Annotated in this window: 50 protein-coding genes and 2 tRNA genes (1 of these 52 running past the window's edge); 27 read left to right on the top strand and 25 right to left on the bottom strand. The window is 36.2% G+C overall.

Annotated features, from left to right (window positions below; translation table 11 throughout):
- The 5 genes from H6W53_RS07480 to H6W53_RS07460 all read left to right on the top strand — a co-directional run.
- Positions 1-615: the end of a hypothetical protein gene (locus tag H6W53_RS07480; protein ID WP_185205690.1), read on the top strand. 1,263 nt of this gene lie to the left of the window's left edge; 615 of the gene's 1,878 nt are visible here — the last part of the coding sequence; its start codon lies off the left edge, out of view; it ends in the stop codon at positions 613-615.
- Between the two features lie 216 nt (positions 616-831).
- On the top strand, positions 832-1,437 hold the full coding sequence (locus H6W53_RS07475) for a DUF2911 domain-containing protein (RefSeq protein ID WP_087706462.1): 606 nt from the start codon (positions 832-834) through the stop codon (positions 1,435-1,437).
- Between the two features lie 2 nt (positions 1,438-1,439).
- Positions 1,440-1,967, top strand: a complete 528-nt coding sequence (locus H6W53_RS07470; protein ID WP_185205688.1) for a GNAT family N-acetyltransferase — start codon at positions 1,440-1,442, stop codon at positions 1,965-1,967.
- 328 nt (positions 1,968-2,295) lie between these two features.
- Positions 2,296-2,655, top strand: a complete 360-nt coding sequence (locus H6W53_RS07465) for a cupin domain-containing protein (RefSeq protein ID WP_076393650.1) — start codon at positions 2,296-2,298, stop codon at positions 2,653-2,655.
- 3 nt (positions 2,656-2,658) lie between these two features.
- Entirely contained in the window at positions 2,659-2,889 is a 231-nt protein-coding gene (locus H6W53_RS07460; RefSeq protein ID WP_185205686.1) for a hypothetical protein, read from the top strand.
- A gap of 47 nt (positions 2,890-2,936) precedes the next feature.
- Here the strand turns inward: H6W53_RS07460 and H6W53_RS07455 are convergent, their stop codons facing one another.
- A complete protein-coding gene (locus H6W53_RS07455) occupies positions 2,937-3,680 on the bottom strand; it encodes a dienelactone hydrolase family protein (RefSeq protein ID WP_185205683.1) in 744 nt (247 codons plus the stop codon).
- A 434-nt stretch (positions 3,681-4,114) separates the two neighbouring features.
- Positions 4,115-4,546, bottom strand: a complete 432-nt coding sequence (locus tag H6W53_RS07450) for a type I restriction enzyme HsdR N-terminal domain-containing protein (RefSeq protein ID WP_116100008.1) — start codon at positions 4,544-4,546, stop codon at positions 4,115-4,117.
- Between the two features lie 7 nt (positions 4,547-4,553).
- Here H6W53_RS07450 and holA point away from each other — a divergent pair, with 7 nt between their 5' ends.
- From holA to H6W53_RS07395, 11 genes are all read left to right on the top strand, one after another.
- On the top strand, positions 4,554-5,591 hold the full coding sequence (holA, locus tag H6W53_RS07445; RefSeq protein WP_185205681.1) for a DNA polymerase III subunit delta: 1,038 nt from the start codon (positions 4,554-4,556) through the stop codon (positions 5,589-5,591).
- 183 nt (positions 5,592-5,774) lie between these two features.
- The gene (gene trxB / locus H6W53_RS07440) at positions 5,775-6,716 is read left to right on the top strand and encodes a thioredoxin-disulfide reductase (RefSeq protein WP_076393660.1); all 942 of its coding nucleotides are present in this window, start codon (positions 5,775-5,777) and stop codon (positions 6,714-6,716) included.
- A 229-nt stretch (positions 6,717-6,945) separates the two neighbouring features.
- Positions 6,946-7,030: transfer RNA gene (locus H6W53_RS07435), tRNA-Ser, on the top strand.
- 317 nt (positions 7,031-7,347) lie between these two features.
- Positions 7,348-9,303 (top strand): hypothetical protein, encoded by a 1,956-nt coding sequence (locus tag H6W53_RS07430; protein WP_185205679.1) that lies wholly within the window; start codon positions 7,348-7,350, stop codon positions 9,301-9,303.
- Between the two features lie 52 nt (positions 9,304-9,355).
- Entirely contained in the window at positions 9,356-9,859 is a 504-nt protein-coding gene (locus H6W53_RS07425; protein ID WP_185205677.1) for a hypothetical protein, read from the top strand.
- Between the two features lie 21 nt (positions 9,860-9,880).
- Positions 9,881-11,377, top strand: coding sequence for a hypothetical protein (locus H6W53_RS07420; protein WP_185205675.1), 1,497 nt, complete (start codon positions 9,881-9,883; stop codon positions 11,375-11,377).
- Positions 11,378-11,453: 76 nt separating this feature from the next.
- Positions 11,454-12,059 (top strand): hypothetical protein, encoded by a 606-nt coding sequence (locus H6W53_RS07415; RefSeq protein ID WP_185205673.1) that lies wholly within the window; start codon positions 11,454-11,456, stop codon positions 12,057-12,059.
- Between the two features lie 155 nt (positions 12,060-12,214).
- Positions 12,215-12,856 (top strand): immunity protein Tsi6 family protein, encoded by a 642-nt coding sequence (locus tag H6W53_RS07410; RefSeq protein ID WP_185205671.1) that lies wholly within the window; start codon positions 12,215-12,217, stop codon positions 12,854-12,856.
- 45 nt (positions 12,857-12,901) lie between these two features.
- A complete protein-coding gene (locus tag H6W53_RS07405; RefSeq protein ID WP_185205669.1) occupies positions 12,902-13,537 on the top strand; it encodes a hypothetical protein in 636 nt (211 codons plus the stop codon).
- 64 nt (positions 13,538-13,601) lie between these two features.
- Entirely contained in the window at positions 13,602-13,832 is a 231-nt protein-coding gene (locus H6W53_RS07400; protein WP_185205667.1) for a hypothetical protein, read from the top strand.
- Between the two features lie 105 nt (positions 13,833-13,937).
- The gene (locus tag H6W53_RS07395) at positions 13,938-14,348 is read left to right on the top strand and encodes a 5-fold beta-flower protein (RefSeq protein ID WP_087709721.1); all 411 of its coding nucleotides are present in this window, start codon (positions 13,938-13,940) and stop codon (positions 14,346-14,348) included.
- Positions 14,349-14,484: 136 nt separating this feature from the next.
- Here the strand turns inward: H6W53_RS07395 and H6W53_RS07390 are convergent, their stop codons facing one another.
- The 16 genes from H6W53_RS07390 to H6W53_RS07315 form a co-directional block, all read right to left on the bottom strand.
- A complete protein-coding gene (locus H6W53_RS07390; RefSeq protein WP_185205665.1) occupies positions 14,485-15,552 on the bottom strand; it encodes a glycosyltransferase family 4 protein in 1,068 nt (355 codons plus the stop codon).
- 19 nt (positions 15,553-15,571) lie between these two features.
- Entirely contained in the window at positions 15,572-16,783 is a 1,212-nt protein-coding gene (locus H6W53_RS07385; RefSeq protein WP_185205663.1) for a DUF1972 domain-containing protein, read from the bottom strand.
- A gap of 127 nt (positions 16,784-16,910) precedes the next feature.
- Positions 16,911-17,987 carry a glycosyltransferase family 4 protein gene (locus H6W53_RS07380; RefSeq protein WP_185205661.1) on the bottom strand — a complete coding sequence of 359 codons (1,077 nt, stop codon included), beginning with the start codon at positions 17,985-17,987 and terminating at the stop codon, positions 16,911-16,913.
- Positions 17,988-17,989: 2 nt separating this feature from the next.
- The gene (locus H6W53_RS07375; protein WP_185205652.1) at positions 17,990-19,222 is read right to left on the bottom strand and encodes a glycosyltransferase family 4 protein; all 1,233 of its coding nucleotides are present in this window, start codon (positions 19,220-19,222) and stop codon (positions 17,990-17,992) included.
- Entirely contained in the window at positions 19,170-19,910 is a 741-nt protein-coding gene (locus tag H6W53_RS07370) for an acyltransferase (protein ID WP_056013883.1), read from the bottom strand. Before H6W53_RS07370 ends, H6W53_RS07375 begins: the two co-directional genes overlap by 53 nt.
- The gene (locus H6W53_RS07365; protein ID WP_185205651.1) at positions 19,907-22,216 is read right to left on the bottom strand and encodes a hypothetical protein; all 2,310 of its coding nucleotides are present in this window, start codon (positions 22,214-22,216) and stop codon (positions 19,907-19,909) included. The genes H6W53_RS07370 and H6W53_RS07365 overlap by 4 nt, the downstream gene beginning before the upstream one ends.
- Positions 22,217-22,348: 132 nt before the next feature.
- Positions 22,349-23,641, bottom strand: a complete 1,293-nt coding sequence (locus tag H6W53_RS07360) for an O-antigen ligase family protein (RefSeq protein WP_185205650.1) — start codon at positions 23,639-23,641, stop codon at positions 22,349-22,351.
- Between the two features lies 1 nt (position 23,642).
- On the bottom strand, positions 23,643-24,758 hold the full coding sequence (locus H6W53_RS07355; protein WP_185205649.1) for a glycosyltransferase family 4 protein: 1,116 nt from the start codon (positions 24,756-24,758) through the stop codon (positions 23,643-23,645).
- The gene (locus tag H6W53_RS07350) at positions 24,749-25,975 is read right to left on the bottom strand and encodes a lipopolysaccharide biosynthesis protein (RefSeq protein ID WP_185205648.1); all 1,227 of its coding nucleotides are present in this window, start codon (positions 25,973-25,975) and stop codon (positions 24,749-24,751) included. Before H6W53_RS07350 ends, H6W53_RS07355 begins: the two co-directional genes overlap by 10 nt.
- The gene (locus H6W53_RS07345; RefSeq protein WP_185205647.1) at positions 25,972-28,116 is read right to left on the bottom strand and encodes a GumC family protein; all 2,145 of its coding nucleotides are present in this window, start codon (positions 28,114-28,116) and stop codon (positions 25,972-25,974) included. Before H6W53_RS07345 ends, H6W53_RS07350 begins: the two co-directional genes overlap by 4 nt.
- A 12-nt stretch (positions 28,117-28,128) precedes the next feature.
- A complete protein-coding gene (locus tag H6W53_RS07340; RefSeq protein ID WP_185205646.1) occupies positions 28,129-28,860 on the bottom strand; it encodes a polysaccharide biosynthesis/export family protein in 732 nt (243 codons plus the stop codon).
- A gap of 5 nt (positions 28,861-28,865) precedes the next feature.
- A complete protein-coding gene (locus tag H6W53_RS07335; RefSeq protein WP_087709744.1) occupies positions 28,866-29,306 on the bottom strand; it encodes a response regulator in 441 nt (146 codons plus the stop codon).
- 119 nt (positions 29,307-29,425) lie between these two features.
- Complete coding sequence (locus H6W53_RS07330) at positions 29,426-31,684, bottom strand: PAS domain-containing hybrid sensor histidine kinase/response regulator (protein WP_185205645.1); 2,259 nt, start codon at positions 31,682-31,684, stop codon at positions 29,426-29,428.
- Between the two features lie 2 nt (positions 31,685-31,686).
- Positions 31,687-32,826: an FIST signal transduction protein gene (locus H6W53_RS07325; RefSeq protein ID WP_185205644.1), complete on the bottom strand. Its 1,140-nt coding sequence runs from the start codon at positions 32,824-32,826 to the stop codon at positions 31,687-31,689.
- 3 nt (positions 32,827-32,829) lie between these two features.
- Complete coding sequence (locus H6W53_RS07320; protein WP_185205643.1) at positions 32,830-34,182, bottom strand: sigma-54-dependent transcriptional regulator; 1,353 nt, start codon at positions 34,180-34,182, stop codon at positions 32,830-32,832.
- A 317-nt stretch (positions 34,183-34,499) separates the two neighbouring features.
- Entirely contained in the window at positions 34,500-35,921 is a 1,422-nt protein-coding gene (locus H6W53_RS07315; RefSeq protein WP_185205642.1) for a sugar MFS transporter, read from the bottom strand.
- Positions 35,922-36,177: 256 nt separating this feature from the next.
- On the opposite strand from H6W53_RS07315, the gene H6W53_RS07310 reads away from it, so the two are divergent.
- Both H6W53_RS07310 and H6W53_RS07305 read left to right on the top strand, forming a co-directional pair.
- On the top strand, positions 36,178-36,393 hold the full coding sequence (locus H6W53_RS07310; protein ID WP_076390494.1) for a hypothetical protein: 216 nt from the start codon (positions 36,178-36,180) through the stop codon (positions 36,391-36,393).
- A 385-nt stretch (positions 36,394-36,778) separates the two neighbouring features.
- Positions 36,779-37,777 (top strand): SDR family oxidoreductase, encoded by a 999-nt coding sequence (locus tag H6W53_RS07305; protein WP_185205641.1) that lies wholly within the window; start codon positions 36,779-36,781, stop codon positions 37,775-37,777.
- A gap of 37 nt (positions 37,778-37,814) precedes the next feature.
- Here H6W53_RS07305 and H6W53_RS07300 read toward each other — a convergent pair.
- Both H6W53_RS07300 and H6W53_RS07295 read right to left on the bottom strand, forming a co-directional pair.
- Positions 37,815-37,899 (bottom strand) — tRNA-Ser (locus tag H6W53_RS07300).
- Positions 37,900-38,139: 240 nt separating this feature from the next.
- A complete protein-coding gene (locus H6W53_RS07295) occupies positions 38,140-38,736 on the bottom strand; it encodes a hypothetical protein (protein ID WP_185205640.1) in 597 nt (198 codons plus the stop codon).
- 160 nt (positions 38,737-38,896) lie between these two features.
- On the opposite strand from H6W53_RS07295, the gene H6W53_RS07290 reads away from it, so the two are divergent.
- On the top strand, positions 38,897-39,769 hold the full coding sequence (locus H6W53_RS07290) for an AraC family transcriptional regulator (protein WP_185205639.1): 873 nt from the start codon (positions 38,897-38,899) through the stop codon (positions 39,767-39,769).
- A gap of 109 nt (positions 39,770-39,878) precedes the next feature.
- Here the strand turns inward: H6W53_RS07290 and H6W53_RS07285 are convergent, their stop codons facing one another.
- Positions 39,879-40,310 carry a hypothetical protein gene (locus tag H6W53_RS07285; RefSeq protein ID WP_185205638.1) on the bottom strand — a complete coding sequence of 144 codons (432 nt, stop codon included), beginning with the start codon at positions 40,308-40,310 and terminating at the stop codon, positions 39,879-39,881.
- 573 nt (positions 40,311-40,883) lie between these two features.
- Here H6W53_RS07285 and H6W53_RS07280 point away from each other — a divergent pair.
- The 6 genes from H6W53_RS07280 to H6W53_RS07255 are packed head-to-tail and all read left to right on the top strand — an operon-like array spanning position 40,884 to position 48,162.
- Entirely contained in the window at positions 40,884-42,356 is a 1,473-nt protein-coding gene (locus H6W53_RS07280) for an ATP-binding protein (RefSeq protein ID WP_087709763.1), read from the top strand.
- 6 nt (positions 42,357-42,362) lie between these two features.
- Positions 42,363-45,974, top strand: a complete 3,612-nt coding sequence (locus H6W53_RS07275) for a response regulator (protein ID WP_185205637.1) — start codon at positions 42,363-42,365, stop codon at positions 45,972-45,974.
- 15 nt (positions 45,975-45,989) lie between these two features.
- Positions 45,990-46,355 (top strand): response regulator, encoded by a 366-nt coding sequence (locus tag H6W53_RS07270; protein ID WP_185205636.1) that lies wholly within the window; start codon positions 45,990-45,992, stop codon positions 46,353-46,355.
- Positions 46,356-47,186: a CheR family methyltransferase gene (locus H6W53_RS07265; RefSeq protein WP_116099704.1), complete on the top strand. Its 831-nt coding sequence runs from the start codon at positions 46,356-46,358 to the stop codon at positions 47,184-47,186.
- A 12-nt stretch (positions 47,187-47,198) separates the two neighbouring features.
- Entirely contained in the window at positions 47,199-47,768 is a 570-nt protein-coding gene (locus tag H6W53_RS07260) for a chemotaxis protein CheB (protein ID WP_185205635.1), read from the top strand.
- 31 nt (positions 47,769-47,799) lie between these two features.
- Positions 47,800-48,162, top strand: a complete 363-nt coding sequence (locus H6W53_RS07255; RefSeq protein WP_185205633.1) for a response regulator — start codon at positions 47,800-47,802, stop codon at positions 48,160-48,162.
- A 71-nt stretch (positions 48,163-48,233) separates the two neighbouring features.
- On the opposite strand, the gene H6W53_RS07250 is transcribed toward H6W53_RS07255, so the two are convergent.
- Positions 48,234-48,536, bottom strand: coding sequence for a hypothetical protein (locus H6W53_RS07250; protein ID WP_123956619.1), 303 nt, complete (start codon positions 48,534-48,536; stop codon positions 48,234-48,236).
- 212 nt (positions 48,537-48,748) lie between these two features.
- On the opposite strand from H6W53_RS07250, the gene H6W53_RS07245 reads away from it, so the two are divergent.
- Complete coding sequence (locus tag H6W53_RS07245) at positions 48,749-49,978, top strand: PQQ-dependent sugar dehydrogenase (protein WP_185205631.1); 1,230 nt, start codon at positions 48,749-48,751, stop codon at positions 49,976-49,978.
- Between the two features lie 1,443 nt (positions 49,979-51,421).
- Positions 51,422-51,580, top strand: coding sequence for a hypothetical protein (locus H6W53_RS07240; protein WP_185205629.1), 159 nt, complete (start codon positions 51,422-51,424; stop codon positions 51,578-51,580).
- 260 nt (positions 51,581-51,840) lie between these two features.
- Here H6W53_RS07240 and H6W53_RS07235 read toward each other — a convergent pair whose 3' ends face one another.
- The 3 genes from H6W53_RS07235 to H6W53_RS07225 form a co-directional block, all read right to left on the bottom strand.
- Positions 51,841-54,024 (bottom strand): outer membrane beta-barrel family protein, encoded by a 2,184-nt coding sequence (locus H6W53_RS07235; RefSeq protein WP_185205627.1) that lies wholly within the window; start codon positions 54,022-54,024, stop codon positions 51,841-51,843.
- Positions 54,025-54,184: 160 nt separating this feature from the next.
- Positions 54,185-54,991, bottom strand: coding sequence for a DUF4249 domain-containing protein (locus H6W53_RS07230; RefSeq protein WP_185205625.1), 807 nt, complete (start codon positions 54,989-54,991; stop codon positions 54,185-54,187).
- A 3-nt stretch (positions 54,992-54,994) separates the two neighbouring features.
- A complete protein-coding gene (locus H6W53_RS07225) occupies positions 54,995-57,337 on the bottom strand; it encodes a TonB-dependent receptor (RefSeq protein ID WP_185205622.1) in 2,343 nt (780 codons plus the stop codon).
- Positions 57,338-57,671: the final 334 nt, after the last annotated feature.

The raw sequence follows: 57,671 nt of genomic DNA, 5'->3' as shown, positions 1-57,671 counted from the left end.
TCTCCGGCAGAATATTTTAAGAATAACACGACAGATTACTACTATTATTCAGACAATCTTCAGAATCTTCTGAATAATGTAGTTATTATAAAATCTACGGATTTCTTTTCAGAGAATATTCATATTTATATCTGGATCGCATTTTTCCTTGCTACCATTATTTTCAGCTTCAGAATAACAGGGCTCAAATCTCTTCTTTTCAGCGTGATCAGTGCAGGCGTTTTATTCTTGGCAGTTGTTCTGGTAACAGTGTTATTTTCTGCTTCGAGCGGAAGAAATGGAATTGAATTTTTTGTTTCCTATTTTGTCTTTCTTATAGGATTAGTAATTTTACTGCTTCCAATTGTAATGATGAAAAGCCTTAAAAAACTTATCGCTTCAATCCTTATCAATATCTCTTTGAATGGTTTTGTACTTTTTGTATTGCTGATCTTTTTTATCATTAATATCCATCAGGAAGAAAGCTGTGAACAGATCAATATTATGTCTTATGACTGTCCGACAATTATCAAAACATTAGGATTCAATCTCAGCTATATTATTTTAGCCTGCGGATTCATCTTTATGTATCTGTATACTTCCGTTCTGCATAAATGGAAAGCAATGCCGAATTAATTTTTATTAACGATTGAAACTTATCTAAACTTTTGATTATTCTGAAAATAGCTCTATAAAATATCTTTAGTTTCTTTTATGGTTAAATTTAAAACCGGTTGAAACAATAAAAAACTTATTTAAGCAAAGAGTGGAAAAAGCTTTTTTAACAAATTTTATCATGTCAGAAAATGGTTTTTATATTCAATTTTGTAATTTTAGGCAAAATTTAAAAAAGTGAAAAAGTTATTATTTGCGATTTGTATATCGGCTTCAGTTTTCAGTTTTGCGCAGGATTATTCGGTTCCTGCGGCAAGTCCGCGCCAGAAAGTAGAGCAGCAGTTTTCAATGTCTAAAATCACGATCGATTACGGAAGACCGGGTGTGAAAGGACGTAAAATTTTCGGAGAACTGGTTCCTTACGGACAGGTTTGGAGAGCGGGAGCGAATTCATCCACCAAAATTACTTTCGGACAGTCTGTAAATTTCGGCGGAAAAATTGTTCCTGCCGGAACATACGGATTATTCATCGTTCCTACAGAAAAAGAATGGAAAGTGATCTTGAACAAAGATTTCCAGCAATGGGGAGCCTATACATATGATGCAAAACAGGACGTTGTAGATGTTACCGTTCCGGTTAATAAATTAGCAGATAAGCAGGAATGGTTCGAAATTACTCTGAATCCTACCGGCGAAAACTCTGCAAATCTTGTGCTGAAGTGGGATATGTCTCAGGCGGAAGTTGCTTTAAAACCTTCAAGTCCGGAAGCCGTAAGTAAAATTGCAGACAAGTTGAAGGAAATCAAAAAAATTGAGTCTGACGCGGCAAAAACAAAAGGCTAAACATGAACTTTTCTATTCAGACTGTTTTAGAAAACGAAAAATATCAGTTAATCCCCTTGCAACAAGGGGATTTTGAGGCTTTATACGAAGTGGCTTCTGATCCGAAAGTCTGGGAGCAACATCCGAATAAAGATCGTTACAAAAGGGAAGTTTTCGAAAATTTTTTCAGAGGAGCAATAGAAAGCAAAGGCGCCTTTAAAATTATTGAGAAAGAAACAGGAGCAGTTTTAGGAAGCAGCCGTTTTTATGATTATGATGAAGCAAAGAACAGTATTTTTATCGGCTACACGTTTTACGGAACAAAATCGTGGGGAAAAGGAATCAATCCGCAGATTAAAAAATTAATGCTCGATTACATTTTTCAGTTTGTAGATACCGTTCATTTTCATATCGGGAAAGAAAATTACCGTTCCCAGATTGCTTTGGAAAGACTGGGCGGAAAGAAAACCGCAGAGCAGGAAGTCGCGTATTTCGGAGAACCGACGAGAACTAACTTTGTATACGAAATTAAAAAGGAGAATCATTTTTAAAACTTGTTTAAGCTAATTTCAGAATAAACCGCAAAAGTGACAAAAGATAATGTTAAAGTGAATTTCCATAATAATCAAAGCGCTCAAAAGAATAAAAAGCAAAGATTTTTAAAACTATTGTTACCTTTTTGATTTATAATGATCAACTTTAAATAAAAGTTAGTTCATCTTTTGTGCCTTTTGCGGTTAAATAAAAGTTTAGGCAGACTTTTAGCTAAATTAAAACCTCTGTTAACTTTTACAAGTGAACCGGCTTTGTGAAACTAAAAAGCGATCACTAGTAAAAAACTTTGTTTACTTAGTGTTCAAAAAATAAAAAATAAATAATATGAAGAAATATAAAATTCAGCAATCCCCATTCGTTGTTCCAACCACAGACGGAAAACTCATTGAAGAACATTGGGGAAACTCCACAGGAAATTCCAATATTTCCATCGCACACATGGTTGCGCCGCCCAACTGGAGCGAGCCGCATCAGACTCCCGAATTTGATGAATTCACCTTAATTATTTCAGGAAAAAAGCAATTTGAAATTGACGGCGAAATTGTTGTCTTAGAAAAAGGACAAAGTATTTTAATTGAAAAAGGTGCAAGAGTTCGGTACAGCAACCCATTTTCCGAAGAATGTGAATACGTTGCCATCTGTCTTCCGGCTTTTTCTATGGATCTTGTAAACAGGGAAGAATAAAGTATGGCGCTGCAAATTTGTCCTAAATGTAAAGAAAATTCCTTTACGTGGTTTATCAACGGAAAGTCTCATGTAACGGTTTGGAGCTGTTTCAATTGTGATTATGAAGCAAAGGAAAACGAAAGTGAGAAATACATCTGCGAAAACTGCGGAAACAAAACAAAAACAAAGCTTAAAGATAAAGAAACCGAATATTTCTGGTGTTCTGGCTGCAATACTACAAGCGAACTATAAAGAAAACGACCTCTAAAATTGGAGGTCGTTTTTTATAAGGATTATAACTATTTCAGAAGTTCTTTTAAAAACATCAGCGTGTGATTCCACGCTCTTTTTGCCATCACTTCGTTGTAATCCGGCGATTTCGGATCGGTAAAAGTATGCTTGGAGTGTGCATACGTAATAATCTGCCAGTCCGCATTTCCTTCATTCATTTCCTTTACCAGATTGTTGTAATCTTCCGGACTTACCCCTCTGTCATCGGCAGGATTTTCCACCAGAATTTTTGTCGAGATCGGTCCGTTTTTTCTTGCCTGATCTTTTCCGATGCTTCCGTGGATAGAAACAACGCCCACCACAGGAAGATTTCCCCTCGCTGATTCCAAAGCTCCCGTTCCTCCGAAACAATAGCCGATAACCGCAATTTTTTCAGGAATTGCCCCGTTTTTTTTCAATTGTTCCAACGCAAGCGAAATCCTTTTCTGGTACGCTTCGTAGTTTTTCTTGTAATATCCCGAATTTTTCGCAGCCGTATCCATATTGGTCGGAATATTTCCCTCCCCATAAATATCTGCAATAAAAGCAACGTAGCCTTGTTTTTCAAGTTCGGCAGCCGCCGTTTTCGCTTCATCATCAATTCCTTTCCACGCAGGAAGAATCAGAACTCCGGGAAGTTTTTTCCCCGCATTGGAAGTTACCAATCCATTAAGTTTCTGCGCGCCGTCCTGATAAGCCACAGGTTTCAGATTCTGACCAAAAAAAGTCACCGAAGTCATTAAAAACGAAGACAATAAAAGTGAACGTATCATATTTTGTAATTTAATTTTTTTTAGGAGCTGTTTCCCGCTTTCGCTACTCGCTTTTTCTTAGTTTCGGGGGGGGGGGAGGCCCCCCCGAAACTAAAAAAAGAGCTCCGACACGCCCCTCCAACGGGGCGAAAAAACGGTCTGTTTTATCAATACTGCAACAATACCATCAATACTTCTGCCAAATTCAACCAATCATTATTAAGATTTAATCAATAAAATTTTTGAACTTCAGTTATTTATCCCAAAAGTTAAGATCTTCCTGTCCGAATCCTTTCATATTGACCTACCATCGTATTTTTAATTATTTAAAATAAATCCAGAGTTTAAATTACTAAAAATAACTCAGAACCAATAAAAATATAATATCATTTAATTTTTCACAACCAATTTAACCTCAATCAATCTAAGCCTCAGTCTCAATCTCAATCTCACTTTCACTCCGGCTTATAAAACTGATACTGTTCATTCTCATAATACGCATGAATATGCTGCAAACCATTCGTCAGAACAATCTCTTTCGCTCCGATCACAGAATTGTATCTTGCAGTCTGCTCAAAAGTTTTTTCCGTTAATTTAATTTGCGGAGCTTTGCATTCAATTAAAATTTTAGGCTGTGCTTTTTCAGTAATTAAAAGATCAACCCTCTTCGTTAAACCATTTAAAACAATCTTTTTTTCCGTAATTAATGCAGAAGCAGAGTAGGATTTTACCGTAAGATAATAATGGATCCAGTGTTGGCGTACCCACTCTTCAGGAGTCAGCAAAAGGTAAGTTTTACGAACCAAATCATAAATAAAAAACTTATCTTTGTCTTTCTTGAATTTAAAATCAAAAGTTTCCTGAAAATTCAGTTTTGGAAGTTCCATTTATAAGATGAAAGAATTAGATTTAATCCTCAAAAATATTAAAAATAAAGAAGTTTTACCGATTTATTTTTTTCACGGAGAAGAACCCTATTTTATAGATCTTGCTGTAAAAGCACTTGAACACGACTTTCTGACGGAAGATGAAAAAGCATTCAACCAAACCGTAATCTATGGCAAAGATACCACTTATCAGGAAGTTCTTTCTTTGGCGAGACAGTTTCCCATGATGGGCGACAAGCAGGTAATCATTGTAAAAGAAGCGCAGGATTTAAGACTCGCTGAAAGCGAAAGCAATGCTTTGGAAATGTATGTTCAGAATCCTGTTCCGTCCACCGTTCTGGTTTTTGCGCACAAACACAAAAAATTAGACAGCCGAAAGAAAGTCACCAAATCTTTAGAAAAAGCGAAAGCATTATTTTTAAGCGAATCAATCCGCGAAAACAACCTTCCCAAATGGATTGCGGACGAATGTACCGCATTAAAAATAAAAACAGCTCCCAATATCTCACATCTTTTAGCAGAATATTTAGGAAACGACCTTTCAAGAATTGCCAATGAGCTGAATAAACTTAAGATCATCCTGAAAGACGGTGAGGTTTTAGACGGAACCATCATCGAAAACCACATCGGAATCAGCAAAGAATACAATGTTTTTGAGTTACAGAAAGCTTTAGGAACAAAAAATGCCAACGCAGCATTTAAAATTGCACATTTTATGGGCAAAAACCCTAAAAACAATCCCTTTGTTATGATGTTGGCAAGTTTATACAATTACTTTTCCAATGTCATTATTTACAACACCATGATTGGTCAGCCGCCTCAGACAATTGCTGCACAAATGGGCGTAAATCCTTATTTTATAAAAGATTATGCAGAGTCGGCAAGATTATATCCTTTAAAACATGCAACCAGAGTCATTTCAATTTTAAGAGAATTCGACATGAAAGGAAAAGGATTGGGCGCAGTCAATATGAGCGAAGCCGAACTGATTAAAGAATTGGTTTACAAAATTATAAATGTCGATAAAATTAAGATGAAAGTATGATTTTGATAATTGTTATTTGTTGATTGACTTAATTTTACCGTCAACTGACATCCAACATCTAACAACTACTATCGAAATTCAACATATTAGATATTGACAACTATCATTAAAATAACTTTAAATAAACAGTAAAAATTCCGAAATTAGCACTCGGAAATTTTAAATTTTTTTGAAAAGCAGAATATGGAGCAAAACATTTTAGATTGTGTGATCGTTGGATCTGGACCTTCTGGTTTCACAGCGGCAATTTATGCAGCAAGAGCAGACTTAAAACCTGAACTGTACACAGGTCTGGAGCCGGGCGGACAATTGACTACAACTACTGAAGTCGACAACTTTCCGGGATATCCGAACGGAATTACAGGTCCTGAAATGATGATGGATTTGCAGAAGCAGGCTGAAAGATTCGAAACAAAAGTACATTATGAAATGATTACTAAAGTTGAATTTTCAAAAGAAGTAGGAGGAGTTCATAAACTGTACGCAGGAAATAAAGAAATTTTTGCCAGAACTGTGATTATTTCTACCGGAGCTACTGCAAAATATTTAGGTCTTGATGACGAAAAAAAATACAACGGAGGAGGAGTTTCCGCTTGTGCAACGTGTGACGGATTTTTCTACAGAGGAAAAGATGTTGTGGTAGTAGGAGCAGGAGATACCGCAGCGGAAGAAGCGACTTATCTTGCAAAGCTGGTGAACAAAGTAACAATGCTGGTAAGAAAAGATGAATTCAGAGCTTCCAAAGCAATGGTTCACAGAGTGAATAATACGCCCAATATTGAAGTGAAATTCCACCACGAGTTAATTGGAATTGAAGGAGAAAATAACCTTGTAGAAAGAGCAGTGGTCATCAATAATCAGACTCAGGAAAAATCTACAATTGATGTTCATGGAATCTTTATTGCCATAGGTCACAAACCGAATACAGATATTTTCGTGGGACAGATTGATCTGGATGAAAACGGATATATTGTAACAGAAAAGGGTTCTTCAAGAACAAATCTTCCCGGAGTTTTTGCAGCGGGAGATGTTCAGGATCATATCTACAGACAGGCAATTACAGCTGCGGGAAGCGGTTGTATGGCTGCAATGGATGCAGAGAAGTATCTTGCAGAATTGCATTAATCTTAAGAAATTAAATATAAAAACGCATCTTTCGGGATGCGTTTTTTGTTTACAATTCGCACAAAAATTATTTTTAAAAGGGTATAATTAAAGTTTTTAGCCGAAATAATTCATCTGATTTATAGTTCATTATTAATTTTTGTTAAAATTTATTTTAAAAATATTTTGTCAGAATTGAAAAACATTCTATATTTGCACCACTGAAAACAACGATATAATCGGAGTTTCTGGAGAGTTGGCAGAGTGGTCGATTGCGGCAGTCTTGAAAACTGTTGACTGTAACAGGTCCGGGGGTTCGAATCCCTCACTCTCCGCAAAAAAAACCTTCAAATTCAATTTGAAGGTTTTTTTTATGCCTGAAGTTTAAAATTCTTGGATCATTCGGATCATTGCAGAATCATAGTTGTTAAATTTTCTTTTTCCGTTTTGTTGGTACTCTCTTTTGTGCTTTATTTGCAGAATTCTATTGAGCTGAAAAAGTTCTAAAGATTAAATCGACCTGAGATCTTTTTATTGAAATTTGAGATTAATTTAATTGCTGAAGCAGATGTGTGAGACCATTATTAAAAACTTCTTAACCGCTGAATAGAAAATTTTTCATTTAAATAATAACCATAAAAACATGTAAACGATGAGTACTGAAAATGTAGAAAATCAAATAAATAGATCAACGGTTCTTGATGAAGAGACGCAGAAAATTGAGGGAATCTTAGGAATAAAACCGGAAGATTACTTAAAATATAACTTACTTCAATATTTACATCTCAAAGACATCGATATTGAGGATTTTTCAAAGTTTTTACCATACCTTGTTAAAGTAACAAAAGTAAAACTTACCAATTGTACTATTGCCAATTTTTCCGAATTGTTAAAAATAGAGAGTTGTTCCAGTTTCACTCTGGATAATGTGACTTTCAGAAACAATGAATGTAATGTATCTACAGGATTTCCCTACGAAATCCGATTTTCAAATATGAGCTTTGACGCAGGTTGTTTTAATAGCTTTCATATATCGTCATCCGGTAAAGGACATAAGCATCTTTTCATTACTAACTGTCATATTGATAATATTCAGGAAATCAATAATATAAAAGGGCTTTATTCATTACATCTCGACAGTATAACTTTTACTTGTAACCCTACCAAAGTAAAAGAAAAATCAATCTACATGATCCATATTTTCAACTCCAAGTTTGAAGATATTTCTTTTATACCATTTAAAAAATCAGTAACAGACATTGAGTTTAAAAACTGTAGAATCGGAAGTTTTAACGGAATTTCAGAGTTTGAAAAACTTGAAGAAATTGAAATGACTACCGATACGGTTGTTGAGGACAAAGAAGAATTAGAAAACCCTTTCAATAAAGAAATTACCTGTCAATTCATTAAGGCGGAAAAACCATTTCGTTTAAAAAATGCAGTCTCACTCAGAAATTATATTAATGAATTAAGCTTTACCGATTTTAAAGCGAAAAAAATAAAGGATCTTGAAAATTTTGAAATGGTTAAAACTCTTTTATTTGATAAATCTGAATTTTATGTCGATGCTTTTCTGCCTATTGCCAATCAGATTCAAAAAGTGAAGATGAGAGATTCTGAGATTAAAAAGCATAACTATTTCAGGTCATTCGTTAATTTAAAAAGTTTTGAATTACGCTGTATCCTAAAAGAGGTGAATGCTGTAAAAAATTTTACCAAACTACTTCCGCTGAGAAAGCAACTTCAGGAACTGAGTTTATATAAATCTGGAGATAGGCGAGCAGGCTATTCTATCGAAAAGTTTACAGCATTGGAATCTTTAAAGATCAGTAATGAAATTTCGGTAAAGACCGCAGAATCTATTCTTACCTTAAAAAAACTGAGAAAATTAGAAGTAATGATAGAGAAAACCAAAAAGACAATTCATATAGGAAGATTAAAAAAGTTGAAATTTTTGAATCTCTGGAGTGCTTCGAATATACATTACAAAGGATTTGAGCATCTGAAGAAGTTAAGATCTCTTAGTATATGCAGCCCCAAAAAAGTTGATATTAATACGTTTCCGGAAATAAAATCTTTGAAGAGACTTAGTTTTTCCTGTGATGAAAGTTTTGCTGTGAAAGGATTGGATCAATTTCCCAATTTGAAATTTCTGCAGCTAAAAGGAATAAAAAAAGTGCAGTTAAAAACCATGAAAAAATTAAAAGTTTTGGATCTGGATAACAGTCAGATTAAAAATTTTTCTTCCTTTAAAACCTTGCCATCCCTTGAAAAATTAGATTTATCTTCTCTTCAGAATAAAATTGATCTGAAAGAAATCTGGAAGTTTCCTAATCTGAAATGGCTGACTTTATTAGAAAATTACGATTTGGATGATATTTCCGGTTTGGAGCCTTTAAAAAAGCTGGAGCGTCTGGATTTATTCCAAACCAACGTTACAGATGTGAAAGTTCTGAATACTTTACCCAATTTAAAAGAAGTGAATTTAGCAGTAAAAAATTACAAACTGGATCTCAAAGCACAACTGGATCGTCCCGAAATAGCGGCTTATTATGCATTGCCGAGTGTTATGTTTTTTATCTGGAAAGAAGATGAATTTGGGATTTAAAAAGAATTACACTTATTTCTAATCTTTGACTAAAATATTTTAAAAACTAAAAATGCAAAAAAAATTCGAAAAAGATACCAGTGGTGTTTTGCTTGTCTGTTCTAAAAAAGGTCTTAAAAAGTACTTTGCAGACAATATATTCAGTTATAATTTTCCCGACGGAATTCTTCCGCTCATCAACAATGGCTCCGTTATCGCTTTAACCACAGAAAGCAGCGAAGATGTAAAGGGTGAGGTGATGGATATTTCTATGAACGATTTTAAAGGCTACAGACTTTACGGAGAGCAAAACTTTTTTATTGAAGAAGAAGATGAAGTATACGTTCTTTCTCATTCTGAATTTACCCAGATTTGCAGTAATCATTCAGGAGATATTGATGCCTTCAGTTTTTGGAACGAAAAAATAATGATCAATAATCTCAGGGCAGGATGGGCAATTGCCTTTACACACTGCAAAATGCGCAGCAACAGTATATATTTAAGAGCCATTATTCAGCTTATTTATACAAAAGACCGTTTCCCTTATCCGGAAACATTATCTATACCAACGTTTTAAAAAAACTAATATTTAAAAAACATGAAAAACAACTATTTAAGTTCAGAAGAAGCTCAAAAATTGATTGCCAGACTTTCTGAAGAAATGAACGAATTGCTTATTGAAGGACGTACCTATCATTATGAAGCATACAGAAATCAATACGGAAGTTCGTCCAACACGGGGATTTATTTTTATGAAAATGGAGTTTTTTACGATGATTTCCATGTAGGAGAATACGATAAGGAAGAGATGAATGAACATCTGGATAAATTTCGAGATTATGATTATTCTGATCTTATTTACTTTTTTCCGGTATATTCTAAGGTGAAATTCACTTTTAAAAAAGGAGAACCCGTTAAAGCTGAAAGATACAGCATCCCGATGTTTCTTGAAGATATTAAAAAGGAAACGGAGGAGAGAGCCGGAAAATACAGCGAAAATGATAATGTTTTTCTGAAAGCGGAAGCTTTGATCCATTTTAAAAAAGAAGCGGACGAAATCGGGATGTTTATAGATTCCACATATCATTACAACGATAAAATGAGGTCTTTCGGGCATTTTGGCGGAAGTAAAGAAATCCTTTCTATTTATCATCAGCTGGAAAATAAAATAGATAGTCTTTTTTTTAGCTATGAAAACGGTAATCTCAACGTACAGTCAGATCCTGCGGTTCAAGAATATGGATTTGAACCTTTAAGAGTTTCTCAAATAGAGTTTAGTCCGGAATACGAAAAGCAGAAAAAAGCTACAACAGATAGCCAAAAACTGAGGCATGAATTTTTCAGATCTTTAGGGAAACTGGATGAGCGAATTATTTATCTGCGAGTGGGCGGATTCAGAGATCATTCATGGCCTGGAGGAAGCTCTTACCACAATTCATGCAAAATGAGGGTTATTTATGCACTGGAATCTACGATATTGATTACAGACGGGCTTTCAGATCCTTACGAAAACTTTTATTATGGTCAAAATTCTCAGTATAACGGAATCGGAGCCGAATTTTACATGGAATTTCACGGCAATATACCGTACGAAATCATTCATAAGCATTTTGCTGTTGCCCTCGTAAACAGTACTTCTCAAATTGCAATCGGGCATGGTGATTTTAAAGCATTAATGGAGAAATTCGGTGAAACATCTTTGGAATTTACCGAAGACAATATAGAACTCTGGGTAAACAGAGAAAATGAAGCCAATCATAATGCATTAAGCTTTATTACATCAAAAGATTTTATGAAAAAAGAAAGCTTTGGTGTTTTGCTGGGTATGCAGTCAAATACCGTTCCTCAGAAATTAAAGCTGAATTTAGAAGAAATTTTGTTGATTTCCGTAAAACCTTTTGAAAACAAATGGCTGAAAACAACAAAAATAAGAAGTAAAAATAATGAGGTTGCAAAGGCAGCAAGAGAAGAAATCATGCAGACGTGGAAAGAAAGCGGAGAAATGAATCTTGTGCCGCTAACGTATCAGAAAGAATACATCAAAACGTCGCCGGATTCGGAAGGAATGAAGCTGGTTCCTTTATTTCCTTTTTAAAAAACAATAAACCATTGTAAGCTCGCTCTGATTTTTTGGACCGGGCTTCCTTGTAATTTCAGATACATAATAAAATATGGCGAATCAAATTAACGAAGAACTTAATAAAAAGATTGATGAGGTTTTAGCTTCGGTAGAAGAACAGGATGAAAGAAAACTGTATGATGTTTTTAAATACTTATGTGATAGTAAGTTTGAAACAAAACTTTCTCCAAAGACCATCGGTCAGATTATTAATACGGTTCAATATGGTTTGAATCGTAATTACGGAATGTTCAGACCTTATAGATCCATCTATATCCTGATTGGTGAACTGGCTCCTTTTCATTTCGAGGAAATTGCTTCCATTCAGAATGATATTACAAATTACCTGAATGATGATATTTTTGATTACGATGAATTTACTTCTGTACTGTATTTTTTCCGTGAAGCCTGGAAATATTTGGAATCGGTATGGAGTATAGAAAATAAAGCTGCTATAATCGAAAATCTTATTGATATTGTCGAAGATGAATATGAATCGGATGGTTATTTTGATGCTTTTATTGCCGATAATGTTTTACGTGCTCTAATAGTTATCGGAAAAGATGATCCAAAAGCGCAGAAAACGATAAAATGGGTTGAAAAAGTTTTGGAAGAAGATGATCGATTTGAGGATGAAGACGACGAAGAAAATGAATGAGAAACTTTCCATTTTGGTTCAAAATAATAAACGAAATAAAAGTCAATTGTATTTTATGAAAAATATACCCTTGATCCCAAAAACCTGAATGCTTTTAGCTAAAGACACATAATTTTAAAAACATCACTCACATCTGAATTAAAAAAACAAATAAAATGTACATCCGCCTGAACAGTGAAAAAATGAGAAAAGTGTACAGAGATACCCTTAATTTAGCAATACAGAAAACGGAGGAACTAATGAAGTTATTTCCTGAAATTTCCATGTATCATTCCATCTATAATCAATTACTTGATATCGATGAAAAAATAGTAAAGAATGACATTGTTTTTTCTGAAAACGAATTATACAAAAGGTATTCTTTAGGACATTTGGCGGTGAAAAACTTCGATTACGAAAATGATGAATATGCAAAATTGTTAATTGATATCTTCGGAGGAGCATTTGATTATCATGTATCATCCGAAAGTTTCAGGCAACTCCTGTTTGATGGAGATGAAAGAGAATGTGTAAACAAAGTATTTGAGGTTAATCATCAGAAAATCAGGCTTATTGATTTTTATGACCATCCGTTAAAAGAACTGAAAAAAGAAATAGATCATGAAAGTTTTGATCTGATGGTGGAAGAAAACAGCTTTAAACAGATCAATAATATTATTGAAAAATATATTTCTGAAAAAGGATTGGAAATATATTATCTGAAGAAAAATGATCTGATTTATTTATTTTCCTACGGCGAATATCAACCCGGAAGATATATGCTTTTTTTAGAAGACATCAGGATTTGGAACTCTTAAAATTACGGACATTTTAATTGAAGTAAATTATTTAATTAAAAAGAATTGGAAAACGAAATATATGATACGCTGTACTATTACAGCGAAGATGGCGAAGAAGGTTATGATCTTACAGAAGTACAGCTCATCGGCAAAACCGACGAAAACCGTGTTGAAAAACTGAAACTGCTGCTTCAACATAAAAATCCCTACATTTCTTATCAGGCAATGCTTGTTTTACTTGCATGGGCAATTCCTGAAGGATTTCAACAGCTTGACCGTTTCATTTCTGAAAAATGGGATGAAAAACACAGCTTTGAACCTCACAGAATTTATAATGAAGATAATGTGTATGATGTTATCGTGGATGCATTATACATTTCAACATTTAATGGGAAAGAAGAACAGGAGTTATATCCTTATGTAAAACATTTCTTAAGCATTTACGGGGATAGGTTTTTCGAATCCTGTCTGAAAGATTTTCTGTTGAAAAAAGACTGCGAACCGCTACTGAAAGAAATTGAAGAGGCGATGAAAAGTGCTTTGAGGAATAAAAAATATTATCAGGCAAGTCAGCTTTTTCCGGTTATCGTTCATTACGATAAACACAGGTTTGAAGAATATTTTGAGATTTTCAGTTCCTTATTAAATGATGATAAAAGGATTAGATACAATATTGAAGAGGCTGAGAAAATCAGATAATAGATGGTTAGATCTGAATGAAGGAAATTATATTTTAATGTTTTAAGACCAATAAAAAATAATCATGAAAAACCTTTTAGAAAAAAAAGACTGGTATTATTATATTTATGAAAACGGCGACACCATTGAATTGTCTGTTCCGATTTCTGCTCCGGCACCGGGTTTTGATGCAATCCATACGCTGACTGATTCTGAAAAAAAGGAATATCTTACAAAAGGAATTACAGCTCTCGAAGACCGAATAAAAGACATGGAAATAAATTTTACTAAGTATGTTCTCAATCCTTGGAGGTAATTTTTAGGATTATATAATTTCAGTTTTTCTTCTGAAATTCCTGTGGTATTTCATTTTCAATAAAAAACTTCCTATATTTCGAAGAATTTAAAAATTTTAAAAACCATGAAAAAAACACTATTCGTTTGTGCTGTTTTGTTTAACTTATCTCTTTTAAGCGCACAAACCATAGAATCGGGAAGCCGCAGTACAGCAGGATACATCAAAAGCAACGGAACCATTGAAAACAGCAGCCATTCCACAGTAGGTTATATTACAAGCAACGGAACCATTGAAAACAGCAGCCATTCTACAATCGGTTATATTAAAAGTGACGGTACCATACAGAACAAAAGCGGTTCTACAGTAGGCTACGTAAAAAAGGACGGAACCGTGGAAAACAGCAGCCATTCAACCATTGGTTATATTAAAGATAACGGAACGGTAGAAAACGGTAGTCATTCTACTATCGGTTATGCAAGCGGAATTAAAAAAGAATGGGCGGCAGTTGCATTTTTCTTTTTCAAGCTGAATTAATAAGCACAGTTCAGTTAAACTTTACATCAGTTTAAGCAGATAAAAACAAATACTCCGGACAATTACTGTTCGGAGTATTCTTTTTATTAAGGGTAAATAAGGGCGAAATAATAATTTTTTACATCAAAATTTGGTTTTATGAATTTTCCATGTCTTTGATATTTTTTTTCCATGTGAGGAAAAGATTCAGCACTTTAATAATTTTAAAGATGAAAATAAAGACAAAGAATGAAATAAGCGTTGTATAAATAGAGTAGTTCGGGAAAAAAACGTACTGAACAATAAAGGTTACAATATTCAGTGCCACAAAAGTTAAGGTAATTCTTTTGTGAGACAGTCCCAACTGTAAAAGATGATGATGAATGTGCGATTTGTCTGCCTTGAATGGCGACTTTCCCCTCGAAATTCTGTCTGCATACACTCTCACAGAATCAATTACAGGAATCGTGAATACAAAAAGAATAAAGAAAATACCGTAAGGAAACTCTTCCGAACCTCTGTCGAATTTCGTAATGTAAATTCCCAGACAGATCAACAAATATCCCAAAAACAAAGAACCCGAATTTCCCAGAAAAATTTTGTTCTTCAAAGAAAAATTATACCGTAAAAAAGCAGCAATACTTCCCACGAAAAGCAGTCCAATTCTTGCCAGTCCGAAATGTCCTTCAATTAAAGCAATAACGAAAAACAAAGCAAAACCTACTCCTGCAACACTTCCTGCCAAACCGTCAATTCCGTCAATCAGATTAAAAGCATTTACTGCCGTTGTAATAATAAGTACCGTAAGAATATACTGAAAATAAACATTCATTTCATGGATTCCGAAAAGTCCGTAAAGAGTGGTAATCCGGATGCCTGAAGTCGCAATAATCACGCTCACACAAATCTGGATTCCCAACTTGTAGATCGCTCTGATGTCTGTTTTATCATCCAGCGTTCCCACAAAAAGCATAATGTAGGAAGTAATGATGATTGGAAGAATATCTTTCCAGCTTTTGTCATCAGAAATCCATAAAAGCAAAAAAACAACAAGCCCGATCACAAGACCTCCGATCAGCGGAATAGCAGTCTGGTGCACTTTTCTTGCATTGGGAACATCCACCAGCTTAATTTTCTGGGCAATCATTCTCATGAGCGGAATGACGCACATCGAAAGGATGAATGCAAGAATTCCGTATATAGAAAGTTCTACAAAGTTTTTCATAGCCTCGTTTTTTAGCAGTTTATTTAGAGTTATTGAATAGTTTGATGTGCTTAAGATGCTCTACATTGTACTTTTTCAGAATTGCCTCATCAATTTCAGAGATTCTGGGCATAACATTGGTTTTCTTGCTGATAGTAAAGGTTTCTTCGATAAGCTGACTGTATTTTTTTGCGATTCTTTTCCAGGTATATCTTCTTTCCGCTATTTTCTTCATTGTTCCGGCGCAGAGTTCCAGATCTTCTTTGCTGAGTTTTTCCAGAATACTTTTAAGTTCATTTTCATCCGAAAAATAAAAAGCCTGATTCTCGGTTGTCGTTCTGTTGTAAGAAACGCCGTTGCTGATGATTGGCAGACCTAAAAACATGGCTTCCACAAGCGAAGGATTGGTTCCTCCCGCAGAATGTCCGTGAATATAAAGAGAAGCATTTCCGCGGATCAGATCAATGGTTTCCTGTTCGTAAATAGGATCGAGCAGGAGAATATTTTTAAATCCTGAATACTCTTCTTTCAGATTTGCTCCGTACTCGCTGTTGTTCCAGTTTCCTACCAAAACCAACTTGCGCTCCGGAAGCGTGCTGAATACTTTTAAAATTGTATGGACATGATTTTCAGGTTCAATTCTGCATACTTTTACCGCATATTCTTCATTCAGGAAAGGATATTTTTCAAGATTTTCAGCAGACGGGACACGGTTTATTTTCGTATGATCCGCTCCGTATTCAATAACGCGGCTTATTGTTTTATAGCGTACAGAAGTATAATCCTGAATAGATTCGTTATCCGAAATATCAATATGAGAAAACTTTACCGCCAGTTTTTCCGCCCACCAAAGATATAATTTTGCAGGAACAGACCATTTGTCTCTTTTCCATTCAATTCCGTCGATGGAAATAATAATTCTTTTATTGGTGAATAATTTTACTAATGGTAAAAGCCACGCTCCGGCAACGCCTAAAATCAGAAGAACATCACTTCGGAATAAAGCATGAAAAATAGACCATGTATCGTAAGGAATACTCTGGATTCCGTTGGCGTCTAAAGGAAGATACTTCAGTTTTGCCCCTCTCCAGCTTTCGATTCTCTCTTCCTTGCTGTATTTTTTTGAAGAGCAATATACCGTAAAATCGTAGGTATCGGAAAGCTCTTCCACAAGATGAGCCGTTAAGGTTTCAAAGCCTCCGTATTTCGCAGGCAGACCTACCGTTCCTATAATTGCTACTTTTGTCTTCATAATTATTTTATTTTAACATATTATGACTATTTGTGTTCCAAATTGTGTAAAATAATGTAACGTAATGAAAATGTGTTAATTATAATTTATTGAAAGTGTGCCCGATTTCCATAATCTGGAAAATGGATTATAAATTGGAAATTATCTCCAGAGATTTTCTCTCAAAATACGCCTCGGAAAACAGAAGACTTTTCTCGTAAGAAGCCTCACTGAAGGATTTATAGACCGATGGATCGTTCAAAATGTAGTTTAAATTTTCAGAAAGTTCATTTGTGTGTTTAGAATCGATTAAAAAACCGTTTTTATTATCTTCAACAAGCTCTGTAACGCCTCCTAAAGGCGCAACGATCGCAGGTAAGCCGTAACGCATTCCTTCCAGAATCGTAAGTCCGAATGTTTCCACCCAAAGATCAGGATGGGAGAGATTAAGAATGATACTGGCTTCCTGATAAAAAGGATGGGTGTCCGTTTGCGTAGGATAAATTATAAGCTGTTTCGGAATTTCCTTCCCTTTAAAATACTCCTGAATTTCCTTTTCCGTCGCATTCACAACAAGTTTGAAAATGTAAGAAGGATTTTTTTTGGCTAATTCCAGAAATTCGTCTACTCCTTTGTAAACTTTTAAAGAACAGATCATTAAAACCACAGGAATTTCTTTTTCCACATTTCGGAAACGGTCTGCCTTTTCGGCAAAATCGCTTTCCAGAACATTGTACAGCAATTCCTGATTGTTAATTAAAGATTCCTGTTTCAGAAGATATTCCGAAACAAAAACAATTTTATCGGCAGTTATTTTTGCTGTTCCGAAAAGAAAATTTTTAAATAGTTTCGGCTTTACCGAAGTTTCGTGGATATGATAAATAATTTTACACCCTCTTAGTTTTCCTGCGATTGCCGCCCCGAAAGGCAAAACCGTGTTGATGTAAACAAGATCACTTTTTTTAAGGAAAAAGAGTAATTTAATCATCAGAAAAAACTGACTCAGAAAGAAATTGAGAATTCTTATCAGCGCATTGGACGAAAAGCGATACCAGAACAGATGATTTTTCACCTTGGGAATATCAGACAAAAAACCCTTTCTTCCGCCTGAAGTAAAAAGATGCGCATCCATCCCGTTTTTTGTCCAGGATTTCAGAAGCTGCATCAGAACTTTCGGGCTTCCGCTGTAATCATTCAGAAGATGAACAGAGACAATTCTTTTCATGGCTAAATTTGGTTATAGATTGTATTGAGATGATCGCCTCTTTTTTCCCATGAAAATCGGTCAAGGTAATGCTTTCTGGCTTCGATGCTCATTTTTTGCTTAAGATCTTTATTTGAAAATAATTTCATTAAAGCATCGCTCAATTCCGTTACCGTTTGATCATATTCCTGCTGTGGAATAGTAAAACCGCATTTTTCGGTAATAAATTCTCCGGGACCTTCATTTTGAAGACAGACAACCGGAAGTCCGAAAGAAAGTGCTTCCGGAACCACCATTCCTGCTCCTTCATGAGACGGAAAAAGAAAAACCGAAGCTTGTTCATACATTTTCATCAGTTCTCTGCGGTCGATCCATTCAATGATTTCAATATAATTTTCAGCATTATTTTGCTGAATTAAATCTTTGTAAAACTGCTTTTGTTCGCCGGTTCCCACCAAAATTAACTTGCATTTCGCTTTTTCTTCTTCAGAAAGCGCACTGATAAACTGAATGAATGAACGAATCGTGAGATCAAAACCTTTTAACGGAACAAATCTTCCTACGCTGATTACGGCAAAATCTGATTTTACCGTCACTTCATCTTTTTGATAAAAATCTTCCGAAGCAACAGAAGGATAAAGCGAATACTGATCTTTTTTAACTTTAAGCTTCTCCGGAACACCGCTGTTCATGCACCAGATGTGATTAGAATGCTGAACTGTTTTTTTCAGGGAAGGCGAAAGTTTCCAGAAAAAGTTTTTCACCATCCATGTTAAACGGTCTTTAAGGAAATATTTTTGGGAATAATCTTTCAGATATTGTTTAGGAATAAGAGGATGATGTCCTACAGGTCCCCAAACCAAAGGCTTTTTTAATTTCCATAAAAAACTTGGCGTCCAGTCGTTATGAAAATTCACATTGTGGGCAATGTCAAAATCCACCTTCTGTTTTTTTACAAATGAAACAATTCCCCGTTGCCATAAATAATAGTACAGAAGCGCACCGCGACCTCCCTTTTTCCAGAAACGCATCCAGTAGGGAAGATCAAAATAAAGGAAATTCATGTTCTCGTATAAAGAATCGGGATTTTCCTTCATGTATTTTTCGATATGTGTTTTATTGTTTTCTCTCGTTACTACAAAAACTTTACGAAATCTGGCGATCTGATACACAAAATTCCATCCCATCGCATCTTCCGATCCTTTATACGGATTGATGGCGTAGCACGTTGCGAGTATCGTCTGATTGGTTTTCATGGGTTCTTGTTTTTAAAAGTTTAGCGGGAACTCCGCCGATGATGCTGTTGTCCGGAAAAGATTTCGTAATCACACTTCCTGCCGCCAGAATACATCCGTCTCCGATTTCCACACCGTCCAGAATCGTTACTTTACTTCCGATCCAGCAGTTTTTTCCGATTTTTATTCCTTTTCTGTTAACGCCCTGAAGCCGGATTGATGTTTCAGGATCTTCATAATTATGATTTTCGGGGTGACAGCTCAAATATTGTCCTACAATGCATTCGTCTCCGATTTCCAGTCCTCCGGAACCGCCGAGATAAGCAAATTCTCCGATCCCGACATTGTTTCCTATTTTTATTTTTTCTCCGATATTGTTAAAAGAGGTGGAAACAATCACTCTGCTGAAAGCGCCTATCGATACATTGTCTCCAAATTCAATTCCGTGTTTTGCAAGGGCAGAAACATACACATCATTTCCCAGACGCAGAAACTTTCCCCATTTTATTTTAGAAACATTAAAGAAACTTACTCTTTTGCCTAAAAGCATTCCTTTGGGATTTCTGAAAGAGAGAAGCATCCTGAAACCTCTGATGATGCTCCAGAGCTGGATCCAGATAAACTGTAGAACCGCTCCGGAGTTCAGATCATCATCTATAGTAAAGTAGGGACTTCTTAGTTTTATAATTTTTACGACAAGCTTTTTCATCTCTGTGCAATTATTGTGTTCATGATCGTTCCTAATGTCACATCAAGATCATTGTTTTCGATTGCTAAGTACTTCACTCTCTGGTTTTTTCTTTCCAGTTTAGAGAAAAGGGAACTGTACTCTGAAGTAAGGTCGCAAATCGAGTGATACGAAAGTTCTTTTTTTCTGCTAAGTATTTTTTCAGGCGCGGCATACAGGAAGAAGTTGAACTCCGGCTTCATCAGGAAATGATATCCTGTCTCCGTTACGGATTTCGGAAGCTGAATGTTGCTTCTTCTTGCATCGGCAATAAAATCGAAATAATACCTGTCGTATAAAACTATTTTTCCCCTCAAAACATATTTTGTGTAAATAACAAACTGTCCTAAAATATAATCTGTATAATAATATCCGAATCTCAATAAGGAAGAAAGGGAGTTTTTGTTGTTTCCCTGTCTGGGTAAAGAATTCACCGCGTCCTCATGTGCTTTTTCCTTTCCTTTTGTCCATACACTCAGGATGGGAAGCAGGGAAGGTCTGTGTCTCAGAACTTTTACAGGTCTTCTGTAACGTTTTTCAATAAGTTCGGAAACTTCCGAGATCACGGTAGATTTTCCGGCTCCGTCTACACCGCTGAATGTGATGATGAATCCTTTTTCTGCAAACGAATCTTTTAAATAATGAACAATATTTTTAAAATAACTGAATCCTCTGTTTTCGTTTTTCATTTTCAGGGTTTTAATGGTAAGTTCTCTGTCGGTTATTTTGTTTGATTTTAGATGTTCCGAAACAAATTTCTCATACGTTTCAGGAATTTCTGCATCGTTCAGGCTGTAAAACAGATCAATAAATTGGGCAGTATCTTTTTCTGAAACTTTATAAACGCCATATCTGTTTTTTCTTCTGTTTTCAAGGATTTTTGAAACCTCCATGATCTGTATATGCTTCCATTTCACCTGATGAATAAGATCCAGATTAAGAATTTCGTTTTGAAGCGTAACGATTCTTACCGTCTGCATAAAAGATTTTTTCACCGTTGAAACTTTCTGTACGAGACTGTGCCCGGATAAATAACTGACTAATTTTTGCGCGTTTTCAGAAGAAATAATCAGATCAATATCAGAATTCAGTTTCAGCTTTTCCGGTTCTTCGTTGTGAAATTTCAAAGCCGCATAATCGGTATGGTAAAGCGCATCGAAAGTATCTAAAATGACCAGTTCTCTTTCGGTAGAGTAGTCTTTAAGAATGATATTTAAAGCTTCATTCCATGTTTGTAACAGCCAGTGAATCTGAAGATGCCATTCTTCCTGTGCTGCATAAATGGTAAGGTAAGACAACGTGTTCGTCAGAAGATAGTATTTCAGATACTTCTGAAGGTCTTCTTCGCTGAACCGGAATGTCATTTTATTTTTCTCTTCAATTTCTGTATAAATTTCTTTCCAGCTTTTTCTCTGGATTAAAATTCCGTTCTGAATGATAAAATGAAAGAAATCGAACGCTTTTGGTTTTTCTGTGGAAGAAAGTTCCCAATCGTAAACTGCAAGCTTTTCATTTTTTACATAACAGTTCCACGAGGTAAAATCTCCGTGCGAAAAGGCAACATCTATGTTTTCATCTTCGTTGGTGTGTCTCAGGATCGCTTTTATCTTTCGGAGGATGTTTTTCGGAATTCTCTCATCTTCAATGTTTAAAAACTGTTCTTTTACACTTTGAAAATACTTCCATTCCGAGATTTTCACGCTTCTTTCATGATGTACGGAAATCATTTTCAAAGCTTCCGCATGAATTTTCGTAAAAGAATTTTCACGCGTTCCGCCTTTTGAAATATCAGATAATTTAAGAATGTTTTCGTTAATCATGGAAGCTTCCGGAACCTGCAATACATTACCTGAAATAATTTTTCTAAGGTTTTTACTTTCTGTGGCAATCAGTTTTTTGGCAGAATCTGTTTCTGCGATCTTGTAAAAACATCCTCCGCTGAACAGAAGTGCCTTATTGTTGGGACCAACAGTTCCTGTAAAAATAGCCCAGTCATTTTCGATATTAAAAACCGGCTCACTGTTTTTTACATAATAAAGAACCTCTTTCTTAAAAACAATTTTCTGTAAACGCAGCGCAAAAACCGTTTTTACCAACACCTCGAAAAGTTTTGCTTTCGGTGTGGCAGCATTGTAAAATTTTAGAAATAAAGGCTTTGAGGAATCTGAGTTCCAAAACCACCTTACTGTTCCGTCAGGATTTTTGATGTACGAAAAAGAGATTTTCTTGCTGTTCTCTTCCTGTTTTGTAAACAATTTGTACCCTGTATTTCTAAATAATGTTTTCATGATGATTAATGATATACCAAAACAGTATAAAAATATCTGCCAAAAAATTAAAATACTGATAATTAATTAGTTGTGAATTTTTTAATTGAATTTAAATTCCAAAATATGGAAAAAATACTGTTGTGTGGAAATTTATTCCTGCATCAGCTCCGGTCTTTTTTTCTTAAGAATGATTTTCTGCAACCTTGTAAGATGATTGTTGTTGCGGAAAGCAATGGAAAATATAATGATCTGATAGAACATGATCCCATAATTACTCTCCCCGAAAATTCCAAATTCTGTAAAAGAATTGATCACAATCGGAATAAGAATCCCGATGAGCATCAGTTTGAGTTCCTTCTGTTCAGACAGTATGGATTTTACGGTAAAAAATACCTGAAAAAGCACAATGGTAAACCCGATAAATCCAAGATTCATGAGAACCTGCATAAAAGTATTGTGCGTCATTTTTCCCGGATACGTATGTGCGCTCTGGAAAAACTCTTTGTAATCGATCCTCATAAAGCCAAAGCCTAAAAGCGGTTCTCTGGGTAAGCCTTCCGTAATTAAAGCCTGCCAAAACGGAAGCCTTCCTGTAAGACTCATGATCTCTTCCAGCCTTTCCTGATCACCGCCTTTCAGAATAACGCTGTACACTGCGAAAGGTGCAACCATGGCAACAAGCGCAATAATGGCAAATTTCAGGGTTTTCTTTTTGGTCTGGTTAACATGGAAGAACACGATCAGCAAAAATCCAATAAGAGAAGATCTCGATCCGGTCATGAATAAAGCATACAAAATGACAAGGATTTTTATGATCGTCCAGACTTTCTTTTTAAAGCGGTACAGATCAAAAATAAGACATGCAGAACCCACTCCGGCAAGCATTCCGAGTTCATTCGGGTTCATCATTGTTCCGCCCAGTCTGGCTTCTTCACCACCGTCTGTAAGCCGGAAAAATATATCCGGAGCGACCCACATCCCGATCACGAAAACCAGTTGCAGAACGAAAACGGTATTTCCCAGAAGATGGTAGAGTCTGATGTTGTGACCTTCGAAATAAACGTCTAAGATTTTCAGACTTTTTACGAAAAAATAAGCAAAAACAAAGCTCTGGAAGGTCATGAACCACTGCAAAGCACTGAATCCCGGATTGGTACTCCAGGAAAATGAGATAAAGCCTAAAATTAAATAACAGATGTATAAAATCGGCGAAAATATATTTTTGTATTCTAAAGAATTGATGCTTCCGTATCTTATGATTTTAAAATAAATGAGAATAGAAGAGATCATAACGCCCATTCTTCCGACTACTTTGATCGCTCGTGTAATGTTTACATTTTCACTCCACGTAAAAAAACACGCCACCATAAGCAGCAGAATGATAAACAGCTGATTGTTGAGCTTTTTAAGAAATTGCTGATGATGAAGAGGTAACGTTTCCATTTCAGCAGTTGTAAAGTTTGGAGTTCATTTCATCAAGAATGTTGTTCCAGTCAAACGCTTCTTCTACCATTTTTACCGCATTTCCACAGATCTTTTCATAATTCTGCCGGTCTTTCCAGATTTTGGAAATATCGAAAAATGCTTTGGTAAGGAGTGTTGTATGAGGCGACGGAATATTGATTCCCGCATTGTATTGTTCAACAAGATAGCCAATGTTGGTGTTTTTGGTAACAATACAAGGTTTGCCAAAATTTGCGGCTTCGATTACGGAAACCGGCAATCCTTCGTTTCTTGAGGGATGCACAAAAACGTCCATCTTTTTCAGGAGATCATTTTTTTCTTCGCCAAATTTGCTTCCGAAAAGGATTGTTTTATTCTCAATTCCCAATGCTTTTATCTTTTGTTGCAGCTTCGCTTTCTCGTCGCTGTCGCCCACAATCCACAATTCAGAATAAGGATCCGCTTTAGAAAATTCAGCAAAACTTTCCACAAGCAGATCCAGACCTTTTGTGTAAATATCCAGCCGTCCAACAAATCCGAAAATAAGACTTTCCTTTTGGGAACTGAAAGAAAAGTCTTCTTTTACTCTTTCAAAACCGTATGGAATTAAAGTGCCTTTTTGGGTTGGAAAAATCGACTGTAAACCCTCCATTTCGCTTTCGCCAATGCAGTGAATTTTTGCAGCATTTTTGATGACCGCTTTTTCAAAAAACTCGAAGTAAAGCTTTTTGGTAATCATGCTTTTCTGCATTGCGACCGCGTTGTACGCTCCGTGTGGCGTAATAATATAATTGAATTTGTGTTTCCGCAAAAATCTGCTTAAAGACGAAAATACAGGAATCCATCCGCCGTGAAGATGAAAAACCGTAGATCCGCTGCTGTTTATAATTTCTTTCTGAAGATCTTCAGGAATGGAAAAAGGATTTTTTTTCCGTTTAAAAATCTTCGTTTTAAAGTTTCTTTCGGGGTAATTGATCTCTGTATTTTCGGAAATTCCCCAAACTTCTACATCCTGCCTGTTTTCGGCCTGTTTGGTCGCGATGTTGTACACGACTTTATTCACGCCGTTCATCTTTTCAGGATTTGCTTTTCCCAATATCAAATGTACTATGCCCATACCGAAATCTGTCTTCTGTTAAGTAAAATTTTCCAGTACACGATCATTAGAATCTGGTTGATCACAAGACCAGCAACTGCGCCGTAAAGTGCTCCGTATTTCAGTAAAAAATGAAAACTGAGTAATGAAAACACAAACGAAATGCAGTATCCTGTAAAAAAAGCTTTATTCTGTTCTAAAACTCTGATGGAAAGTCGGGTAGGATAGCTGTACAAAATCACGATGTATAAAACTGAAACCAGTTTAATTACAAAACCATACTGTTGATATTGTTCTCCGCCCAATAAGGTAATTAAAGGTTCCGAAAAAATAAAGAAACCGATGATCAGAATTCCTAAAGCCATCATTCCTTTCGACATACTGAAAAGCAGGGATTTTTTTTCTTCTTTTTTATCCTGATAATGAAGCTGGGCTGTTTTCGGAAGATAATAATTTTCAACGGTCTGAAGAATGACATTAATAACCCCGAAAAATGACTGAACCAGCCTCAAGGCTCCCAAAGCATTAACTCCTAAATAGATTCCCGCAACGAGCGTGAAAAAATTACTGGAAAACCACTGAACCACCGAAGCGCTCAAAAGCCACTTTCCTTCTGTAAAATGATAATGAAAAAGGGAAGCATTTTTCAAACTGAATTCTGCATTTTTCAAACAATACCAAATTCCGGGAAGGGAAGCAATGGCGTTGACGATAGCAATGATCAAAAGACTTTTTCCTAAATCAAGACTGTTTTCAAACCAGATTAAAGGAAAAACAAGAAGGAAGATGCTGTCGATAAAAAGCACCAATTGTATGCGGTCTATCGTAAGCAGAACCTTTCTCAGGAAATCCTGAAAAACATAGGCTGCCGCAAAAGCGATGATCGCCAATAGATTATCTTTAAAAAACGCCAGTGCAGAAACGGGCAGGAATTTAGCCATCAACAGTAAGGCAGAGAAAATCATTATTAAAACTACTGAAGCCTGAAAAACAAAGCCCAGCGATCTTTTAGTGAATTCTTTGGCTGCCAGAATCTGGAAAGGCTGTACCACAATAGCATTGCAGATGCCTACCAAAAGATACGTCACCAAAAGCACAGACGAGAACAGACCAAAATCTGAAATGTTCAGTTTTCGGGCAAGTAAAAACGTCAGAAGAAAATTTGTTCCGCTGAAAATCAACTGGTCTGCGAAAACCAGAGATGTGGGTCTGCGAAATATTTCTGTAAGCTTTTTCACGATCTTTTTCTGTTTACAAAACTTTTAATAGAGGTCATTAAACTCGGGTTATAGCCTTCTTTATTCAGCACAAACCAAAGATTCGTCAGTTTGTATTCATCCTTCAGAAGTTCTACGTTCATAATGGTTTTTTCGGCTGTTTTCCGGCTGTCTAGAACAAACAGATTTTCATCTGCCATTTTCAGGAATAATAGAGGAAGTTTGCCTTGTTTTATCGACTGATTGTTGATGATGCAGAGATCATTTCCAGTCATTTTTTCACGGATCAGATTTTCAATATCCGTTGAAGTTAATCTTAAGTTTTTTTCTTCTGAAAAATCGATATAATCGATGTTTTCAATGTTTTTTAAGTTTCCTGCCACATCAATAACCAATACTTTTCTGGATTGAGCCTGTAAGGCTTTTATGATGTTTTTCGAATGAAACATATGCTGTTTCGATTTATCATAAGACGTTATGCAGATGAGGTTTTTATCTTTAATGATTTCCTTAAGCTCCATTTCCAGCACGTTCTCGAGAAAGTGATGCATTATGTTTTCCCTGTTTTTAATATAAGACGTTGTAAATGCAACGGGAATTGTGCTGTTTTTTTCGATGGTATATACATCATTCACTTTGGCTTTAGCAAAATGTACGGCGTAGATGAGTGCAATAGAACCGATCATGCTCATAATGGCTGCAACAATAATGATGATGGATCGCATCGGCGAAACCGGCTGTTTCGGCAGTTCTCCTCTTGTAATAATTTTATGAAAAGAAATTTTTGCCGCTTTGGCAATTTCTGCGTCTATTCTTTTTTCGTTCAGGAAGTTATAATTCTTTTCGTAAAGATTGAACTCACGATTCATAATGTTCAGCAGTTTTTCTTTTTCGGGTAGCCCGATAAAAGCCTGTTCTGCAATCTGAATATCGCGGTCGATGTCGTTATATTTGATCTGTAAATTTTTCTGGGTGTTTTTAATGCTTTCGGTTTGGTAATCGGTAAGATCTTTAATTTTAGCATCAATAATTTTTACTTTCTCATGTTCCGGAGTGTAGGTTAGGAGCAATTCTTTTTTTTCTGCCTGAAGCAGTTTCATATTCTTCACCATTTCGGTTGAAAGAAGGTCGTTGAATGCTTCAAAATTGGGCGCAAGTTCAAGATAATTGTCTTTTCCTTCAGAAATATAATCATTGAGATTTTTTATCGCATCGAGATTCATTTTCAGATTGCTTTTCTGAATTTTAAGCTGGGAAATTTTTCTCAGATCAGTTTCTGTTTCCTGCGGAATATTGATGATATTTTCTTTGTTTCGATAATTTTCTATACGGTTTTCTGCACCGGAAAGCTTATTGTTTGCCTGTCCGATTTCATTTTTCAGAAAGTCAACCGTCGTATTGGCAGCGCGGTATTTATTTTCAATATAATCCTGAATATAAGTCTCTGCAAGAGTATTTACGAGAAGACTTGCTTTTTCAGGAACGTTGCTTTTGTAATTGATTCTGATAACGGGAACATCTTTGTCCACGGAAACAATATCCAAATTTTTATTTACTTTATCCAGAAGTTTTTCTCTGCTCAGGAATTCAACTTCATACTGATCGACAATTTTTGCACCGGGTTTGGACTTAAGATAGCTGTCGTTTCTGGTTATGAGAATTTTTCCTCCTTTTATAACGGTAGGAACTCCGAAAGTCCCTTTTATTTCTTTGGCAGAATCTGAATTTATTGTAAAATTCTGATTTGAATTTACATTAATAATAAATTTTTTATCGTAATTTTTTTCATCGGAGAGAATGCTTTCTACTTTTATCGGAGAATCGTTGAACAATTCTACAGAGCGTACTTTTCCTTTTCTGTAAATTTCGGTGGAAAAGGGGAGTTTTTCCAGTGTTTTTTCAATTAATGATGTCGATTTCAGAACTTCTATTTCTGTGCTTATTTTGTTGGGCGTGGCAAAAACATCGAAATCTTTGAAGAGATTCGCGCTCGGAACGCCTTCCTGTGTATCCGCAAGCTTCAGTTTTGCGGTGCTTTCGTACATCGGCGTTACATAGTTGAGGTATTTTTTTGCTGCCAAAACCGCAATAATCATGGCAAGAACGACGATGGGAAATCCTCGTAACAGCGGTTTCAGAAATCTTACATTCTCGTTGTTCATGGTCATTAAATTTTATAATAATCCTATCAGAATCGCGGCTGCGGAAGTGACGGTTGCAAAAGGAATAATGGTGGAAATTCTCTTATCAAAATCTTTGCTTTTCTTGGAAGGAACAATGATGTAATCTCCCGGATGAAGAAGGATATTCTGGTTCGGAACATCTTTCATTTTGGTAAGATCGATATTGGTAACGCGAACGTTTTCGCCTTCCTGTCTCAGAATTTTAATGGATTTTAAATTGGCATACATTTCAAATCCTCCGGCTTTGGAAACCAGCTCCAGTAAAGTGTTCTGGTCTTTATCCACCTGAATTACCGCCGGATTTCTCACTTCGCCCATCACCGCAATTTCTTTATTCAGCACTTTTACATCCACGATAGGATTTACCAACCATTTTTTAAGCTTTGTTTTTATTTCTTCCTTTAATTCGGGAAGAGTTTTTCCCACAACAGGAGTAGTTCCCAATTTTGGAATTTCTATATTTCCGTTGATGTCTACCAGAAGCCATTTTCCGTATACTTCATTGGAGTTGTAAATTCCGTATACAGAACCCACACTCAGATCATCCTGTCCCCAAACGGAAAGCGTAATTTTGTCGTCTTTACGGATTCTGTATTCGTATTTGGGATCATAGCTGAAATCCTGCATATTTCGGCTTGCCTGTTCCTCTTCAAGTACGTTGTAGGTTTTACAGGATACCAGAAGCATCAGGAAAAAGAATGAGAGTATGAGTTTTTTTAACATAAGATTTAAAATAAAACGGAAAAGAATTTTCTAAAACCTTTTCGTTGGTTCTGAGACATCTCTTCTTTAATTTTTACTATTTTTTCTATGGTATCCGTCATTCTTTCGCAAACATTGGCATCTTTTACAATATAGTCGAAAGCTCCGTATTTCAGGGCATTTACCGCGGTATCTATATTTTCCTGTGCAGATACCATGATAACGTAAATGTTCGGATCGTATCTTTTTATCTTTTTTAAAACCTCGAAACCGTTAAGATCTTCCATATTGTGATCGAGGAAAATGATATCGGGTTTCTGGTGTAGTTCATCCAGACATTCTTCTCCGCTGCTGAATGAGATAATATTTTCATAATGATTGTTTTTCAGATACTGTTCATACACGGTGGCGCAAAATCTGTCGTCATCTACAATAAAAAACTTTAAATTTTTGTTATTTGTTTCCATCTTTTTTATTTGAAAACAATAAGGCGATTACTGTGCCTTTAATTAAGTATTTGAAAATCAAGATATTAATTATTTTTTAAATTCCAAAATATGGAAAATCTCTTTATTTTGGAATGTTTTTATTTAATTTCCCTTTCCAGTTGGTTTATAGCGGTGAAGAGTATTTCTTTTACTTCCAGAAACATAGTATACAGTTCGGGAAAACCGGTCTGCTGCTCTTTGGATTTTACTTCCAGATCCTTTACGGTTTCTTTGATGGAGTAGATTCCCACACCTTCAATACTTGGTTTTATTCTGTGAATGAGGCGTGCTATTTCGGCATAATTTTTCTCTTCAAAAGCTTTTTCCACCATCGGAATGGTTTCCTGGGTCTGCGTGATAAATATGGAAAGCATTTTTTGAATAAAATCATCATTTCCACGGCTTAATGCCTGAATATTTCGGAGGTCATAAAGAATTTTTTCTTCTTCTGAGTTGTTGATTTCCAGATTACTTTGCATTTTAATGTTTTTATAAATAATTTTCAGCAGTTCGTCCTCGTCAAAAGGTTTGGTGATGTAGCTGTTCATTCCTGCAGCAATGCAGTTGTCTATTTCTGTTTTGAATGCATTGGCGGTAAGCGCAATGATAGGAGTGCCGAGTCTGAATTCCTGTCTTAAAATTTTAGTTGCTTCTATTCCGTCCAGTTCAGGCATCTGAATATCCATTAAAATAATATCAAACGGCTGTTTTGAAAGAATGTCTACTGCCATTTTTCCGTTGTCTGCCTTTGTGACTTCGCACCCGAAATGGGTAAGAGAATTTTCAGCAACCAACTGATTGAGCTCATTATCTTCGACAAGTAAAACACGCGTTCCTTCGATGGAAATGTGCTCTTTTACTTCAATATTTTTGGATTCTGATTTTTCTATGCTTTTGTTCATATCCAGAAAGATACTGATCTCTGTTCCTACATTTTTTTTGCTTTTAATCTTTATTTCACCTTTCATGAGGTGGATCAGTTCGCGTGTAATTGCCATACCAAGACCTGTTCCGCCATATTTCCTTGAAATGGAGCTGTCTTCCTGATTGAATTTTTTGAAGATATGCTTTACATATTCTTCGCTCATCCCGATTCCGGTATCGGTAATGCAGATTTCAAGTTTCTGATGATTGGAAAAATCTTTTATGACTTTACATTCTAAACATATTTCGCCAACGTTCGTAAATTTAAGAGAGTTTCCGATGATGTTGTACAAGATCTGTTTTATCTTGAGCGCATCGGCCTTAAATGCAGAGAAAAGATCATCTGAAAATCTGGCTTTCAACAGTATTTTTTTCTGCCTTGCTTTTGGCTGAAGAATACTGATGATGTCGCTGATGCATTCTTTAAGGGAGAAAACAGTGTTATCCAAAGACATTTCGCCGGATTCTATTTTGGAAATATCCAGAATATTATTGATAATTGATAAAAGATGCTGAGCCGCGTTAAAACTATTCTCCACAAACTGATTTTGTGTTGTTGTAAGATCCAGTCTTTTAAGTTCTCTGAGAAAACCTATGATCGCATTCAGTGGTGTTCGTATCTCATGGCTCATATTGGCTAAAAAGACTTCTTTTGCTTTAGAGGCTTCAATAGCTTTGGATTTTTCCTGTTTAAGGTCTTCTTCCAGTCTTTTTTGGTCTGTAATGTCGAGATGAATTCCTATGGAACCTAAAAGATTTCCGTGATCGTCATAGTTGGGCGCACCGCTGATTGCCCACCATCTCAGTTCGCCTCTTTTATTTTTTATCGGGAGCTGATAAACGCTGGAAATTCCTTTTTCTCTCAGTTCGATCTGTTCCTGGATAAATTCCTGATTGGCTTCTCCCTGTACGAAAAGCTGTGAAGGATTTTTACCAATGATTTCGTCCAGTTCAAAACCTGAAACGTTGCAGAAACTCTGATTGGCGTACCGTACAATCTCGTCATTATCTACCTCAATAAGTCCGAGATTCATATTCGCGATAATGTTACGGTATTTTTCTTCCTGCCGTTTTATATTGTCCTGCGCTCTTTTTCTTTCTTTAAGCTGTTCGGCGAGGTATAAGGAAAGTTCTTTAAGGTCTTTATTTTTTTTGGTATCAAAAGCAGAATCTAATAAACTTAATGATTCATAAAGGCTCGAAATAGATTCCTGTTTGAGTTCATTTTCTTTTTTCAGATCGTTAAACAACTCTTTGTATTCTTTTTCGCTCTGTCTGAATGCATGATCGGTTAACTCCTTGTCCCGTTCAAAAGATTTATAGGAATCGTTAACTGCGTTAATGAAACTATTAAACTGCGGATGTTTTTTACAATCTTCCGTAAGATATTTTTTGATCTGTCTGTTAAGGATGTTATGCAGTTCGGTTTCCATAGTTATTCGGTTTCATTTACAGTGGTAATGGTAATGGTTTGGTTATGCAGTACGCAATCTCCAAAAGATTTGGCGGGCGAAATTTCTCCGTAGGAATAAAAACCGTTGATAAGTGCTTTTTTGCCAAAAATATCTCTTACGATTTCTACTTCTTCGGCAACTCTTTCTCCTAGAACCATTTTTCTTCCTACACAGCTCACAATAATTCCCAGTTTAGGATCGGGGCTCATTTCAAGGCAGGCATTTGCTGCATCATTTGCCGCATCTATAAGGCGGTCCAGGTTAGCTTTCATAAATCTTACATGGCTTCCTTCCGGCAGATCTCCCGCAAAGATCATCATGTTGTTTTTTTCATTAATTGAGAGAATGGTTCTTACTACGGGAGCAGAATCTTCATCAATTTTTAAGGATAGCGGAAAGAGCAGGGCAGAACTGGGAAGTTCTTCTGCGTATTTTCCCAGATAACTTTTGTAAAGATCTAAAGCATTTTTATTGTCTATTTCTACGAGAATATTATTCTGGGATTTGGTAACGGTTCTTTCCAGTCCGAAACTTTCCCATCCTCCGAATGAGGCATGAGCGAGTTCCAGTTTTTCACCATAAAAACCGATGGCAACGATTTTATTGCAGACAGGCGTTTCGTTAAGCCCTACAACGGTTTTCTCAAAACGATCTCCGTCACCCGCCAATCCGCCGGAAATTAAAACTCCTTCGGGACGTCCTTCATTGAGTCCTTTTACGAGTTGGCTTCCATTTACTTTACTTCCGTCCGACAGTACGAATACCCACTTTAGATTTTCGTGACAGAGTTTATCAATAAGAGTTTTTCCGGCTTCATAACTGTTCTGAAAATCATTAATGTCAATCTGCTGCGTTTTTATATAGGAAGAAGAAAATTCAATTGCATTAACGGTAACGGTTCCGTCAAAAACTTCATTGCAGAAAATTTCTCCTGATGATGAAGACAGGGCAATTTCCGCGTTGGGAAATTTTGTTTTAATTACCTCAAAAAAATCAGAGTTTTCAAGGATATTCCGGCTCCCATATCCTAAAACAAGCTGAGCTTTATTATAGTCCAGATTTTCATTGTTTCTTTCAGATTTCCATATCCCGTCAGCAAAAAGTAGTTTAGCGACTTTCATGTATTATTTAGTTTTTTTAAGGTCTGTACTGTTGATAAGATTATAAACGGTAGATTTTCCGATGTCTAATATTTTAGCTGTTTTAATGACGTCATTATTGTTCTCTTTCAGGAAGTGAAGGATAATATCTGTCGTGTATTGTTTAAGCGTTTTTTGCTCAGAAAGAAAATTTTCAGATTCTTTTTCAAGGCTGTAAAAGCTAATGTCATCCGCAGTTATTTCGTTACTTTCTGCCATTACGCAGGCAAGATCGATAACGGATTTCAGCTCTCGTATATTTCCCGGAAAGCTGTATTTCATGAGTTTTTTTCGCGCATCGGAAGCCAAAACCAGAGGTTTGATTTTGTTTTCTTTGGCAAAAAGATCTATAAAATGTTTGGCAAGAATTAAAGTGTCCTGATCTCTTTCTCTTAACGGAGGTAGTTCTATCGGAAGACCGATAACCCTGTAATACAGATCTTCTCTGAAGTTTCCTTTTTTTACTTCATTTGCCAGATTTTTATGAGTCGCAATAATGAGTCTTACGTCCAGTTTTATTTTCTGGGTTCCGCCGACTCTTGTAATTTCTCTTTCCTGCAGCGCGCGGAGAAGCTTGCTTTGAAGGTTGAGATCCAGTTCTGCGATCTCATCCAGAAAAATAGTTCCTCCGTTTGCCTGTTCAAATTTCCCGACCGATTTATCTGTTGCTCCTGTAAATGCTCCTTTTTCATGACCAAAAAATTCACTTTCCACCAGATCTTTAGGGATTGCTGCCATGTTTACGGCAATAAAAGGCTTATTTTTTCTGGAAGAATGATAATGTATTGCTCTTGCAACTACTTCTTTCCCAGTTCCTGTTTCGCCGGTTACAGAGACGTTGATGTTGGATTTCAGAGCTTTATTGATTTTTGAGAATATGCTTTTGATGGAATCGCTTTGCCCGATGATTGTTTTCTCAAAACTGTATTTTTTTTCGAGTTCATCTTTCAGTTCTTCCACTTCCTGTTTTAGCGAGATGTTTTCTCTCAGACGGATAATGGAGTTCCACAGAAGTTCTTTGGTGTGTTCGTTTTTTACGATGTAATCTTTTGCGCCCTGCTTCAGAAAATCAATGGCAACGGAAATGTTTTCCTGACCGCTGATTACAATGATCGGCAGATCCGGATAGAGTGTTTTGATCTGTTTAAAAAGATCGTCTCCCTGAATGTCGGGCAAGCCGAAATCGATACAAATGATATCAGGATTCCGGTAAAGTTCAGAAAGGCATTGCTTGCCAGAACTGTAAAGAAAAACTTCATAATCAGGATTAAGCTGAAGATGATATTTAAGCATTTCTCCGATGAAGGGATCATCATCCACAAGGAAAATTCTGACCATTATAATATCTGTTAAAAATTCTGATTAAAAGTAAAATTTTTTCTTTACATAATGAAATATTTTAATTGATATATAATTTATAATGCTTTATTGATGGGTTTTTTTTGATTGTTTTGTGCTGGTTTGTTTGGGGTTATGTATTTTATGGGATAGTATTTAATAGATTATGAATGCTTGATAAATTTTAAATTTCTGATTAATAACAAGGATTGAATATTATTTATGCATTGTCTTTGTGGCTTGTTTATTGTGAAAAGTGATCATTTATAAAAAAAACCTGCTGTAAAAGCAGGTTTCTTTATTTTAAAACTGAAAATTTAATGTCCGGCTTTTGTGTCTTCCTCCTGCTTTACGTGACTCAAATACTTCGTACAATAAGCTCCGAAGATCAGGATGACAATATAACAGAATACAGGAATGATGAAAGAATGCTGAACCCCGAAAATATCGGCTAAATATCCCTGAAAAACAGGAACAATAGCGCCTCCCAGAATTGCCATAACCACCAGAGAAGAACCCTGACTTGTGTATTTTCCCAATCCTGAAATAGCGAGAGTGTAGATATTTGAGAACATGATTGAGTTAAAGATTCCTATTCCCAGAATGCTGTACATTGCAAGTTCGCCATGATTAAACATTGCAGAAATCAATAACAGGACATTAACTCCCGCAAATATAGATAAGGTTCTTGCCGGAGCCGATTTTCCGATAAAAAACGCGATAAAATTTAAGGCAATAAAAACTAAAAAGAAGCTGATCTGAGAAAAACTAAGATCTACAATGCTGAAAATAACCAAAAATACAGCGATAGCCGCTCCCAACATATATAAAGCTTTTTTTGCCTGACTGATTGACTTATTCAGGGAAATTGCGCCTAAAAATCTTCCGATCATCGCGCCTCCCCAATACAGGGAAAGATAATTTTTGCTTACCACTTCAGAAAGATTCATCACCTGTGGCTGCTCCAGAAAACTAATGATGAAACTTCCCACTGCAACTTCGCCTCCTACGTAACAGAACATGGTAAGAACTCCAAATTTCAGATGGTTGTGCTGCAAAGCTCCGAATCCTTTTACAATTTCTTCTCCTTTTACCTGAAAGTCAGGAAGTTTAACTCTTGAAATAAGCAAAGCGACCAAAAGCAGAATTGCTGCAAAAATGAGATAAGGAATTTTCGTAGCCGCTGCACTGAAAGATCCGTCCGGAGCGGAAAACAATTCAAAAATTAAATGTCCGCCTAAAACCGGAGCGATTGTGGTTCCGAAGGCATTGAACGCCTGCGTCATGTTCAGACGGCTGGATGCGGATTCTTCCGGACCCAAAAGCGAAACGTAAGCATTTGCCGTAATCTGTAAAATGGTAAATCCTAACCCTAAAATAAATAAGGCTCCCAAAAATAATCCGTAAGAAGAAAAACTTGCAGCAGGGTAGAAAAGTACACATCCTAAAGCGGCAAGAAAGATCCCGAAAATAATTCCTTTTTTGTAACCTACTTTGTCAATGGGATCTCCTTTTGTGGTGGAGATAAGAAAATAGATCAGAGAGCCGATAAAGTAAGCTCCGAAAAAACAGAACTGTACAAGCATCGATTCAAAGAAAGTAAGCTTAAAAAGCTGTTTCAGATAAGGGATCAGAATGTCGTTCATACAGGTGATGAATCCCCACATAAAAAACAATAGTGTAATGGTAATCAACGGAACAGTATAGTTTCTGCTGCCCGTTTTAGCATCATTTATCATAAATTCATATATATTAAAGTTTAAAGATAGCAGGTTTATTTAATAAATTATCATTTCGAGACAATAAATTTAACCGTTTAATCAAAGAAATTTAATATGATAATTATTAATAACCATTAAAGGCTGGATGATATTTATTGTGAATATAATCACTGTATTGGTGTATTCTTATCTAAATTTTAAAAATTTAACTTTATTAAAGAAAATTGGCAAAGAAATTGTGTATCTCTATTTGAAACTATTAAAAAACAAAGCTATGATTTCTTACTACGATTTTAAAAATTTGCCAAATCAGGCACAGTGCAGTTTCGTGATGAATGAAGGACGTATCATGAGCGAAAGAACTATGGATACAGTAAAATATGTACTTTATGAAGTATCTTATTTTACCGTGGAGGTTATTTACAATACCATTAACAACAAAACGGAAGTCATTAATGTTTTTCAGAACAAAGGAGCTTATGCTATGTAAACATATTTAAAGAGACATATTATTTATTAAAGAACAGATCTTGTGAAGGTCTGTTTTTTTATTGCTTTTATCCGGAAAATAGGGGATTTAAATCAAAAAAATCCTCAGAGAGAATCTGAGGATAAAAACTAATAACCATGAAAACTCAAATTAAACATGAGTAATTATTAGTATTAAAAAACTGTGCCAAGAAAATAATAAAAAACCTGTATTTAAGATTAATTAAGAATATTAACGAAAATTTATAGTATAGAAATTTTAAATCATCCTGCATCTAATTTTTTATCTCGGAATTAGATAAATACAGAAGAATTTAAATGATATTTATACTCGCTATGGCATAATAATAGGTTGATTACAGGTAATTAACCAAAACCATCACAAAATGAATTCTAATAATGAACAAAAAAGTCTCAGAGGGAAAACCGTAGTTATTACCGGAGGAAGCAGTGGAGTAGGAAGAGCTGCCGCAGAAGCATTTGCATTGGAAGGGTGTAATATTGTAGTTGCAGCGAGAGGCAAAGAAGCTTTGGACGAAACCGTGGCTTTATGCAGAGATTTGGGTGTTTCCGCTATGGCTGTTCCCACGGATGTTTCTATTGCAGGTGATGTTCAAAATTTAGCCAATAAAGCATTGCAGTTTAACGGCAGAATAGATATTTGGGTAAATAACGCAGGAGTAATGTCCAGTGGGAAATTTGAAGAAATTCCGATGGATGTAAATGAACAAGTGATTAAAACCAATCTTTTCGGGTATATGCATGGAGCTTACAGTGTTTTGCCGGTCTTTAAAAAACAGAACGAAGGAATTTTAATCAATAACGTCTCTATAGGCGGATTTATGCCTGCTCCTTACAGTGCGGTTTATTCTTCCACAAAATTCGGAATCAGGGGAATGATGGAATGTCTTCATGGAGAAATTTCAGATTTTCCGCAGATCCATATCTGTAATCTTTATCCGCAGATTCAGCGTTCTACAGGAAATATGCACTCTGCAAAATATTCAGGGCTAGATTTTAAAATTCCTCCTTTCGCGGCAGATCCGAGAGATACAGCAGCAAAAATGGTAGAACTGGCAAAACATCCTAAAAAAGACCTCTTTCCCGATTTTACTTCGGCATTCCTGAAAAATATTTATGGTTTATTTCCAAAGCCGATTATTAATACAGCTTCAGCAGCTATGAGAGTAATGATGAAAGTTAAAAATGCACCATCAGATTCCGGGAACGTTTTACAACCTTCATCAGATCCTCACCGTATTTATGGGGAAACAATGCTTCCGGTTCCTTCAAAAAAAACAAAAATTGCAGTTTTAGCAGGTTTGGGATTAGGTTTAGCTTATATGTTTTTAAAAGTGAGATCCAATTCTTCGGAAAAGAGCTAAAATAAAAAACCTTCAAATTCAATTTGAAGGTTTTTTGCGGAGAGTGAGGGATTCGAACCCCCGGACCTGTTACAGTCAACAGTTTTCAAGACTGCCGCAATCGACCACTCTGCCAACTCTCCAGAAACTCCGATTATATCGTTGTTTTCAGTGGTGCAAATATAGAACTATTTTTATTTTCTGCAAAATAATTTTCAAGGTTTTTGGTGTAAAATTCAAAAACTGCTTTGTATCAGGAAGATAATTTTAAAAAAAATTAAGGCAGCCATTTCTCCGTGATTTAAAAAAGAAAAGCTGCCTTAATAAACTAATTGTACGTAAAATTTTAATTCCGATATAAATACGGGAATGTATAGAATCTCTTATCTCAAAGCGATTGTTCTGTTGAAGGTATTGCCGTTTTCCTCAATACTGATGATATAGTGATCGGCGGTATTAGGATCAAGATCAAAAGTCATATCCAATTCACCATTTTCTGCTTCTTTTGTAGAAGAATAATAAGTAGTCCCGGCATAATCTGCCACGGAAACTCTTACCTTGTTCTTCAGATTTCCAATATGAAGTTTAACAATATGATCTGATACGCTGAATTCCGGTTTGCTGATGACGGCAAAAGGAATTTTTTCAATTTCAGCCTTGTTATCATCGCTAATCTTTATCTTATATTTTTCAATCTTTTGCTCAGATTCTGCAATAAGGTAATAAGTTCCCTCTGCCAAATCCTCCAGATTATAAGTCTTTATCACTGAATCTTCATTTTCAAGCCTTTCGGAATAAAGTTCGCCATAAGAATCATTGTAAATAACCAACGAAATATTTTTTGCGTTGTTCACTTCAAAACGTATCGTTTTAGAAGTAGACGATGCGAAAGAAAGAGAAAAATCTTTGTCTTTAGCCATTACATTTGCAGAAACAAATAAAAAAGCTGCTGTAAAAACGGATTGAAATACTTTTTTCATATTGATAAGATTTTTATTATCAGTTATTTATATTGCAAATTTAGCTGCTCTTTCAAGATTGTACAACCACATGATTTTCATATTTATGTATTATTTTAACTTTAAATATGTTTATTGATTTAATATTTGTTAATTTTGTGTATGAATTTTATTATTGCATATGAAACATTCGCATCCTGCCTTTGAAGCTGTAAAACCTAATATAGGAAGCAGTTTTACAAGCCTTAAATTTCTTCGTAACGAGAATATAAAATCTCATGTATGGCACTATCATCCTGAAATTGAACTCATTTTTGTTTGCGGAGGTTCCGGAAAAAGACAGATCGGAAGTAATATTTCTTACTTTTCCGACGGAGATCTTGTGCTTATGGGAAGTAATCTGCCGCACTGCGGAATGACGAATGAAAACACCAATAACGATTATGAAATGGTAATCCAGTTCAAGCCGGATTTTTTGGGAGAAAACTTCTTTGAACTTCCTGAAATGCAGAAAATTTCTGCCTTGCTGGAAAAGTCAAAAGCGGGAATTGTTTTTTCGGAAAATATCAAAAAACAGATAGGACAGAAAATTGTAGCAATGCACGAATCTTCATCCTTAGAAAAACTGGTGAAATTTCTGGAGATTCTGGATGCTTTGGCTTCAACCCCGGATTACAGAATTCTGAATGCCGGAAAATATTATCTTCAGACTCAGGTGGAGGATAATGAAAGAATCAATCTTATTTTTAATTATGTGAAAGATCATTTTAAAGAACAGATCACTTTAGAGCAGGTTGTGGATCTTGCCAATATGAGAGTGCCTTCTTTTTGCCGGTACTTTAAAAAAATTACCAATAAAACATTTACACAGTTTGTCAACGAATACAGAATTACCCATTCGTTAAAGCTTCTTGCAGAACAGCCTTTGAGCATTACAGAAGTCTGTTTTGAATCCGGCTTCAACAATTTCAGTTATTTCAACAAAACTTTTAAGGAATACATTCAGAAAAGTCCGTCACAATACAGAAAAGAATTTAATTTTTTAATTGAATGATGCTGAATCTCTATAAAAACAAAAGAAGTACTTAAGAACATAAGCCTTTAACTTACCGTCTTAAATACTTCTTTAAATATGAAGAGATTTTTGTTTTTGCAAAATTGTTTTAGCGGAATTTTCTGCCGGAATTTCCATACTGTTGAGAAGAACTTACACCGTGAAAATTATTGTAAGTATAATACAGGTCCTTAAAATAAATCTCGTTATCCATTTCGCTTTTTTCTGCTGCAAAAGGATTTTTTGGCATACTGAAAACTTCTTTTTGAGCAGATAATGCTTTTTGAACAGGCTTTTTCACGCATTTACAATGTTGATGATCGTTTTTTTCATGATCATGAAGCTCAACAATCTCTATCACTGTGTTTTCTAAATTTCTGAACTTTTCAAAAGTTTTCAGATCCAGCGTAAATGCAGGTTCTCCGTGATAAAAATAATGATCAATAATATCAGGATGATTACTATATTTCTGTTCAGTGGGCGCAGCGGAAGTATAGCCTTTGCATTGTGTGCATCGGGCAATTTGTATTTGTATCGACATATCTATGATTTTAAGTGTGTGCGTAGTCTATATCACAAGTTGTGCCATCATCTTTATTTTTTTAAACAAAATAATCACTTTTAAGAATAATATTCAGAAAATAAGCGATTTAAAAAAGTGAAATATCTTGAATAAAATACATAAAAAAATCCCCGACTTTCGGCGGGGATAAAAACTAATAACCATGAAAACTCAAATTAAACATGAGAAATTCGTTGCAAATATAAGAACAATAAAACAAACCCACGCAATAAAACGTGGGTTAATTTTGAAAAATATATTTAAGTGAAAAAGTGTTACTATCCTGTATTCAAACACTGTGCCGTGAATAATTTTTATAAATTAAAATTTTAACTAAAAATGTGGTATGTGGTTAAAATTTTACTCTTAAATCGCTGAATTGAAGAAAGAAAAATTTTCAAAAATTTTTTGTGAAAAATTATAGATCATAAAATTTTTTTCTGCTATTGTGGTATGTGTTTTGATAATAGGTAAAAAATTCCTGTTTTTCGAAATATTGTGAGTATTTTTGAAGCTGAAGTAAATATAATTAATTATTGATTTTAAGTTTATATGATCTTAATTGTTGATGACAACCAAAGTAATCTCTATTCACTCAAAAAACTACTCGAATCCAAAAGTTTTCAGGTAGACACTGCAGAGTCTGGTGAAGAAGCGCTGATGAAGGCGTTAAAAAATGATTACGCACTGATTATTTTGGATGTTCAAATGCCGGATATGGATGGCTTTGAAGTGGCGGAAACTTTAGCAGGATACAGCAAAACAAAGGAAGTACCTATTATTTTCCTTTCGGCTGTAAATACCGAGAAAAGATTTATCACACGCGGCTACGCTTCGGGAGGTAAAGATTATGTAACAAAACCGGTTGATCCGGAAATTCTGATGCTGAAAGTGAAAACTTTCTACAACCTGCAGGAACAGAATATTGCGATGAAAAAAACGCAGCAAAGTCTGGAGCTCGAAGTAAAAGGAAGAAGAGAATCTCAGGTGACCATGAAGTCGCAGATCGACCATTTTCACCTAATGCTGGAATCTCTTCCGCAGATTGCTTTTACCCTTAATGAAGACGGAATTGTAGATTTTGTAAATGGCAAGTGGTACGATTATTCGCACTCTGAGAAAAATTTTCCCGAAACCCATCCCGATGATGAAAATATTCAGGAAGAATTTCAGCGATGCAGGAAAAAAGGAAAATCCCTGGAACTTGAAATCAGGATAAAGAATATTGAATCCGGCAATTTCCGATACCATCTCTTACGTGTAACTCCCGTATACGAGGAAGATACAATTAAAAACTGGGTAGGAACATTTACAGATATAGATGATCAGAAAAAAGTAGAGAAAGAAAAGGATGAATTCCTGAGTATTGCAAGCCATGAACTCAAAACTCCTTTAACGAGCATTAAAGCTTACGTACAGTTACTTGAAAGAAAACTGAAGCTTGATAAAGAAAGTGCAGAAGCCGGCTTTCTGACCAAAGTACAGGATCAGATCGAAAAACTGAATACCTTAATTACAGATCTTCTTGACGTTTCCAAAATTGAAAACGGAAAACTGAAAATTACCAAAAAACCTGTAAATCTTGAAAGCGTGATCAGCAACGCAATCGATACAATCGTACAGACGCACGAAAGCAGAGTGAAGATTAAACGCGACGGAACTAAACCCGATATTCTTATTCCGCTGGATGCAATCCGTATTGAGCAGGTTCTCATTAACTTTTTAACGAACGCTATAAAATATTCACCTCAAAACAATCAGGTGATTGTAACCACTTTTGTAGACGAAGAAGAGCAGGAAGTAAGAGTAAGCGTTACAGACTTCGGAATAGGAATTCCGGATTTTAAGCAGGAAGCTGTTTTCAATAAATTTTACCGTGTGGAAGAATCTTCACTCCAGTTTCAGGGAATGGGGATCGGTCTCTTTATTTGTTCCGAAATTATAAAGCAGCACCACGGAAATATCGGGGTTTCCAGCAAAGTAGATGAAGGATCTACATTTTATTTCACTTTACCTTTAAATTAATTTTCCATGCCGAAAAAAATTATAAGAAATCTTCAGTTCGGGATAGGATTTTCCATCCTGATCCTGATTGCAAGTTCACTGGCTTCCTACTTCAGCATTCAGAACCAGATGAACCACCGTGAAAGCGTTGGAAAAAGCAGACGCGTTGTAACGGCGGTAAAAGATATTCTGGTTGCGGTTCTTGATGCGGAAACCGGAAACAGAGGATATCAGCTTACCGGTCAGGAAGTTTTTCTGGAACCCTTTAAAAGAAGCATTTCAGAATATTCAAAGACATTTGAATATGCAAGAAGCCTGGAAATTACAGATCCAAACCAGAAAAGACTTCTGGATCTTCTGGAAAAAAATGTAGAGACCAATCTTGCCAATATGAAACTCTTTGTGGAAAACCGCAGAAGAGGTATCGTAATGACGCAGGAACAGATGGAAGACAGTAAGCAATATATGGATCGATGCAGACAGATTGTAAAAGATTTCTCCGAATACGAAGAAAATCAGCTTGCTGTAAAAACCAAAGATCTTAATAAATCTTCACGCACAACTGTTTTCTTCATTATATTTTCTTCCATTGCCGCCATCATCGTTACCGCATTTTTCTATGTAAAACTAAGAGCAGATCTTATCCGAAGAGACAAACTTGAAAAAATGCTGAAAGCAAAAGATGAGGAAATGTCCAGAAGAGTAGTCGCAATCAAACAGATTGCCAACAGAATTGCCAACGGAGATTATAACCAGAGAGTCGTAGATACGGCTGAAGATGATCTCGGCGACTTGGTAGATTCTTTAAATAACATGACGGAATCTTTGAAATTGTCTTTTGATACTATTAATAAAAGTGACTGGAGACAGAAAGGTCTTGCCATTCTTAATGAATCTCTCGTAGGAAACAAATCGGTAAAAGACGTTGCCAAAGCATCTCTTCATCAGCTTATTGAATATGGAAACTGCATCAACGGATCAATTTATCTGTATGATGAAGGTTTACTTAAACTGAACATCGCTTTCGGACTGGAAAACAATATGAAGAAAGTTTTCGAGCCCGGAGAAGGAATGGTAGGTCAGACTTTCATCAGCGAAAAAACTCAGGTGTACAATAATCTTCATGAAGATGATTTTGTGGTAACCTTTGCAAGCAGCACCATCCAGATTTACGGGATTATGCTAATCCCTATTTTTGCAGACGGTTTCATTATCGGAGTTCTGGAATTAGGCTCAACTACCAACTTTGAAAAAGACAGAGTCGATTATTTCGTAGAGTGCAGCAGAAATATAGGAATTGCTTTAAGCGCGGCAAAAGGTCGCGAAAAAGAACAGCAGTTGCTTGAAGAAACACAGGCACAGTCGGAAGAATTACAGGTTCAGCATTCTGAGCTGGAAAATCTGAATACCGAACTCGAAGCACAGACCCAGAAACTTCAAGCTTCAGAAGAAGAGCTGAAAGTTCAGCAGGAAGAACTGATGCAGGCAAATGCCGAGTTGGAAGAGCGTTCAAGACTTTTGGAAGAAAAAAATCATCTGATTGCAGAGCGCAACACAGAAATCCAGAAAAAAGTGGAAGAACTGGCTTTAAGTACGAAATACAAATCTGAGTTCCTTGCAAATATGTCTCATGAGCTTCGTACACCGCTGAATTCAATTCTCCTTCTTTCAAGACTGATGGCTGAAAATCCGGATGAAAATCTTAACGAAGATCAGATAGAATCGGCTAAAGTAATACAAAGCTCAGGAAGCAGTTTATTAACCTTAATTGATGAAATTCTGGATCTTGCCAAAATTGAATCCGGAAAAATGACTCTGGAATATCAGGATGTTATTATCAATGATGTGGTAAAAGACTTAAAAGATCTTTTCAATCCTGTATTTCAGGAGAAAAATCTTCAGTTTAACATCAATATCGATGAATCTCTTGAAAAAAATATCGAAACCGACCGTTTAAGAGTAGATCAGGTTCTGAGAAACCTATTATCGAATGCGTTGAAATTTACCACAAAAGGAAGCATCGATTTAAACATTGAAAAAGATCCTAAAAAAGCAGATTTTATCATCTTTTCCGTAAAAGATACCGGAATCGGGATTGCAGAAGACAAACAGAAAATTATTTTTGAAGCCTTTCAGCAGGCAGACGGTTCCACAAGAAGAAAATTCGGAGGAACAGGTCTCGGACTATCGATCAGTCGTGAAATTGCCAGATTATTAGGCGGAGAACTTACCCTGAAAAGTAAAGTAGACGAAGGAAGCGAATTCAGTTTAAGCATTCCTTTAAAGGCAATTACTGAAACTCCTCAGGTTGAAAAAGATCAGAATCTCGTAGAAATCATCCGTGAAGATGTTGAAGAAATCCAGAATATTCTTGATGAAAAACAAACGGAAGAAAAAGAAACGGTAAATACCCTTCAGATTCCTGAAAATGTAGACGACGACAGAAATACCATTCAGGAAGGCGATAAAACCATTCTGATTATTGAAGATGATACCAATTTTGCCAAAGCATTGCTGAAATATGCTCATTTGCAGAACTATAAAGCTGTGATTGAAGTAAGAGGAGACCGTGGTCTGTCTGCAGCACTGGAATATCGTCCGCAGGCAATTCTGCTGGATGTTCAGCTTCCTGTAAAAGACGGATGGCAGGTAATGGATGATTTAAAATCCAATCCCGAAACAAAACACATTCCGGTACACATGATGTCCGCGCTTCACGTAAAGAATGAAAGCCTCATGAAAGGGGCGATTGATTTCATCAGCAAACCTGTTGCACTCGATCAGATGACCGATGTTTTCAGAAAGATTGAAGAAGCCCTTAAAAAAGGTCCGCAGAAAGTATTGATTGTAGAAGAAAACGCAAAACACGCGAGTGCATTGTCTTATTTCCTCAGCAATTTCAATATTTCATTGTCGGTAGAAAATAACGTGCAGGACAGCGTAAAAGCCTTAACGGCAAATCATGTAGACTGTGTCATTCTGGACATCGGAGCTTCAAGAGGAAACGAATATGAAATTATAGAATCCATAAAAAGTTATGAAGGACTGGAGAATCTTCCGATCATCATCTTTACCGAAAGAAATTTATCCAAATCCGAAGAACTGAAAATAAAGCAGTATGCAGACTCCATCGTTGTAAAAACAGCACATTCTTACCAGAGAATTCTGGATGAAGTGGGATTATTCCTGCATCTGGTGGAAGAGAAAAATAATTCCATTGAAAATGTAAGAAGCAAAACAATGGGATCGCTTACGGAAGTTTTAAGCGGTAAAAAAATACTCATTACCGATGATGATGTCCGTAATATTTTCTCTCTTACCAAAGCACTGGAAAAATACAAAGTAGAAGTTGTGGTTGCTATGGACGGAAACCATGCGATCCAGCAGATTAAAGAAAATCCTGATGTGGATGTGATCCTGATGGATATGATGATGCCCGAACTCGACGGTTACGAGGCGATCAAGGAAATCAGAAAAATGCCTAAATTCAAAAGACTGCCGATTATTGCCATTACCGCAAAATCCATGATCGGAGAGCGTGAAAAATGCATTACCGCAGGAGCTTCAGATTATATCTCCAAACCGGTGGATATCGATCAGTTACTATCCTTACTTCGTGTTTGGTTATATGAAAGTTAAACAGCTAAAATTCTGATGAATAAAAAAATTCTTATCGTGGACGATGATCCGCGTAATATATTTGCTTTAAAGCTCACCCTGAAAGCCAGAGGATACCACATTGAAAGCAGTACAATGGCTCAGGAAGCCATTGAAGTTTTAAATAATGACAACCATTTTGATGTGGTTTTAATGGACATGATGATGCCGGAAATGGATGGGTATGAAGCCATAAAGATGATAAAAAATACACCTTCTATCAGCAATATTCCCGTAATTGCAGTTACCGCACAGGCTATGCCTGAAGACCGCCAGAAATGTCTGGATGCAGGAGCGGCAGATTATGTTTCCAAGCCGATAGATGTAGACCTTTTAATGAACGCTATAGAAAAATTATCGTAAATGCTGGAACCAAGTATTGTAAAAGATGAAGAAGTAGAATATCTTATTAAAGATGTCTACGATATGTACGGCTACGATTTCTCAGAATACAGCCGCGCTTCCTTCAAGCGCAGAGTGAACCGTATATGCCTGATCGACAGATTTACAAGCTTTGCAGAGTTAAGATATACAATACTTAATGATCCGGAATACCTGAAAAGATTCATCGAAGAAATTACTGTGAATGTAACGGAAATGTTCCGCGATCCTCAGTTCTTTAAAGCATTGCGGGAGAAAATTCTTCCGCAGTTGGGAACCTATCCGCTTATCAGAATCTGGGTGGCTGGATGTTCTACCGGAGAAGAAGCCTACTCAATGGCTATTTTGCTTAAAGAGGCAAATCTTTACCATAAATCTTTAATTTACGGCACAGATCTTAATCCTTCCGTTCTGGAAACAGCAAGAGCAGGAGTTTTTCCTTTGCAGCAGATGAAACTGTATTCCGAAAACTATATTTTATCGGGCGGGAAAAAGGATTTTTCAAATTATTATACGGCGAATTACGACAGTGTGAAATTTGATAAAAGCCTTCAGGAAAAACTGATCCTTTCTACCCATAATCTCGTTTCCGACAGTTCTTTCAACAGTTTTCAGCTCATTATATGCAGGAATGTTCTTATCTATTTCGATCGCGGTCTTCAGGAAAGAGTATTCCAACTTTTCGACAGCAGTCTGGAAAATTTAGGTTTTTTAGCTTTAGGTGCAAAAGAAACCCTTAGATTTTCTAAATTAGACAAAAATTATAATCAGGTGGATGATCAGAAGATATGGAAAAAAATAGATCACCAGTAAGCTGTTTTTATCATGAAGAAGAGTACAAATATCGAACTGATTGTTATCGGAGGTTCCGCAGGAAGCTTGCAGGTGATTCTGGAAATGATTAAAAAAATAAACGAAAAGCTGGATTTTGCCATTTTGCTGGTAGTTCACAGAAAAGCACATTCCAACAATATCCTGCAGACCTTACTGCAGCAGTTTTCGCCTGTGGAAGTTATTGAGATTGAAGACAAGACCGAAATTCAGAATAATAAAATTTACATTGCTCCGGCAGATTACCATTTATTATTCGAAAATAAAAATATCATGTCTCTGGACAGCTCGGAAAAGATGAACTATTCCCGTCCTTCCATAGATGTAACCTTTAAATCTGCGGCGGAAATTTATGGGGAAAGGATGATTGGTGTACTGCTTTCCGGAGCCAATGCAGATGGCGTGGAAGGTTTGGCATACATCAAAAAAAACAATGGAAAAGTCTGGATTCAGGATCCAGAAACCGCAGAAGTAGATTATATGCCGAAACACGCTGTGGAAGAAATTAATTTTGATCTGATTATAAAGCCGGATAATCTGGCAGAGTACATCAATCAGTTATAAAAATATAACCCCTAACTAAAGTTAAATAGATATGAGCAAGAAGAAAATTTTGATTTTTGATGATGATAAAACTATTTTAGAAGTCATCACCATCATTTTTGAAGAAAATGGTTATCAGGTCGAAATTTCGGAAACTTCACATGACATTTTGGAGAAAGTAGAGCAGTTCCAGCCGGATGTTATTCTTATGGACAACTGGATCCCGAAAATCGGTGGAGTGGAAGCAACAAGGCTTCTGAAAAATCATCAGGAATTTAAAAACATTCCCGTGATTTATGTAACGGCAAACAACGATATCATTGCCTTGGCGAAAGAAGCTCAGGCGGATGATTATGTTGCCAAACCTTTCAATCTTGAAGATTTAGAAGATAAAGTTGCACAGTATCTGCAGTAATATTCGAAAAATTTAAAGTAATTCTCTCAAAAAATAAAACTCCCTGTACAAAGCTGTACAGGGAGTTTTATTTAAACAATTTCCTGCATTTCCCTAGAATCGGTTTCAGGATAAATTTCAACTGCTTTCTGCATCTGTTCTGTTGTACAGACTCCGATATTTATTTCTGTGATTACAGAGGTCAAAACCATTTTTATATCGGGCTGCGAAAGAATTTTTTCCGAGAAAGTAGTGGCAATAATCGGTTTTTTGGAAACCAGATTTTCGGTAAATGTATATTCTCCTCTCAAATCAATTTCTGTATTGAATTGCTGCTTAATGACTAATCTTAAATACTTGTTTATTAAATCTTTATTGGCTAACAGGTTTTCCATCTTAAACGTGTTTGTAATATTATAATAATATTCATGCCATACTTTCATTTTAAATCTTAAAATTTTCTTAATCATCATTTAAAATATAAGAAATACCGTAAAATAGTGCAACCGATTGAATCGTATTGATAAATTGCCACCAATTCGGGATTTACGGCAAGTAATTTGTTGCACAAAACAAAACTCACACAGAAACACCAAAACTTTGAAATATGAAAATAAGAACCTATCATGTACTGGTTGCTACTTCCTTGATAATGGCAAGCTGTTCAGATACCATCGAAGAAAATGGAGGGACTAATACACCTTCGCTTCCTCCGGTAGAATCCAATGCAGCCAATACGAATTATCAGCCGGCTTTTGCAGGACAGACCAGAGCGAGCGGCACGAAAACTTCAACACCTTATGTAAGTGAAGTGGTAACTTCAGCTCTGGCTTCCCCTTGGGGAATTACAGCTTTGCCGGATGGCAGGCTGCTTATCACCGAAAAGGCGGGAACCATGAGAATCGTAAGCAGTACCGGAACCTTAAGCAATGCCATTACCGGGCTTCCTTCCGTAAATTCAGGAGGACAGGGAGGATTGCTTGGACTTTGTGTAGATCCGCAGTTTACTTCCAACAGAATGGTGTATTGGGTATTCTCTGAAAATGTTTCAGGCGGAAATATAACTTCTGTGGCAAAAGGAAGACTCTCCAATTCAGAAACAACAATAGAGAATCCGACGATAATTTACAGGGCAAATCCTTCTGCCAATGTGGGAAATCTTCATTACGGAGGAAGAATTGTTTTTGATAGCACAGGAAATCTGTTTGTGAGTACGGGAGAACGTTCTGATCTTTCTACAAGACCTCTTGCACAGTCGGTAACCGCGGCTTTAGGCAAGATCCTGAGAATTACAACCAGCGGACAACCCGCTCCCGGAAATCCTTCATTTTCGCAATCCGGGGCGTTGCCGGAATTATACAGCATCGGACACCGAAATCCTCAGGGAATTGCCATCCATCCTGTAACCGGAGAATTATGGCAGAGTGAGCATGGACCGAGAGGAGGAGATGAGATCAACAGGGTTTTGGCAGGTAAAAATTATGGCTGGCCAACCATTACTTACGGAATTGAATACAGCGGAGCCACCATCGGCGCAGGAATTCAGCAGCAGGCAGGAATGGAACAGCCGGTTTATTATTGGGATCCTGTAATTTCGCCAAGCGGAATCACTTTTTATAAAGGAACCACCATTCCGGAGTGGCAAAACAATCTTTTCGTAGCTTCCCTAAGCGGAATGCACATCGCAAGACTGGTTATGGAAAACAACAAAGTAATAGGCGAAGAAAGACTTCTTTCAAACGAAAACCAGCGTTTCAGAGATATTACACAGGGAACAGATAGTAATTTATATGCAGTGACGGACGGAGGCAGACTCTACCGTATCCGTAAACAATAATTTCAAAAGATTTTTTAAGAATCAACGCCGGAAAAAGATATTTCATCTTTTTCCGGCTTTTTTATTATAAAACTTGTCTAAACTTTTTTACCGCAAAAGAAGCAAAAGATTTTAACTTTAAGTTTAATACTTAAATCGAAAAAAAGATAATATAAAAGACTAAAATTAACATGAGTTCAATTCAAGAACAATACAAATTATCAAAAGGAATGGGCTTTAGCCCATTTAAATAGTTTTGCGAAATATAATGGCTTTAGCCAAAGCTTAAAGTGAAAGAAAATTTTAGGAATTTATAAACCATGATTATCATTAGCTGAGTTTCACGCCCTTGCGCTCGAAAAATATTCTCATAAATTTCAAAGTAACCTCAATGAACTTAGCGTTTTCAAAAAAGAACGTTAAGTGTGATGATGAAAATTAACGTGAGTTCAATTCAAAATCAATACAAATTATCTGTAGGAATGGGCTTTAGCCCATTTAAATAGTTTTGCGAAATAAAATGGCTTTAGCCAAAACTTAAAACGAAATAACATTTCAGAGATTTAAAAATCATCATTGTAATTATATGATTTTCAAGACTTTGTGTTCGAAAAATATTCTCATAAATTTCAAAGCAACCTCAGTGAGCTTAGCGTTTTCAAAAAAGAACGTTAAGTGTGATGATGAAAATTAACGTGAGTTCAATTCAAGACCAAAACAAATTATCAGTAGGAATGGGCTTTAGCCCATTTTTAATGTTTCTATGAAATAAATCGGCTTTAGCCAAAACTTAAAGTGAAATAAAAATTTCAGAGATTTAAAAACCATGATTATCATTAGCTGAGTTTCACGCCCTTGCGCTCGAAAATATTCTCATAAATTTTAAAGAAAACCTCAGCTAACTTAGCGTTTTCAAAAGAACGTTAAGTGTGATGATTAAAATTAACGTAAGTTCAATTCAAGAACAATACAAATTATCAGTAGGAATGGGCTTTAGCCCATTTTTAATGTTTCTATGAAATAAAATGGCTTTAGCCAAAACTTAAAGTGAAATAAAGATTTCAGAGATTTAAAAACCATGATTATCATTAGCTGAGTTTCACGCCCTTGCGCTCGAAAAATATTTACATAAAAATTTCAAAACAGCCTCAGCGAACTTAGCGTTTTCAAAAAAGAACGTTAAGTGTGATGATGAAAATTAACGTGAGTTCAATTCAAAACCAATACAAATTATCAGTAGGAATGGGCTTTAGCCCATTTAAATAGTTTTGCGAAATATAATGGCTTTAGCCAAAACTTAAAGTGAAATAAAAATTTCAGAGATTTAAAACCATGATTATCATTAGCTGAGTTTCACGCCCTTGCGCTCGAAAAATATTTTTATAAATTTCAAAGCAGCCTCAGCGAACTTAGCGTTTAAAAAAGACACCATAACAATCTCTGCTCAACATCTATTAAACCTCAATGAACACGTCTTTTAATATTCCAATGAGGTTATCCATCGATCCCGATACGTTATTCAATTATCTGTATAGGTTCTGGACAGGTTCGGAGATGTGTTTTATTATTCCGGAATGGTCTTTCACCTCTTCGTATCGATGTAAAACGTGTCGCGAGATCTAAATGACGTATCACGAGATCTTCAAGACCTTAACGGAAGCATCAAAAACCTCAACGGACATGTTGAATAACGTATCCAAACCATTATTTAACGTCTTCGAAAGAGTAGAGAACGTATCCGAAACCATACACAATATATCCCGATAGGTTCAGAACGTATAATTTGAGGTTTAGAACGTGAAAATTAGGATAAATTAAAGGTGTATGAAAAAAAACGGACAATGAAAATTAATCCATCGTCCGTACTAAATTTAACATTAAAATTATTTTCCGCCGCCGCCGTTTTTCTCAACATCGGTTTTGGTATTTTCTTTTACTTTCTGGTTTCCGAAACGTTTTACAAATGAAATAGATGCTCCGTACCAGTCCCATTTTGAAGCATTTCGGAAAGTTCCTCCCTGCACAAAAGTGGTGGCATCGTAATTCGGTCTCTGGAAAATATTCATGAGCTGAAGGCTGACTTCCATCTGGGTTTTCGGGAATATCTTCGTGGCAGAAATATTATGAAAGACGTTTGCTTTGTTCGTCGTAGAATTTCCGTTATTCTGGTTAGACACTTCTACCCATGCGCTCAGATTAATATTTTTATTAAACAGATTCGTATACGTAAGGTTGGTGGAAGCACTCAGATAGCTGATGTAATTATTAGCATTTTCCAAACCGTTTTTCCTGTTAAAATCGCTGTTGTCAATATAATACCATCCTAAACCAAGATTCACCGTAAATTTATTTTTGAAAAAAGTCTGGTTCGTATTGGCAAAAACATAATATTTATGAACTTTCCCGAAAAAGTTGGAGGGCTGCGTAATGGTGATGTTTTGAGGATTTCCGTTGATATCATTAATGGTTCCCGTTACATAATTGGTCCAGTAATCCTGATCGGTAAACATATATCTCGCAGAGATAAAGTATTTTTTATGAATGCCTAACTTCATATAAAGCCTGTCGCTTGGGTTGGGTTCCAGATCGATGCTTCCACGGCTGTAGAATCCGTCGCTGTTAGGGATCATAAACGGATTGAATTCCGCATACCACGGTCTCCAGATATTTTTGTTATACGTTAAACTTAAATCATAATTGTCTGAAAAAGAATATTTCAATAAAATATTGGGCAGCAGTTTTCCGTAAGAATCTCTTCTCGAAGTTCCTGCATTATCCTGACGTATTTTATAATCGATGTATTCATAACGGAGTCCGATTCTGGTTTCCAGTTTTTTGAAGAATGTTTTGCTGTAGTTGGCGTACAGGGAACTGATGTTGTCTTCATAGTGGAAAACATCTCCGGAACTGAGCCCCGTAAGCATATTTCCATATAAGCTGTTTGGGATCACATTATTATTGAAATCGATCTTTCCGCCGACTTCAAAATTTCCGCCTTCTTTTCCGATAGGCTGCGTGTAATCTACTTTCAGGTAATAATTTCTGTTTTCGGTATCTGTAAGAACTCCTATTTCCTGTTTTTCATCCGGTTTGGATTTGTACATCATATTTTTTACAAAATAATCGTCACTCGACTGTCCGTAATAATTGAAGCCCAAATTAATGTCAAGGATTTTATTCTTTTCCTTATCATACCATTTATAAAAAATATTGGAGCCGAAGTTTCTGTTAAGTCCCGTAGAATTTTGGTTCTGAAGATAAGAATTTTCGAATAGTCCGTTAACATTTCTCAATCCATCTGCATCGGTATTGGAAGAAGAGTTGCTTTGGTAATATTCAAGAATTACACCTACTGTATTTTTATTATTCAGTTCAAATTCTGAAGTGGAGGAAAGGGAAGGACTTTTGTATCTTCCTATGGTTTTAGAATTTCTGTAAGTTTCAGAATTTTCAGCATCCACTTTATAAAGACTGGAATTGCTCTGTACGTTGGTATTGTCGCTGTAGCTTCCGATGAAGGTCTGTGTAAAGCTTTTACGGTGATAATTTAAATTCAGGTTGGTATACTGAGAGTTTTTGGTGTTCTGTCTGTTGTTTAAAGTAACGCTCCCTTTAATTCCTTCATCATCACGCTTTTTCAATACAATATTGATGACAGAACCTGTTGCTTCATAGCGGGAAGACGGACTTGTAATCACCTCAATTTTCATCAGGTTGTCTGCCGGAATCGTTTTCAGGTATTCTTTCAGTTCCTTTCCTGTAAAAACAGATTTTCTGTCGTTGATGTAAACGGTTACGGTTTCTCCTTCAGCTTTTATGGCATCATTGTTATCAATACTTACCAGCGGAGTCATTCTCAAGACGTCCCAAGTCGTGTTTCCTGCAAGAATAGAGCTGTTGGAAACATTAAAAACGGTTCTGTCTACTTTGGATTCAATGGTTGGTTTTCTTACCGTTACGGTAACTCCTTCAATAGCCTTCTCCTTAGATTTTAGAGTATCCTTTTCAGCCTGTGCAAATGTAAATATGCCCGCTAAAAAGGCAATCGGTATCAAAATATTTTTCATGTAAAAAAACTATGTTTCCTACATAAGACACTTGAAAGGGAATATTTGTTACATCACATCGTATTAATTCTATAATAAATTTTTAAAGGCTGAAAGGTCAATTGTTTACAGAAGCTAAAAAAAAGCTATCCGGAAAGTACAGATAGCTTTTATTTAATTTTTACTGAATAACAGCGGTTCTTGTTCTTACAGTATGTGCTGAAAAATAGCCCAAAGCTCCGTTGCTGATGTTGCTTGGCGGATTGGCGGGAGTAATTCCTCCGCCGGGACCGCTTCCTGAAAGCTGAAGAAGTGCAGAATAATAGGTATACACTTTATCATCAATACACTGCATTTCTACATGAATAACATCTCCCGCAACCACTTTGATATCATTCGCGTTGCTGTCGTCGTTGGGAAGCAGAAGAGGTCTCTGGTTCGGTAATCCGTTGTTCACATTATCGGAAAATTCGGAGAAGAATTTTTTCGGATTGCTGTTTACGGTATACACAAACAGATAACGATTTCCTAAAGTTGCCGGATCTGTGAAAAGCGGCAGAAGCGTATAGCTCGTCTGTCCTGCCACAAGGAAAGAATCCTGCTCCAGACCGTCAAAAGAAACAGCCTGCGGCATTGTACTTTGTGCGGTATACTGTTTTCCTTCTGCGTTAATGGTTAACGTGTAAATTCTTCCGGGCTGTCCCACAAAGGTGGAAGTTTTATAATTTCCGTTTCCTGCATACTGAAGCGTTTCCGTTTGTCCTGTATTGTCACTTAAAACAACCTGCGCATTTGTCACGGCAGGATATTGGTTCGCCTGTGTAAAGGCTACGGATTTGGTAATCTTCACAAAATAGGGGCCCGCCTGATCGGTAATGTTTCCTTCAATAACAATCTGTCCGCTCTGATCTTCGAGATCCAGATCTATTTCTTTTTCGCAGGAAGTGACTAAAAATAAAGACAGTATGATTAAAAATATATTTTTCATGAATTAAAATTTGAAATTATACGTAATGTTTGGAACCCATCTGAACAGGGCGGTCTGCATCGCGCGTGTTGTTCCCGGCTTATCCGGATTGTCTTCAAAAGTGATGGTATAAGCATTTTCTCTGCCGTAAATATTATAAATTCCGAAAGACCATGATCCTTTAAAGCGTTTATTGTTTACAGGTTCGTACGTTGCATTAAAATCCAGTCTGTGGTAAGCAGGCATTCTGTCTGCATTTCTGCTGCTGTACTGGAAAACCGTCTGTCCGTTCAGTTCATACTTTCCGGTCGGGAACGTAACTGCATTTCCGGTGCTGTATACAAAAAGTCCCGAGAACGTCCATTTCGGATTAAGCTGATAAGTGGCAACAACTGAAAGATCGTGCGTTTTGTCCTGTCTTGCGTTGTACCATTCGTTATTATTGATTCCGTCGATTTTTCTCTCCGTTTTGGATAAGGTGTAGGAAATCCATCCGGTTAATCTTCCGCTTTTCTTTTTGGCGATGATTTCAAATCCGTAGGCTCTTCCTTTTCCGAACAGCAGTTCGCTTTCCACGTCTGCTGCAGTGTCGAAAGTAATCTGGGCTCCGTTTTTATAATCGATCTGGTTCTGAAGAGACTTATAATAGATTTCAGCATTGATTTCATAATTGTTGTTGCTGAAATTTCTGCTGTAGCCTAAGCTTACCTGATCTGCAATTTCAGGCTTTACTGTAAAGCTGCTTCCAATCCACTGATCGGTAGGATTTCCGCTTCCGCTGTTGCTTAAAAGGTGTAAATTCTGAGTATTTCTGGAATAGCCTCCTTTAATGCTGCTTACTTCGTTAATCCTGTAGTTTGCCGTAATTCTCGGTTCTACATTAACGTATGTTTTCCCGAATTTTCCTTTTTCAACAAATTCAGAATCTGTAAGAACTCCGTTTTCATAGGTGTTAAACACATCACCTCCCAAAACGCTGAACAGGGAAAGTCTGGCTCCGTAGTTGATCGTCAGTTTTTCGGTAGCTTTAAAATCATCATTAATATAGAAAGCATTTTCCCAGGAATATCTCGGGTTTCTCGGATAACTGCTCACACTCGTTCCGGAAGCGCTGCTTGGTGTAATCGTATGATAAATAGACTGCAACCCAAACTTTACCGAATGTTTATTTCCCGCAAACCATGAAAAATCCTGTTTCAGGTTCCAGTCCTCAATCTTGGAACTCAGTCCGAAGGTATTGTTATTACTGCTTAAGCTTACGTTATAATTGTAGTTGCTGTAAATTAATGAAGTATTGGAGAATAATTTGCTGCTGATGATGCTGTTCCAGCGCAGGGTAGCTGTCGTATTTCCCCAGTCGCTTGAAAAAGTGTCGCCCAATCCCAAAACATCACGCCCGAAATAACCGGATAAATACAAACGGTTGTTTTCATTGATCTGATAATTGGCTTTTAAGTTCAGATCATAAAAATATAATTTGCTGTCTTTGAAATCGTCTGTTGCTTTTAGAAAAACATCGGCATACGTTCTTCTTCCCGAAACAATGAAAGAAGATCTTTCCTTCTGAATAGGACCTTCCACGCTCAGTCGGCTGCTGATTAATCCCAATCCTCCGTTTACATTGTATTCTTTGTTGTTTCCGTCCTTCATTTTTACATCCAGAACCGAAGAAAGCCTTCCTCCGTATTGGGCAGGACTGTTTCCTTTGATGATGCTTGCATCTTTCAGCGCATCACTGTTAAACGTACTGAAAAATCCGAGCAAATGAGACGCGTTATAAACGGCTGCTTCATCCAGTAAGATCAGATTTTGATCCGTTGCACCGCCTCTTACACTGAATCCGCTGTTTCCTTCGCCATTGCTTTTGATTCCGGGAAGAAGCTGTATGGTTTTCAGAACATCTTTTTCTCCAAACAGAACAGGAAGTTTTTCAATATTTTTAATGCTTAAGGTTTCGGTTCCCATCTGTGCAGAAGTAAGATTTTTATCTTTTTTCACTCCGGAAATCACTACCTCATCAATTTTTCCGGTTCTTTCTTCCGCTTCGTTTTCTCCGGAACTCAGTTCGAGATCCTGCTTGATGTTATCTTCTACGGAGATACTTTTCGTAAAATCCTTAAAACCCGGATTAGAGATCATCAAAGTATAATTTCCTTTGGGAAGAGAAAGCGAGTAGAAGCCGTAATCGTTGGCAACAACTGCAATGGTAGGATCTTCAGCAACTTTCACCGTAACGCCTATGAGAAGTTCTCCGTTTTTCTTATCTTTCACAGTACCGCTTACAGAATATTTCTGCTGGGCAAAAACTGCCGTACTGAAACAAATTGCTGCTGCGGTAGTGGCAATTTTAAATGATAATGTCTGCATGTAAGTTTCTTTATTATTTGAATAATTCGTTAACTATAAATTATTACATCTCCTGTATGTGAAGAGAGTATAAAATTAATGCTTTAATCTGAACTTTGGCAACGTTCGGGAAAAGTTCATATGAAAAACGGATTTTAAAGATTTTTATTGGCTTAAAATTTTTAAGAATACATGAAATTTTTTAAAATTTAAATAAAATGGTTTAGACTTTTAAGTTGTTAAAGTAAAAATTTTGGTATTGTTAAATTAAAATATATTTCATAAATTAGTATTATGAAATGTTATAAATGTCAATCATTAGATAAAGTAAAAGCGGGTTTTACAAGAGGTTTGC

Source organism: Chryseobacterium sp. C3 (assembly GCF_014218905.1).
Lineage (GTDB): Bacteria > Bacteroidota > Bacteroidia > Flavobacteriales > Weeksellaceae > Chryseobacterium > Chryseobacterium mucoviscidosis.
This window is presented reverse-complemented; position numbering and strand designations above follow the sequence as displayed.

What these genes read in the sequence shown, in the direction of transcription:
- H6W53_RS07240 (WP_185205629.1), top strand. Translation starts at nt 51,422, where the DNA reads ATGAACACGTCTTTTAATATTCCAATGAGGTTATCCATCGATCCCGAT.
- H6W53_RS07470 (WP_185205688.1), top strand. Translation starts at nt 1,440, where the DNA reads ATGAACTTTTCTATTCAGACTGTTTTAGAAAACGAAAAATATCAGTTA.
- H6W53_RS07380 (WP_185205661.1), bottom strand. Translation starts at nt 17,987, where the DNA reads ATGAAAAGAATTGTCTCTGTTCATCTTCTGAATGATTACAGCGGAAGC.
- H6W53_RS07310 (WP_076390494.1), top strand. Translation starts at nt 36,178, where the DNA reads ATGATTTCTTACTACGATTTTAAAAATTTGCCAAATCAGGCACAGTGC.
- H6W53_RS07395 (WP_087709721.1), top strand. Translation starts at nt 13,938, where the DNA reads ATGAAAAAAACACTATTCGTTTGTGCTGTTTTGTTTAACTTATCTCTT.
- H6W53_RS07455 (WP_185205683.1), bottom strand. Translation starts at nt 3,680, where the DNA reads ATGATACGTTCACTTTTATTGTCTTCGTTTTTAATGACTTCGGTGACT.
- H6W53_RS07315 (WP_185205642.1), bottom strand. Translation starts at nt 35,921, where the DNA reads ATGATAAATGATGCTAAAACGGGCAGCAGAAACTATACTGTTCCGTTG.
- H6W53_RS07225 (WP_185205622.1), bottom strand. Translation starts at nt 57,337, where the DNA reads ATGCAGACATTATCATTTAAAATTGCCACTACCGCAGCAGCAATTTGT.
- H6W53_RS07235 (WP_185205627.1), bottom strand. Translation starts at nt 54,024, where the DNA reads ATGAAAAATATTTTGATACCGATTGCCTTTTTAGCGGGCATATTTACA.
- H6W53_RS07430 (WP_185205679.1), top strand. Translation starts at nt 7,348, where the DNA reads ATGAGTACTGAAAATGTAGAAAATCAAATAAATAGATCAACGGTTCTT.
- H6W53_RS07365 (WP_185205651.1), bottom strand. Translation starts at nt 22,216, where the DNA reads ATGAAAACATTATTTAGAAATACAGGGTACAAATTGTTTACAAAACAG.
- H6W53_RS07230 (WP_185205625.1), bottom strand. Translation starts at nt 54,991, where the DNA reads ATGAAAAATATATTTTTAATCATACTGTCTTTATTTTTAGTCACTTCC.
- holA (WP_185205681.1), top strand. Translation starts at nt 4,554, where the DNA reads ATGAAAGAATTAGATTTAATCCTCAAAAATATTAAAAATAAAGAAGTT.
- H6W53_RS07425 (WP_185205677.1), top strand. Translation starts at nt 9,356, where the DNA reads ATGCAAAAAAAATTCGAAAAAGATACCAGTGGTGTTTTGCTTGTCTGT.
- H6W53_RS07400 (WP_185205667.1), top strand. Translation starts at nt 13,602, where the DNA reads ATGAAAAACCTTTTAGAAAAAAAAGACTGGTATTATTATATTTATGAA.
- H6W53_RS07305 (WP_185205641.1), top strand. Translation starts at nt 36,779, where the DNA reads ATGAATTCTAATAATGAACAAAAAAGTCTCAGAGGGAAAACCGTAGTT.
- H6W53_RS07450 (WP_116100008.1), bottom strand. Translation starts at nt 4,546, where the DNA reads ATGGAACTTCCAAAACTGAATTTTCAGGAAACTTTTGATTTTAAATTC.
- H6W53_RS07275 (WP_185205637.1), top strand. Translation starts at nt 42,363, where the DNA reads ATGCCGAAAAAAATTATAAGAAATCTTCAGTTCGGGATAGGATTTTCC.
- H6W53_RS07270 (WP_185205636.1), top strand. Translation starts at nt 45,990, where the DNA reads ATGAATAAAAAAATTCTTATCGTGGACGATGATCCGCGTAATATATTT.
- H6W53_RS07290 (WP_185205639.1), top strand. Translation starts at nt 38,897, where the DNA reads ATGAAACATTCGCATCCTGCCTTTGAAGCTGTAAAACCTAATATAGGA.
- H6W53_RS07325 (WP_185205644.1), bottom strand. Translation starts at nt 32,826, where the DNA reads ATGAAAGTCGCTAAACTACTTTTTGCTGACGGGATATGGAAATCTGAA.
- H6W53_RS07340 (WP_185205646.1), bottom strand. Translation starts at nt 28,860, where the DNA reads ATGTTAAAAAAACTCATACTCTCATTCTTTTTCCTGATGCTTCTGGTA.
- H6W53_RS07360 (WP_185205650.1), bottom strand. Translation starts at nt 23,641, where the DNA reads ATGGAAACGTTACCTCTTCATCATCAGCAATTTCTTAAAAAGCTCAAC.
- H6W53_RS07295 (WP_185205640.1), bottom strand. Translation starts at nt 38,736, where the DNA reads ATGAAAAAAGTATTTCAATCCGTTTTTACAGCAGCTTTTTTATTTGTT.
- H6W53_RS07385 (WP_185205663.1), bottom strand. Translation starts at nt 16,783, where the DNA reads ATGAAGACAAAAGTAGCAATTATAGGAACGGTAGGTCTGCCTGCGAAA.
- trxB (WP_076393660.1), top strand. Translation starts at nt 5,775, where the DNA reads ATGGAGCAAAACATTTTAGATTGTGTGATCGTTGGATCTGGACCTTCT.
- H6W53_RS07420 (WP_185205675.1), top strand. Translation starts at nt 9,881, where the DNA reads ATGAAAAACAACTATTTAAGTTCAGAAGAAGCTCAAAAATTGATTGCC.
- H6W53_RS07285 (WP_185205638.1), bottom strand. Translation starts at nt 40,310, where the DNA reads ATGTCGATACAAATACAAATTGCCCGATGCACACAATGCAAAGGCTAT.
- H6W53_RS07390 (WP_185205665.1), bottom strand. Translation starts at nt 15,552, where the DNA reads ATGAAAAACTTTGTAGAACTTTCTATATACGGAATTCTTGCATTCATC.
- H6W53_RS07345 (WP_185205647.1), bottom strand. Translation starts at nt 28,116, where the DNA reads ATGAACAACGAGAATGTAAGATTTCTGAAACCGCTGTTACGAGGATTT.
- H6W53_RS07370 (WP_056013883.1), bottom strand. Translation starts at nt 19,910, where the DNA reads ATGAAAAAGCTTGTCGTAAAAATTATAAAACTAAGAAGTCCCTACTTT.
- H6W53_RS07460 (WP_185205686.1), top strand. Translation starts at nt 2,659, where the DNA reads ATGGCGCTGCAAATTTGTCCTAAATGTAAAGAAAATTCCTTTACGTGG.
- H6W53_RS07250 (WP_123956619.1), bottom strand. Translation starts at nt 48,536, where the DNA reads ATGGAAAACCTGTTAGCCAATAAAGATTTAATAAACAAGTATTTAAGA.
- H6W53_RS07245 (WP_185205631.1), top strand. Translation starts at nt 48,749, where the DNA reads ATGAAAATAAGAACCTATCATGTACTGGTTGCTACTTCCTTGATAATG.
- H6W53_RS07320 (WP_185205643.1), bottom strand. Translation starts at nt 34,182, where the DNA reads ATGGTCAGAATTTTCCTTGTGGATGATGATCCCTTCATCGGAGAAATG.
- H6W53_RS07280 (WP_087709763.1), top strand. Translation starts at nt 40,884, where the DNA reads ATGATCTTAATTGTTGATGACAACCAAAGTAATCTCTATTCACTCAAA.
- H6W53_RS07255 (WP_185205633.1), top strand. Translation starts at nt 47,800, where the DNA reads ATGAGCAAGAAGAAAATTTTGATTTTTGATGATGATAAAACTATTTTA.
- H6W53_RS07465 (WP_076393650.1), top strand. Translation starts at nt 2,296, where the DNA reads ATGAAGAAATATAAAATTCAGCAATCCCCATTCGTTGTTCCAACCACA.
- H6W53_RS07415 (WP_185205673.1), top strand. Translation starts at nt 11,454, where the DNA reads ATGGCGAATCAAATTAACGAAGAACTTAATAAAAAGATTGATGAGGTT.
- H6W53_RS07335 (WP_087709744.1), bottom strand. Translation starts at nt 29,306, where the DNA reads ATGGAAACAAATAACAAAAATTTAAAGTTTTTTATTGTAGATGACGAC.
- H6W53_RS07330 (WP_185205645.1), bottom strand. Translation starts at nt 31,684, where the DNA reads ATGGAAACCGAACTGCATAACATCCTTAACAGACAGATCAAAAAATAT.
- H6W53_RS07265 (WP_116099704.1), top strand. Translation starts at nt 46,356, where the DNA reads ATGCTGGAACCAAGTATTGTAAAAGATGAAGAAGTAGAATATCTTATT.
- H6W53_RS07410 (WP_185205671.1), top strand. Translation starts at nt 12,215, where the DNA reads ATGTACATCCGCCTGAACAGTGAAAAAATGAGAAAAGTGTACAGAGAT.
- H6W53_RS07375 (WP_185205652.1), bottom strand. Translation starts at nt 19,222, where the DNA reads ATGAAAACCAATCAGACGATACTCGCAACGTGCTACGCCATCAATCCG.
- H6W53_RS07355 (WP_185205649.1), bottom strand. Translation starts at nt 24,758, where the DNA reads ATGGGCATAGTACATTTGATATTGGGAAAAGCAAATCCTGAAAAGATG.
- H6W53_RS07260 (WP_185205635.1), top strand. Translation starts at nt 47,199, where the DNA reads ATGAAGAAGAGTACAAATATCGAACTGATTGTTATCGGAGGTTCCGCA.